This is a genomic window from Achromobacter sp., assembly GCF_032102605.1.
Taxonomy (GTDB): Bacteria; Pseudomonadota; Gammaproteobacteria; order Burkholderiales; family Burkholderiaceae_B; genus Achromobacter.
In genome coordinates this window covers 1-50722 of sequence record NZ_DAMDGT010000002.1, presented here as the reverse complement: position 1 = coordinate 50722, position 50722 = coordinate 1, and the positions used below count along the sequence as shown (strand labels likewise).

52 protein-coding genes and 5 pseudogenes are annotated in these 50722 nt (G+C 59.8%); 39 read left to right on the top strand and 18 right to left on the bottom strand.

What is annotated here, in order from left to right; genetic code table 11:
- The first annotated feature begins 168 nt into the window (after positions 1 to 168).
- The 9 genes from RT614_RS04905 (at position 169) to RT614_RS04865 (ending at position 8968) form a co-directional block, all read left to right on the top strand.
- Positions 169 to 990: a copper resistance protein B gene (locus tag RT614_RS04905; protein ID WP_312437048.1), complete on the top strand. Its 822-nt coding sequence runs from the start codon at positions 169 to 171 to the stop codon at positions 988 to 990.
- Positions 991 to 1235: 245 nt separating this feature from the next.
- Entirely contained in the window at positions 1236 to 1622 is a 387-nt protein-coding gene (gene copC / locus RT614_RS04900; protein WP_076515683.1) for a copper homeostasis periplasmic binding protein CopC, read from the top strand.
- Positions 1623 to 1629: 7 nt separating this feature from the next.
- Positions 1630 to 2550: a copper homeostasis membrane protein CopD gene (gene copD / locus RT614_RS04895; protein WP_313620734.1), complete on the top strand. Its 921-nt coding sequence runs from the start codon at positions 1630 to 1632 to the stop codon at positions 2548 to 2550.
- Positions 2551 to 2601: 51 nt separating this feature from the next.
- Positions 2602 to 3075 (top strand): DUF411 domain-containing protein, encoded by a 474-nt coding sequence (locus RT614_RS04890; protein ID WP_076515680.1) that lies wholly within the window; start codon positions 2602 to 2604, stop codon positions 3073 to 3075.
- Between the two features lie 196 nt (positions 3076 to 3271).
- On the top strand, positions 3272 to 5548 hold the full coding sequence (locus RT614_RS04885) for a copper-transporting P-type ATPase (RefSeq protein WP_369825608.1): 2277 nt from the start codon (positions 3272 to 3274) through the stop codon (positions 5546 to 5548).
- Between the two features lie 282 nt (positions 5549 to 5830).
- Positions 5831 to 6157: a four-helix bundle copper-binding protein gene (locus tag RT614_RS04880; RefSeq protein WP_313620732.1), complete on the top strand. Its 327-nt coding sequence runs from the start codon at positions 5831 to 5833 to the stop codon at positions 6155 to 6157.
- 249 nt (positions 6158 to 6406) lie between these two features.
- The gene (locus tag RT614_RS04875) at positions 6407 to 6679 is read left to right on the top strand and encodes a metal/formaldehyde-sensitive transcriptional repressor (RefSeq protein ID WP_076515675.1); all 273 of its coding nucleotides are present in this window, start codon (positions 6407 to 6409) and stop codon (positions 6677 to 6679) included.
- Positions 6680 to 6705: 26 nt separating this feature from the next.
- Positions 6706 to 7638: a CDF family Co(II)/Ni(II) efflux transporter DmeF gene (dmeF, locus tag RT614_RS04870; protein WP_076515674.1), complete on the top strand. Its 933-nt coding sequence runs from the start codon at positions 6706 to 6708 to the stop codon at positions 7636 to 7638.
- An 832-nt stretch (positions 7639 to 8470) separates the two neighbouring features.
- Positions 8471 to 8968, top strand: coding sequence for a JAB domain-containing protein (locus RT614_RS04865; RefSeq protein WP_313620730.1), 498 nt, complete (start codon positions 8471 to 8473; stop codon positions 8966 to 8968).
- Positions 8969 to 9020: 52 nt separating this feature from the next.
- Here RT614_RS04865 and RT614_RS04860 read toward each other — a convergent pair whose 3' ends face one another.
- The 5 genes from RT614_RS04860 to RT614_RS04840 all read right to left on the bottom strand — a co-directional run bounded on the left by RT614_RS04860 (position 9021) and on the right by RT614_RS04840 (position 14156).
- Positions 9021 to 10511 (bottom strand): tyrosine-type recombinase/integrase, encoded by a 1491-nt coding sequence (locus RT614_RS04860; RefSeq protein WP_125284654.1) that lies wholly within the window; start codon positions 10509 to 10511, stop codon positions 9021 to 9023.
- Positions 10512 to 10862: 351 nt separating this feature from the next.
- Positions 10863 to 11081, bottom strand: a complete 219-nt coding sequence (locus RT614_RS04855) for a helix-turn-helix transcriptional regulator (protein ID WP_313620728.1) — start codon at positions 11079 to 11081, stop codon at positions 10863 to 10865.
- A gap of 110 nt (positions 11082 to 11191) precedes the next feature.
- Positions 11192 to 12484, bottom strand: coding sequence for a DUF1173 family protein (locus RT614_RS04850; protein WP_313620726.1), 1293 nt, complete (start codon positions 12482 to 12484; stop codon positions 11192 to 11194).
- Positions 12484 to 12981, bottom strand: coding sequence for a hypothetical protein (locus tag RT614_RS04845; protein WP_313620725.1), 498 nt, complete (start codon positions 12979 to 12981; stop codon positions 12484 to 12486). Before RT614_RS04845 ends, RT614_RS04850 begins: the two co-directional genes overlap by 1 nt.
- 791 nt (positions 12982 to 13772) lie before the next feature.
- Entirely contained in the window at positions 13773 to 14156 is a 384-nt protein-coding gene (locus tag RT614_RS04840) for a hypothetical protein (RefSeq protein ID WP_313620723.1), read from the bottom strand.
- Positions 14157 to 14568: 412 nt separating this feature from the next.
- On the opposite strand from RT614_RS04840, the gene RT614_RS04835 reads away from it, so the two are divergent.
- The 5 genes from RT614_RS04835 to RT614_RS04815 all read left to right on the top strand — a co-directional run bounded on the left by RT614_RS04835 (position 14569) and on the right by RT614_RS04815 (position 18179).
- Positions 14569 to 15324: a ParA family protein gene (locus RT614_RS04835; protein ID WP_313620722.1), complete on the top strand. Its 756-nt coding sequence runs from the start codon at positions 14569 to 14571 to the stop codon at positions 15322 to 15324.
- Complete coding sequence (locus RT614_RS04830) at positions 15321 to 16556, top strand: ParB/RepB/Spo0J family partition protein (protein ID WP_313620721.1); 1236 nt, start codon at positions 15321 to 15323, stop codon at positions 16554 to 16556. Before RT614_RS04835 ends, RT614_RS04830 begins: the two co-directional genes overlap by 4 nt.
- Positions 16557 to 16596: 40 nt before the next feature.
- Positions 16597 to 16938, top strand: a complete 342-nt coding sequence (locus RT614_RS04825) for an H-NS histone family protein (protein WP_313620719.1) — start codon at positions 16597 to 16599, stop codon at positions 16936 to 16938.
- Between the two features lie 78 nt (positions 16939 to 17016).
- The gene (locus RT614_RS04820; protein ID WP_313620718.1) at positions 17017 to 17220 is read left to right on the top strand and encodes an antitoxin VbhA family protein; all 204 of its coding nucleotides are present in this window, start codon (positions 17017 to 17019) and stop codon (positions 17218 to 17220) included.
- Positions 17221 to 17264: 44 nt separating this feature from the next.
- Complete coding sequence (locus RT614_RS04815) at positions 17265 to 18179, top strand: Fic family protein (protein ID WP_313620717.1); 915 nt, start codon at positions 17265 to 17267, stop codon at positions 18177 to 18179.
- A gap of 343 nt (positions 18180 to 18522) precedes the next feature.
- Here RT614_RS04815 and RT614_RS04810 read toward each other — a convergent pair whose 3' ends face one another.
- Entirely contained in the window at positions 18523 to 19692 is a 1170-nt protein-coding gene (locus tag RT614_RS04810) for a zinc-dependent alcohol dehydrogenase (RefSeq protein WP_313620716.1), read from the bottom strand.
- Positions 19693 to 19819: 127 nt separating this feature from the next.
- Between RT614_RS04810 and RT614_RS04805 the strand changes: the two genes are divergently transcribed.
- Both RT614_RS04805 and RT614_RS04800 read left to right on the top strand, forming a co-directional pair.
- The gene (locus RT614_RS04805; RefSeq protein WP_409558425.1) at positions 19820 to 20407 is read left to right on the top strand and encodes a low affinity iron permease family protein; all 588 of its coding nucleotides are present in this window, start codon (positions 19820 to 19822) and stop codon (positions 20405 to 20407) included.
- A gap of 82 nt (positions 20408 to 20489) precedes the next feature.
- Entirely contained in the window at positions 20490 to 20831 is a 342-nt protein-coding gene (locus RT614_RS04800) for a hypothetical protein (protein ID WP_313621573.1), read from the top strand.
- On the opposite strand, the gene RT614_RS04795 is transcribed toward RT614_RS04800, so the two are convergent.
- Both RT614_RS04795 and RT614_RS04790 read right to left on the bottom strand, forming a co-directional pair.
- On the bottom strand, positions 20787 to 21008 hold the full coding sequence (locus RT614_RS04795; RefSeq protein WP_313620714.1) for a CrpP-related protein: 222 nt from the start codon (positions 21006 to 21008) through the stop codon (positions 20787 to 20789). The two genes, RT614_RS04800 and RT614_RS04795, sit on opposite strands and share 45 nt — an antisense overlap.
- 235 nt (positions 21009 to 21243) lie before the next feature.
- Complete coding sequence (locus RT614_RS04790) at positions 21244 to 21609, bottom strand: response regulator (RefSeq protein WP_313620713.1); 366 nt, start codon at positions 21607 to 21609, stop codon at positions 21244 to 21246.
- A gap of 166 nt (positions 21610 to 21775) precedes the next feature.
- On the opposite strand from RT614_RS04790, the gene RT614_RS04785 reads away from it, so the two are divergent.
- The 3 genes from RT614_RS04785 to RT614_RS04775 all read left to right on the top strand — a co-directional run bounded on the left by RT614_RS04785 (position 21776) and on the right by RT614_RS04775 (position 23354).
- Positions 21776 to 22387 carry a hypothetical protein gene (locus RT614_RS04785; RefSeq protein WP_313620711.1) on the top strand — a complete coding sequence of 204 codons (612 nt, stop codon included), beginning with the start codon at positions 21776 to 21778 and terminating at the stop codon, positions 22385 to 22387.
- A gap of 233 nt (positions 22388 to 22620) precedes the next feature.
- Entirely contained in the window at positions 22621 to 22851 is a 231-nt protein-coding gene (locus tag RT614_RS04780) for a hypothetical protein (protein WP_313620710.1), read from the top strand.
- Entirely contained in the window at positions 22848 to 23354 is a 507-nt protein-coding gene (locus tag RT614_RS04775) for a helix-turn-helix transcriptional regulator (protein ID WP_313620708.1), read from the top strand. Before RT614_RS04780 ends, RT614_RS04775 begins: the two co-directional genes overlap by 4 nt.
- Positions 23355 to 23894: 540 nt before the next feature.
- Here the strand turns inward: RT614_RS04775 and RT614_RS04770 are convergent.
- Both RT614_RS04770 and RT614_RS04765 read right to left on the bottom strand, forming a co-directional pair.
- Positions 23895 to 28676 (bottom strand): autotransporter domain-containing protein, encoded by a 4782-nt coding sequence (locus RT614_RS04770; protein WP_313620706.1) that lies wholly within the window; start codon positions 28674 to 28676, stop codon positions 23895 to 23897.
- Positions 28677 to 29442: 766 nt separating this feature from the next.
- Positions 29443 to 29676, bottom strand: a pseudogene (locus tag RT614_RS04765) (EAL domain-containing protein); the annotation flags it as partial.
- 293 nt (positions 29677 to 29969) lie between these two features.
- On the opposite strand from RT614_RS04765, the pseudogene RT614_RS29050 reads away from it, so the two are divergent.
- The 4 genes and pseudogenes from RT614_RS29050 to RT614_RS04750 all read left to right on the top strand — a co-directional run.
- A pseudogene (locus tag RT614_RS29050) lies at positions 29970 to 30053 on the top strand (SEC-C metal-binding domain-containing protein); the annotation flags it as partial.
- Positions 30054 to 30356: 303 nt separating this feature from the next.
- Complete coding sequence (locus RT614_RS04760) at positions 30357 to 31076, top strand: hypothetical protein (protein ID WP_313620704.1); 720 nt, start codon at positions 30357 to 30359, stop codon at positions 31074 to 31076.
- A gap of 393 nt (positions 31077 to 31469) precedes the next feature.
- The gene (locus tag RT614_RS04755) at positions 31470 to 31913 is read left to right on the top strand and encodes an Hsp20/alpha crystallin family protein (RefSeq protein ID WP_313620702.1); all 444 of its coding nucleotides are present in this window, start codon (positions 31470 to 31472) and stop codon (positions 31911 to 31913) included.
- 32 nt (positions 31914 to 31945) lie between these two features.
- Positions 31946 to 32332 (top strand): Hsp20/alpha crystallin family protein, encoded by a 387-nt coding sequence (locus tag RT614_RS04750; protein WP_313620700.1) that lies wholly within the window; start codon positions 31946 to 31948, stop codon positions 32330 to 32332.
- An 801-nt stretch (positions 32333 to 33133) separates the two neighbouring features.
- Here the strand turns inward: RT614_RS04750 and RT614_RS29045 are convergent.
- The 6 genes and pseudogenes from RT614_RS29045 to RT614_RS04720 form a co-directional block, all read right to left on the bottom strand.
- Positions 33134 to 33915, bottom strand: a pseudogene (locus tag RT614_RS29045) (DNA primase small subunit domain-containing protein).
- 2 nt (positions 33916 to 33917) lie between these two features.
- Positions 33918 to 34870, bottom strand: a pseudogene (gene ligD, locus RT614_RS04740) (non-homologous end-joining DNA ligase).
- A 3-nt stretch (positions 34871 to 34873) separates the two neighbouring features.
- Positions 34874 to 35293 carry a DNA polymerase ligase N-terminal domain-containing protein gene (locus RT614_RS04735; protein WP_313620697.1) on the bottom strand — a complete coding sequence of 140 codons (420 nt, stop codon included), beginning with the start codon at positions 35291 to 35293 and terminating at the stop codon, positions 34874 to 34876.
- 22 nt (positions 35294 to 35315) lie between these two features.
- A complete protein-coding gene (locus tag RT614_RS04730) occupies positions 35316 to 35513 on the bottom strand; it encodes a DUF3606 domain-containing protein (protein ID WP_313620695.1) in 198 nt (65 codons plus the stop codon).
- Positions 35514 to 35717: 204 nt separating this feature from the next.
- A complete protein-coding gene (locus RT614_RS04725; protein ID WP_313620693.1) occupies positions 35718 to 35972 on the bottom strand; it encodes a CrpP-related protein in 255 nt (84 codons plus the stop codon).
- A gap of 89 nt (positions 35973 to 36061) precedes the next feature.
- On the bottom strand, positions 36062 to 36694 hold the full coding sequence (locus tag RT614_RS04720; protein ID WP_313620692.1) for an SOS response-associated peptidase family protein: 633 nt from the start codon (positions 36692 to 36694) through the stop codon (positions 36062 to 36064).
- A gap of 288 nt (positions 36695 to 36982) precedes the next feature.
- Here RT614_RS04720 and RT614_RS04715 point away from each other — a divergent pair, with 288 nt between their 5' ends.
- The 6 genes from RT614_RS04715 to RT614_RS04690 all read left to right on the top strand — a co-directional run bounded on the left by RT614_RS04715 (position 36983) and on the right by RT614_RS04690 (position 40730).
- The gene (locus RT614_RS04715) at positions 36983 to 37510 is read left to right on the top strand and encodes a JAB domain-containing protein (RefSeq protein ID WP_313620690.1); all 528 of its coding nucleotides are present in this window, start codon (positions 36983 to 36985) and stop codon (positions 37508 to 37510) included.
- Positions 37511 to 37715: 205 nt separating this feature from the next.
- Positions 37716 to 38126, top strand: a complete 411-nt coding sequence (locus tag RT614_RS04710) for an antirestriction protein (RefSeq protein ID WP_063960693.1) — start codon at positions 37716 to 37718, stop codon at positions 38124 to 38126.
- Between the two features lie 309 nt (positions 38127 to 38435).
- Positions 38436 to 39335: an N-6 DNA methylase gene (locus RT614_RS04705; RefSeq protein ID WP_313620688.1), complete on the top strand. Its 900-nt coding sequence runs from the start codon at positions 38436 to 38438 to the stop codon at positions 39333 to 39335.
- 300 nt (positions 39336 to 39635) lie between these two features.
- Positions 39636 to 40283: a DNA methyltransferase gene (locus tag RT614_RS04700; protein WP_313620687.1), complete on the top strand. Its 648-nt coding sequence runs from the start codon at positions 39636 to 39638 to the stop codon at positions 40281 to 40283.
- Positions 40280 to 40531, top strand: coding sequence for a hypothetical protein (locus RT614_RS04695; RefSeq protein ID WP_313620686.1), 252 nt, complete (start codon positions 40280 to 40282; stop codon positions 40529 to 40531). The genes RT614_RS04700 and RT614_RS04695 overlap by 4 nt, the downstream gene beginning before the upstream one ends.
- 4 nt (positions 40532 to 40535) lie before the next feature.
- Entirely contained in the window at positions 40536 to 40730 is a 195-nt protein-coding gene (locus RT614_RS04690) for a DUF6900 domain-containing protein (RefSeq protein ID WP_313620684.1), read from the top strand.
- Between the two features lie 36 nt (positions 40731 to 40766).
- On the opposite strand, the gene RT614_RS04685 is transcribed toward RT614_RS04690, so the two are convergent.
- Complete coding sequence (locus tag RT614_RS04685; RefSeq protein ID WP_175157254.1) at positions 40767 to 40985, bottom strand: hypothetical protein; 219 nt, start codon at positions 40983 to 40985, stop codon at positions 40767 to 40769.
- A 149-nt stretch (positions 40986 to 41134) separates the two neighbouring features.
- On the opposite strand from RT614_RS04685, the gene RT614_RS04680 reads away from it, so the two are divergent.
- From RT614_RS04680 to RT614_RS04635, 10 genes are all read left to right on the top strand, one after another.
- Complete coding sequence (locus tag RT614_RS04680) at positions 41135 to 41452, top strand: ClpX C4-type zinc finger protein (protein WP_313620682.1); 318 nt, start codon at positions 41135 to 41137, stop codon at positions 41450 to 41452.
- Positions 41453 to 41980: 528 nt separating this feature from the next.
- Positions 41981 to 42406 carry a hypothetical protein gene (locus tag RT614_RS04675; protein WP_313620680.1) on the top strand — a complete coding sequence of 142 codons (426 nt, stop codon included), beginning with the start codon at positions 41981 to 41983 and terminating at the stop codon, positions 42404 to 42406.
- A gap of 41 nt (positions 42407 to 42447) precedes the next feature.
- Positions 42448 to 42897: a hypothetical protein gene (locus RT614_RS04670; protein ID WP_313620678.1), complete on the top strand. Its 450-nt coding sequence runs from the start codon at positions 42448 to 42450 to the stop codon at positions 42895 to 42897.
- 68 nt (positions 42898 to 42965) lie between these two features.
- Positions 42966 to 43115, top strand: coding sequence for a hypothetical protein (locus RT614_RS04665; RefSeq protein WP_313620676.1), 150 nt, complete (start codon positions 42966 to 42968; stop codon positions 43113 to 43115).
- Between the two features lie 26 nt (positions 43116 to 43141).
- Positions 43142 to 45127, top strand: coding sequence for a ParB N-terminal domain-containing protein (locus RT614_RS04660; protein WP_313620675.1), 1986 nt, complete (start codon positions 43142 to 43144; stop codon positions 45125 to 45127).
- A gap of 162 nt (positions 45128 to 45289) precedes the next feature.
- A complete protein-coding gene (locus RT614_RS04655; protein ID WP_313620673.1) occupies positions 45290 to 45655 on the top strand; it encodes a type II toxin-antitoxin system RelE/ParE family toxin in 366 nt (121 codons plus the stop codon).
- Positions 45648 to 45998, top strand: a complete 351-nt coding sequence (locus RT614_RS04650; RefSeq protein WP_313620672.1) for an XRE family transcriptional regulator — start codon at positions 45648 to 45650, stop codon at positions 45996 to 45998. Before RT614_RS04655 ends, RT614_RS04650 begins: the two co-directional genes overlap by 8 nt.
- Positions 45999 to 46000: 2 nt before the next feature.
- Positions 46001 to 46291: a HigA family addiction module antitoxin gene (locus RT614_RS04645; protein WP_313620671.1), complete on the top strand. Its 291-nt coding sequence runs from the start codon at positions 46001 to 46003 to the stop codon at positions 46289 to 46291.
- A 632-nt stretch (positions 46292 to 46923) separates the two neighbouring features.
- On the top strand, positions 46924 to 47679 hold the full coding sequence (locus RT614_RS04640) for a hypothetical protein (protein ID WP_313620669.1): 756 nt from the start codon (positions 46924 to 46926) through the stop codon (positions 47677 to 47679).
- A gap of 325 nt (positions 47680 to 48004) precedes the next feature.
- On the top strand, positions 48005 to 49564 hold the full coding sequence (locus RT614_RS04635) for a hypothetical protein (protein WP_313620667.1): 1560 nt from the start codon (positions 48005 to 48007) through the stop codon (positions 49562 to 49564).
- A 48-nt stretch (positions 49565 to 49612) separates the two neighbouring features.
- Here the strand turns inward: RT614_RS04635 and RT614_RS04630 are convergent.
- Positions 49613 to 50659 (bottom strand): annotated as a pseudogene (locus RT614_RS04630) (TrwC protein); the annotation flags it as partial.
- Positions 50660 to 50722: the final 63 nt, after the last annotated feature.

Here is a 50722-nt window from a genome sequence, read left to right as displayed (position 1 = left end):
ATGAAAGGCATGGATCATGGCTCGATGAAGGGCATGAGCCAGGATTCGATGAAGGACATGAGCCAGGATTCGATGAAAGGCATGGATCATGGCTCGATGAAGGGCATGAACCAGGATTCGATGAAAGGCATGGATCATGGCTCGATGAAGGGCATGAACCAGGATTCGATGAAAGGCATGGATCATGGCTCGATGAAGGGCATGAGCCAGGATTCGATGAATGGCATGGACCGCGGCTCGATACAGAACATGTCGGGGGGAGCGAATTCAGGCGCAGTGCCGGTTGGAACCTTACCCACAAGCGACGGCACAACGGAACAACGATATTCCGCTTACGACATCCATCCACACATGATGGACAACATGATCACGAGCCATCTGCTTTTTGACAAACTAGGGATGGCATATGACAGAGATGGCAACACGGGTCTTCAATGGGACGGCCAGTTCTGGGTTGGGCGTGATCTGAATAAGCTCTGGATAAAGAGTGAAGGCGATCGGGTCAATGGCAACACTGACGGAAAGATCGAGGCGTTCTGGAGTCACACCGTTTCGCCATTCTGGGATCTACAGTTGGGCGCGCGGCGCGATTTCGGCACTGGTCCTAAGCGCAACTGGGCCGCGATCGGAGTTCAGGGCGTGGCTCCCTATAACATCGAGACGGAAATAACGGGTTATGTGGGAGGTTCTGGACGAACCGCGCTCGCGCTGAAGGCTGAATACGATCTGCTGCTTACACAACGCCTAATCCTGACTCCAGAGATCGAAGCCAGTGTGTACGGAAAGGACGACAAGGCGCGAGGTATCGGTGCGGGCTTGTCGGATGCCTCGTTCTCTTTGCGCTTGCGCTATGAGGTGACCCGCGAAGTTGCACCGTACATCGGTGTTTCGTTCGGACGAAAGTTCGGAAAGACGGCGAGCTATGCGAGCGAAGAGGGAGAAAGCCGGTCTGAGCGCGCGATCTTGGCTGGGGTTCGCATCTGGTTTTAGCGTCTAGCGCCGCCCAACGCATCTTGTCGGTACCCATGTCGAGCTAGCTCTCTTAGCAACGACACGCCGGCCTTGGGAATGAGTCTAATCAACTCGTGGTGCGAGTTGGATGGGATCCGAGCCGAGCAACCGACGACAGTTTGACACTTCCTACATCCCCCATGGCCAGGGCGGAACGCCGCTCCAACCTATCGGGTGGTGTTCGTGCCGTGATATTAATCCGCAGTGCATTTTAGGACCTCACAATGCCAACCTTTTTCGCAACAATTCGCGCCACAGTGGCTATGGCCGCCATGCTCGCCAGCGCCGCGGCCATCGCTCATCCGAAGTTGCTTTCTTCCTCGCCCAGCGACAAGGCCGAGGTGACGGCACCGCCGAAGATCGAGCTGAAATTCTCGGAAAATCTGACAACGCAATTCTCCGGAGCGACGCTAGTCATGACCGGTATGCCCGGTATGGCGAACCACGGGCCGATGAAGGTGAACGCCAAAATCTCAGGTAGCGATGACCCGAAGGCTATGATCATCACGCCGGTGCAAGCGCTTGCGCCTGGCAACTACCGAGTGGATTGGCGTGCGGTGTCCTCCGATACGCATCCCGTCACCGGCAGTATCGCGTTTACCGTCAAGTGATTCCTGAATGGACTGGCCGACTGTCCTCGTGCGTTTCGCACTCTATCTTGACCTTGCCATGTTGTTTGGGCTGCCGCTGTTCAGTATGTACGCGCTACGCCAAGGAGAAATCGCCTCGTCAACGGGTGCGCGCTTCTTAGCGGTTAGCACGGCGCTCGCTGCTCTGGGCATCATCCTGTCGCTGGCCAATATTGCCATAATGGCCAAAAGCATGACCGGCGCCACATCCTATGCAGAGCTTCAAAGCCACGTCTTCGAAATGATCGTGACAGGCACTGACTTTGGCGCGGCATGGGTGGCTCGATTGGGTGCGTTGATGCTTTGCGTGCTAGTGGGAGTACTTGCTCGCACGCAACAAAGGGTCCGACTGGGCGTTTTCTCGATAGCCGGTGGCATCGCGCTGTCCACACTCGCTTGGGGCGGGCATGGTGCCATGGACGAAGGCTTTAGGCGCTACGTTCACCTCACATCGGACATCGTGCATTTGATCGCTGCCGGCGCTTGGGCGGGCGCGCTTCTCGCGTTCCTCCTGTTATCTCAGCCGACAGCCACGTCCGGCAACGTTGCCTTATTGAACCGCACTTCAAACGGCTTTGCCCAAGTGGGCACAGCCATCGTGCTGACGCTTGCCATTACGGGCGGGGTCAACTATTTGTTGATCGTCGGTGCTTCGCTACCCGATATGTCGTTGACATCCTACGGTGGTCTGCTTGTTGCAAAGCTTGGCTTATTTGGCACGATGCTTGCACTGGCTGCCGCTAATCGCTTCTATCTAAGTCCGCGTCTGGAGCACGCCGTCCGAACGGGCGATCATGCGATAGCAGTTCTTACGCTACGTCGTAGCCTCATGTTCGAGAGTAGTGCTGCCACTCTCATCCTGCTTCTTGTTGCAGCATTGGGGATCCTGTCACCATCGTCCATGTCGTGATGACTTCTTGGACTCTAGTGCATTTTCTATACCGCCAACCCGAAAAATTTGATGCGAACAGAAAGCCACACCGCCAATCTTCTGCGTAGAGCCCTATTGGTGACGATCGTCTTGTCTCCCATCCCCTTGATGGCCCAACCGAAGACGCTCATCGAAGTCTGGAAGACGCCCACTTGCGGCTGCTGCAAAGACTGGGTGAGCCATCTCGAAGCCAATGGCTTTGAAGTGACCACTCATGACGTTAGCGATACCTCGTCTGTACGGCAACGTAACCGCATTCCGGACGCGTTCGGCTCCTGCCATTCCGCAGTCGTTGGAGAATATGCTCTGGAGGGGCACGTCCCGGCCAGGGAGATCGCTCGACTACTGAAGGAGAAGTCAAGCGCAGTCGGACTGGCGGTTCCGGGCATGCCTCTGGGCTCGCCAGGAATGGATGGCCCGGACTACGGAGGAAGGCGCATGGCCTATGACGTGCTTCTCGTCCTGCCCTCAGGGAAGGCAGAAGTCTATCAGTCCTACACGTAGCGCAAGGCTGCCGGCATCTCAAGACTGAACCGATTGCTCAGATCGTGGCCTTTCGAAGCAACCCCCTAAATAAGGGATTGACCTTCCGGCAATGGGAAGGCCTATGCTGTAAATCTACGCCATCCTAGCGAGGACTGTCATGGCAAAGCCTACCAAGCCGCCAGGTGGTGTTGGTGATCATTCCGGGCATTCGTCCATGGGCGAGCCTAGCCGCCACGCATGTCACCGAGACCGCGCCGACCAGCCTATTGATGGGGCAAGTCGAGGGGATCATGCAACGGGAGGGCGACATGTGCCCCATGCCCAGCCCACAGAGCATGACGCGACGCATGGTGCCCCGCCGGCACCTGGGAAAATTGCCGCGGAGTACACATGCCCCATGCATCCACAAATCCGACGAGCCGGCCCGGGCAGCTGCCCCATCTGCGGCATGGCACTCGAACCCGTAACGGTCTCTTTGGATGATGAGCAGGACGGCCATGAGCTGTGTGACTTCAATCGTCGGTTTTGGATAGGCCTTCTGCTCACCTTGCCGGTATTTGTTCTGGAAATGGGTGGACACCTCTTCAACCTGCACCGATTCATCGGCCCGCAAACGTCCAACTGGATACAACTTATCTTCGCGACCCCCGTCGTGTTGTGGGCAGGCTGGCCATTCTTTTCGAAGGCATGGCAATCGATCACGAATCGCAGTCTGAACATGTTCACACTGATCGCACTGGGAACAGGCGTAGCTTGGGTGTACAGCATCGTTGCCACTTTCATACCGCAACGGTTCCCGGAGGCCTTCCGTCCACAAGGTGCGGTGGCCGTCTACTTTGAGGCCGCGGCGGTGATTACGGTTTTGGTTTTGCTCGGCCAAGTCCTCGAGCTTCGTGCTCGCGAAAGAACTTCTGGTGCGATTAAGGCGTTGCTGAGTCTTGCGCCGAAAACGGCAGTAAGAGTCAGTCCGAATGGTCAAGATGAGACTGTAGATCTCCAATCCGTGCAGGTGGGGGATAACCTGCGCGTACGCCCGGGAGAGAAGGTGCCTGTGGATGGCGAGGTCGTCGAAGGGCGATGCACGGTTGACGAGTCGATGGTGACAGGTGAGCCTATTCCGGTGGCGAAAACACCGGGCTCCCGTGTGACAGGGGGGACAATGAATCAGACCGGCAGTTTTGTCATGCGTGCCGACCGTGTGGGTGCGGACACTTTGCTAGCTCGGATTGTTCAAATGGTAGGCGCGGCGCAGCGAAGTCGCGCTCCGGTCCAGCGATTGGTCGATCAAGTGGCCGGCTGGTTTGTGCCTGCCGTCATCCTCGCGGCTGTACTTGCATTCGGAGCATGGATGCTGTGGGGGCCGACGCCCGCCTTCACCTATGCGCTGATAGCAATGGTCTCCGTTCTGATCATCGCGTGTCCGTGCGCGCTCGGGTTGGCAACTCCTATGTCCATCATGGTCGGTGTCGGCCGCGCCGCCCAAAGCGGGGTACTCATCAGGGACGCGGAGGTACTGGAGCATATGCAGAAAGTGGACCTCGTTATCGTCGACAAGACAGGTACTCTAACGGAAGGCAAGCCATCAGTTACAGAGGTAGTGCCGGTCGAGGCGATAGACCGGGCCGACCTACTTCAGGCACTCGCCAGTGTGGAGCGCGCAAGCGAGCACCCCCTTGCTGCAGCCATCGTCGGCGCTGCGGAGAACGAGGGAATCCAGCTGTTGCCGGTGACCGATTTCGACTCCCCTGTGGGGAAAGGAGTGATTGGGCTGGTGGCTGGGCGCCGAGTAGTGTGCGGTAGTGCCCGCTTCTTAGAGGAGCAAGGGGTGGACGTGCCCGCCGAGCGCCACGGAGAGGCTATTCGAGAAAAAGGAGCCACCGTTATCTACGTAGGCTTGGATGGCCAATACGCAGGATTAGTCGGCATCGCAGACCCCATCAAGTCGACCACGCCGCAGGCAATCAAGGCCCTTCATCAGGCAGGAATCAAGGTGGTAATGCTGACGGGAGACAACAAGACGACGGCCCAAGCCGTTGCGAGGCATTTGGGAATTGACGAAGCAGTCGGGGAGGTGCTGCCAGAGGACAAAGGGGCGGCTGTGCGGCGGTATCAGGAAAAAGGCCACACCGTCGCGATGGCAGGTGACGGCGTGAATGATGCGCCTGCACTTGCCGCGGCGAACGTCGGCATTGCCATGGGAACCGGCACGGATGTCGCCATGGAAAGTTCCGGCGTCACGCTACTTCACGGCGATCTCATGGGCATCGTCCGAGCACGCCATGCTTCCAAAGCGACGATGCGGAATATCAAACAAAACCTCTTTTTCGCATTCGTCTATAACGCTGCAGGAATTCCCGTTGCAGCTGGCGTTCTTTATCCGGTCTTCGGAATATTGCTCTCGCCCATTATTGCTGCAGCGGCCATGGCCTTGTCTTCGGTGAGTGTAATTGGAAACTCGCTGCGACTAAGGTCTGTAGACCTGGATGCATAGCAGTCCCGGGCTCAAGGTCTAGCCAGGTGCGGAATCGCTTGCGGGCGGTGACCGCGAGGCGCGTGCGGTAACTGGTCCTCAGTGAGCCTAGGAAGCTAGCCTCGCTGCGCGGGGCGACATTACGCAAATGTAATGAAACAGAATACAGCGTTGGGCTCTGCGGGCTGGGTTGAGTTCGCCCGTTCCGTCCTCTGCGCTTAAGCAGCGACGTTACGGGGGATGCGGCATGAAACGTGCTGCCCGGTATGTGGGCGCTAACGCCCCATTCCATAGGAGATCTCCATGAACTCGACTCAATATGAAACCTGTATCCGCGAATGCTATAGCTGCGCCCAGGCGTGCGACCAATGCTTCGCCGCTTGCCTAACAGAAGAAGACGCAACGAAGATGGCAAGATGCGTAAAGCTTGACGCTGATTGCTCGGAAGTATGCAGGCTAGCTGCGGCATATATGGCCCGAAGTAGCGAATTCGCTCGCCCACTATGTGACCTTTGCGCGAAAGTATGTGAGGAGTGTGGCCAGGAATGCGCAAAATTCCAGAGTAGCCACTGTCAACATTGCGCGAGCATATGCAAAGATTGTGCCCAGGCCTGCCGTGCCATGGCGTAGTCGGCGTGCTGCAATCCGCTGAGGCGAGGGCGAGGGCCAGCCCCAGGCCCTCGCTCGATCTGTGTAAAACCGCGAAAAATGCAGGCATCTCGCCGTTCCACCGATCCAATAGACACCGGGCATCTGTGCCCTAAGCCCACCACTCGATGGCGCTGCCTGGAGGGCTGCGTAATCCCCTCGGTCGGCATCCGACAAGGAGTGTGGCTTTTTAGGGTAATATAGCCACCTATACTATGTGAATTGAGCGACATGGCACATACCGTCCGACAGAAAAAGAGGCTTATTGCGCGGGTTCGCCGCATCCGTGGGCAAATGGAAGGCTTGGAGCGTGCTCTGGAGGCGGACGCTGCTTGCGCTGAAGTTCTACGCCAACTCGCCTCAGCGCGCGGAGCGTTGAACGGGTTGACGGCAGAGGTGATGGAGGGGCATCTTGAGGAGCATGTGGTGCATGCCGCCTCTGAGGCGGATCGCAGCCAAGGCGCCCAGGAAATGATGGAAGTCATTCGCGCCTATATGAAGTAGTCGGCCGCCACATCCACGGGTTACAGATGAACAACTCAAGCCTTGCCCACGACCACATTTTTCTGGGTCAAAATCACGAACGCAATGAACGCCGGGTTTGGCTTGTCATTGCGATAACCGCGAGCATGATGCTCATTGAGATCGTCGCAGGGAATTTGTATGGCTCGATGGCACTTGTCGCCGACGGTTGGCACATGTCGACACACGCTGGCGCCATGCTTATCACCGTGTTGGCATATGGCTACGCGCGACGCCACGCAACAGACCGCCGGTTCACCTTCGGCACCGGCAAGCTAGGTGACCTGGCCGGCTTTGCCAGCGCCGTAGCGCTTGCGCTGATCGCCGTGCTCATTGGCTGGGAAGGCGTTGTGCGTCTAGCCAATCCCGTTCCCATTAGCTTCAACCAGGCCCTCGCGGTGGCTATCGTGGGTTTGGTGGTGAATCTAGTGTCGGCATGGCTCCTCAACGACGCCCCTTCCCATCATCATGACCACGGTCACCACCATGATCACCATTCCGATCACAGCTCAAGTGCCAAGGACAACAATCTTCGCGCTGCCTATTTTCATGTCCTGGCGGACGCTCTGACTTCGGTACTTGCCATTGTTGCGTTGGCCCTAGGCCGCAGCTACGGATGGCTGTGGGCTGATCCAGTCATGGGTGTAATCGGTGCGTTGGTTATCTTGCGCTGGTCGTGGCGACTAATCCGTGAGTCCGGCAACGTGCTTCTGGATGCCACTACCGAGGGGGCCAAGGTGCACGAGGAGATCGGCGAGGCGCTAGCAGGGAGCGAAGATACGATTGCGGATCTGCATGTTTGGCAGATTGGTCCTGGTCACTTTTCCGCTATCGTCTCGCTTGCGACTCAGAGTCCCAAGGACAGTTCGTTCTATAAGGCCAAACTGTCGCACATTCACGAACTTTCACATCTGACTGTCGAAACACAAGCTATCAAGTAGCTAAGGGCAGAGAGGCGGCGCGACCCGTGCACTCCGTCTAGCCCCTTGGGCGACGCGCAACGAGTCTCTATCGTACGACGACGGGTCCAATCTTTAGTTTGTGTGTTGGTCAGTGCTCCGAAATGGATTACGAGACCAGGGCGAGGAGTCTGGTCGCCGGCGCGCTGGCATCCCCCGATTACTTGCTTGGCCTCGAGATCGCTCTTCAATCGCCGCCTTGGAGCGCGGTTCGCTTCCCCGGCCAAAAAAACATTCCCGCCGCCGCAATTCTGATGACGAAAGTGCCTACAGGCATCCACGGCCGCGGAGCATGCCCGAGCGGACCTACGCATCCGCGGCGAGCTGTCCGCATGAGTGCAGCTTTGTTGCTGCAAATGATTGCTTCTTGCCGAAGTTCGCCATTTTCAGCTGTCCGCTTCTGGCCGCGAGCAGCCGTTGATGACCGGCCTTTTCCGTCCGGCGCGGGCACGGGCACGCTCGCGGCGCAAAAGTGGGGCAACTGTCGGCACTTTTGCGCGGGCTCGCAGTCGGGCCGAAGGAAGGTGAGAAGGTCGAGATGCAGCCGACATTTCCGGGCTAGCGAGAAGTGGGCGGGGGGGCTCACCCCAAAGCAGTGGGATGCGTTTGCGCCAGGTCAGCCCAGCATGGGCACTGGCTCCTTGTGGTGATCTCCAGATAATGACCATTGGCCAGAGCCAACAGCGCATGGTGACGCTAGTTTCGACACCTCCCTTTGTTGACGACCGATCGCCAATGGGTTGGTAGGCGACCCTCGCTTTTGGAGAGAGCAATGCAACTAAGTTTTAGTAGTGCGTGGGCAGGAGACAGGCAGTTGGCGGAGGATACCCAGGGCGCGCCGGTTGTACGCGAGGCGGGCGGCCTCTATCGAGCCGCAACCCCGCAAGAGCTGCTACGTGCGGCTGCCCAGCAATTGGAGGAGGCGCTGGGTAGTCGCTTGCAAGTGGCCAAGCCATCCGCCGCCATCGACTATATCGTGACGCGGCTGGCGCTGTCGGACGTCGAGGTGTTCGGCGTAATGTTCCTTGATGCGCAATTGAGAATGATCGCCTTCGAGGAAATGTTCAGAGGCACGCTGTCGGAGACCAGCGTGTATCCACGTGAGGTCGTCAAGGCGGCAATTCGGCACAACGCGCACTCCATCTTGATTGCCCACAACCATCCCTCGGGCTCGTCGCAACCAAGCAAGGCGGACGTTGAGGTTACGCGGCGCTTGAAGGAAGCCGTTGCTCTGGTGAATGTCTCATTGGTCGACCATGTGATCGTGGCGGCAGGTAGCGGCCATTCTATGGCCAAGATGGGCTGGATCTAGACTTGCCCGCCTGCGTCCAACAGCCGGAGACCGAACGGTCTTCGGCTTTTTTTTACGCGGCGAGTAGCTGTTTGGCGGTTAGCCGCTTTTGAAGCTCGGCCGGCGCCACTGTTCCCGAAAGCAGTCTTTCCAAATATTCGCCGAGCTTCGCCCAGGCTGCTTGCTTCTCGTCGGCGTAGTCATAGAGCTGGTAGTGCCGCCTGACACGGTTTTTGCCCGTGTGAATGACGTGATTTTGGCAGCGGTCGATGATGTTTGGATCGATTCCGAGTGACTCCATGACAGTCGACCCCGTTCGCCGTAAATCATGAGGCGTCCAATTGCCGTTTTGGCCTTTGCCGAGCACCAGGGAGTTGTCCGAAGCGCGACGTGCTTTGGGCTTTCCGTTGAACATGGCTTGCCGATCTTTGATTTGCTTTGTAAAGGCCTGCTTGTACATCGGTTGGTCTACCTCCGCGTCATCGTTGACGCGCGAAGGTAGGAGCCAGCGGGAAGATCCTGCCAGGCTGACAAGGGTCTCGAAATGCTTGACTGCGAAGGGTGAAAGAAAAACCAGGTGGTCGCGCTTCTGTGATTTTCTCCCCTTGACGTTCGCCTTGGGAATGAACCACGTGCCTTCTCGGAGATCGAGATGCGCTATTTCAGTTAAGTGCAATTCCCCTATCCGGCATAACGTGCTCAAACAGATCCAGGAAACTGCCTGCAAAGCCTTGGATGGAGGCTTCCTCTTTCGCTTGTCATCCGAAGCGAGATATTGCTCCTCCAACTCGCGGTATCGAGTCTGGAGCTCGACAATCTCAATGGGAGGGAGAACGCGTTCGCGCGCGTTATCCGGGTCGTAATCGTCCGCCAGGAGCACCCCGAGTTCAACCAGCTCAACCGGATTTCCTTCCGAAAGCAGCTTTCGCCATGGTTGGCGCTTCTCTGCCCAATGGAACATCTGGCCCAGGATTTGGTAGGTCACCTCGGCAAGCCGATTGCAACCCCGGCCGACAATTGAGCGGATCACTCGCTCAACATCCTTCTCGCGAATTGATCGCACGGGAGTATCACCGATCAAGGGAAGCACGTCTTTTTCAACGATGCGCTTCACTTCGGTGTTGCCATCTGCTCGCTTCACTCCCGATTCCAGCCAGCTTTTATACATCTCTTGGAACGAAAGGGCGTCAGTCGTGGCCTCTTCTTCAGCGGCGGTCACAGCGGCAGATTCAGCTGCCATAGCTTCCCGCACCTGGGCTTTTTCCAGTTCGCGGACGGCTGACGGATTGCGGCCCGCCTTAATGTCCGCCCGCGCTTTGTTCCTGGTAGTGCGGATCTCGTCGAGTGTGCGCTCCGGCCATGAGCCGCAGTAGAATCTCTTGACCTTGTCGCCCATGCGATAGGCGTATCGCCACACCACGGCCATCGTGCCGCGCTGGATGCGGATCTCCCCAGTCAGGCCGTCTCCATCGGCCAGGTGATCACCGGCCCATTCCGCCGGCACCGCTTCCAGTTCCTTGACGGTCCACCGCGCACCTTTTCCGCGTTTTGGGTATCTCGTCATATTGCCTCGAATCTCTCCGTTCTTCTGCCTCAAGCGCCATATGGGACAACATATGGGACAACATTTTTGCGGCTGTCAGCGTACATTAGCGAACGTCGGCGAACAAGAAAATTCTGATAATTCCTTATAAATCAGTCGATTAGTCGTTCGCTGACGTTCGCTGACGTTCGAGCGTTTCTAATTTGGGAGCAGAGGGTCGTGAGTTCGAATCCCACCGCCCCGACCAATAAAATCAAGGGCTTACGCTTTCGTGGTGTAAGCCCTTGTTCAATTTTTATCGGCCATGGGTACACTCATAGGTACCCTGGCTGATTCTCCGAATCGTTGTGTGGGGCCACTCACCGATCGAGACTAGCGCTCCGAGACCCACTGATCGATTTCAGAAGCGACCCAACGCGACGCGCCGTCAATCTTTCTCTGGCGTGGGAACTGTTGAAGCTTGATGAGCGCGTAGATTTTGCTCTTCTTCAGCGACACGACTCTCTCGACATCCGTCAGCCGATAGAGCCTGTCACTGGCCGGAGACGCTGGTGCGTTAGGGGCGGGGATGTTGTTCTGTAGGCTATTCATCCGGAATCCTCGATTGCCTCGTGGCGGTTGAAGCGTTCAACGCTTCTCCCTGCAGGGTTCGAAATTGTTGAATGCGATATTCATGGTGGGCCAGAAAAACAATTGTTGGTTCATTGCTGTTCCGGGTGCTCTTTGATCAGTGTGGGAAATTCCGGAACCGGATCCCCGACGGAAGCGTTCCAAGACCACCAGCCGTCTTGGCCGTATGTCTCGTCGTAATGGGCGCCTTTTTCAGTCTTGCGCGCCATGTACTCAGGCGAGTTCAAACCCCATACCTCGAGCGGCGTTGGCATGTGCCGGTCGCGCAACCAAAAGTCGGGGAAGACCGCGTCCTCGCCAGCATCGAAGCGAAGCGGCTTTTCGAACCGGCGCTTTTCAGCGACAAGCTTGTCAGCGACCAGAGCCTCGTAACCCGAATCGACCGGGATCCAGTCCCGCGTGGTTTGCATGAGAGCGATATCGAAAATCTGCGCGCGTGTGCTGCCACCAGAGGACTTGGGTGGATCAGTTTGTACGACAGCGATGACGGTATTCCCTGCCCGCCACGAGTCGATTTCTCGGGCAAAGCGGCGCTCCAGAGGTTCCCAGACGTTCTCATCGAGATTCAGATACGGGATTCCGTGAAACCCCGCGATAGGCAGCGTGGCGCTGCCGTCCATTCCCTTTTGGTGCTGTGCGAGGGGGGCAATTACAACCAGGCGCCGTCGTTGAGTGACCGCTTCCAACGCCTTGGCCTTGTTGTGTCCTGCTTGCTGCCCGGTCGGTGTCGGCGTGGCGATCACGAGGTTTTGGGACAGTCGGACACGTCCGGCGTAGGTGGTCATTGCGGAGCGCATCAAGTGGTGATGCACCACACCTAAATTGCGCTTTCCTTCCATGCCTGGCGACCATGCGTTCAGCCCAGCCTGCGTCCACAGAAAGTGCAGGAGACCGAGCAGTGTCATGCTGGCTTGGCCGGTTCGCGGGCGCGTCGCGGGCATCGCCGGCGCGGCGGGGGACGAAGCGTCCGCTTCTTCTGGGGCAGCTGTCGCACGCTGTTGAAGCCCGACCTTCAGCTTAATCTTGACGGCGCCGTCGTCGAGTTCCTGGACCACTCCGCGTCGGTATGAACCAAGACCGGACATGCTCGGATCTACACCGTAATAAACGCAGTCTTCGCTGTGCTCCGATCCTGTCTCGGGAAAGCGGGCAAGGTGGAACCGATCAGAGTTGGAACGGCTGTGGATCGACAAGCGCCGTTCGCCCGATCCAGAGCAAGTACACCTCACGTCTGCCTTGCCATGGGCCATCAACAGCACGCGCTTCCAACCCTCCTTGAATTGATCAGCTGATTGAAACTCGGGCGAGTACGGTCGCGTCACTCCGCCCAGCGTGACCTCTACGACATATAGCTTTCGATCCATCAGTCATCTCCGTCAACGATCGAGACCAGAATGCAGAAGACCAAAGCCACAGTGAAGAAGAGGGATCCGTGCATAGCGACCACTGCGATCCGTTGATAGATGTTCAGTTGGCTGAACGAGTCGTAGGAACCGGACAGGGCGATGTTCGCGACGATGAAAATCGCCGTGCCCGCAATCTGCGTGGCGATAAGCCAGCGCAGGAGCACCGTTTTACGCTCCGAGGCACCTGACGCTGTAGGGCCCTCCCTTTGTGTCATGGCAAAGGTAATCAACCAGGCCCATGCGGTGAATGCGAGGCCGATTAGGCCCACGGAGACAGCTCCCCAGAACCGCCCGCCCAGGGACACCAGCCACAGCACAGTTCCCCATTCTTGAACTAGCTTTCCAACCGTGGCCAGCACCACGACGATCAAGGCCAGTCCTATTGCGACCTTTATTGCGGACGAGGCCATTAGCGAGCTGTTTGGATTTCCATGAGTGGGCTGTTTCTTGTGCAAGATGTACTCCATTTTTCATGCGGCCAAGCGTTCCCGGTGGGGAGACGGAACATGCGAGAGCAACGCTCATTCGAATCGGAGCGCTCATCCGGGAGGCGTTTAGCTGCTAAACGCTGCCGGTTGCTGAACGCCGATTCGGATGCCGCCAGCGAGATACCACGACGCTGGCGGTTACCTGCCGACTTGCACGGCGCAGGCCAGTTGTTCTCCCGGCCTGATTTTCGCCCCGCCGTTACTCGCCACGGGGGGCATAGACATACTGCTTAGGCGCTCGTACCCTTCACGCGAAGGGCTGGCGGCAAGGCGGGATCGTCGATCTCTCCCTGCTTCATCTCGAGATCTAGGTGGTCTTCCAAGCTCTGCGCCTGGACAGATTTTTTCAGCCAAATGCGTTCTGCACCTGGCCGGACTTCACGGGCCTCTACGCGACCCCCTAGACTTTTGCCGCTTGTTTTCGTCCCCGGGGCCTTCAAATGATCGCGGCCGGCTCCCCTTCGTGCGCCGACTTTGAAGGAAGGCGCGGGACAGTACTTCTGTTGCGTATTGTTAAAGAGCGTGTGGATTTCACTGTACTCTTAGTACATATCCAGTCAATACCTTTTAGTACATATTTCGCTTTGTGTCGAAACCGCGACATAACGCAATACAAGATACAATGAGTCACAAAGAGCTAGGCTTTGGGCGAGGTTCTCTCATCGCCGTCCTTTACGGACCAGACCAGTCGTAAAAAAGTGCGGGTGGCGGCCCCACTCGTCCGTGTGCGATGGCACGGATCGACTCGGCGTTGCGATTTAGGCAGTTCTTTTTTTCTGAATCGCGCCCGCAATGAACTCGGATACGCGGATATCCAGTTCAGCTCGCTTCTCGGGGCTGAGGTGCAGGTAGTCGTCGTAAGACGAGTGGCGAAAAGGCCACTGAGACGCTTGCTTCGTGGCAGTAGCGGCCGGTTCGGCCCCTACCTGAACATTCTCTAGATATCGCAGCGGCATACCTGCTTGAGCTTCTAGGTTCCTCGCTCTACGGGAACCGAAACTCTTCGTGCGCAGGAGCTGGGAGATCTCACTCTCGTTGAGACCGTGCGCCAGACAAAACGCGCGCGTGTTCGGATAGTGCGCGGAAATCCACGCACGTAAGCGGTCTCTGCGGACCTGCATTTCCTGCGCAGCGGCGTCCATGGCGGGGATTCTGCATTAGCTCGCCCTGCTTTACCAAAAAGTACAACACAACTGTACTGTTTAAATGTACTATTTAGTACATATGAGCGCCTCCAAACATTACCCCCGTATAGAGCCCCTGATTGAGTGGCTGAGACAAACTCCGCTGGACGAAGCCAGGGCGATGTGTGCAGCCCAGCGCACTAGCTGGGAATACCTTCGACAAATTGCCTACGGGTACAAGCTTGTGGGCCCTCGAAAGGGGGTGGCGATCGAGCGGATAACGGGAGTCTCCCGACAGCTGCTCCGTCCACACGATTATTGGCTGGCATGGCCAGACCTGCCCGAGCCGGCACAGCCTCAATTCAAAGTTCACAGTGATTCATAGCGCTTAGCCGCTGAACATCAGCTGTATCTCTCTAAGGGAACATTCATGGGTATGAAAACCGCCGTGGTCGCTCAAAACAAAGGTGGGGTCGGCAAAACTGCTGACACCGCCCACATTGCATTTCACGCCGCCGAAGAGGGACTCAAAACGCTCGTGGTGGATCTGGATACCGGAAACCTGTCCAAGACTATGCGTCGGCACCGCTTGGAGGTGCCGGCGAGCGCGCTGTTTCTGGACGAGGTGCCGGTCATCCCCGAAGCCACTGGCCCCATCTCCTTGCTGCATGCTGACCGCTTGCTCGCCAACGTGATCTACATGCCAGCCGAACGGGCGCTTCGAAATTTCCCGGTAAATCTGCGCGAGTTTGAAAAGCGGGGCTTCGACCTCTGCGTGATCGACACTCCCGCCAGCATCGGGATCGCCACCATTACTGCTCTGCGCACCGCAGATGCGGTGATCAGCCCGGTCGAGATGGAGGATTACAGCATCGAGGGCATAAAGGACATGATGCGCGTGATCGTCGGTGCTAAGCAGCACAACCCAAAGCTGCATTTTCTGGGCATCGTGCCGAACCGGGTTGACCGCCGCAATCCGCGCCAGGTCAAACATCTCGCCGAGGTACAAGCGGCGCACGGCAAGCTTCTGGCCCCCGTCGTGGTAGGCCTTCGCACTAGCGTCGCAGAGGCACTGGCGGAGGGTGAACCCGTCTGGAAGAGCAAAAAGACGACCGCACGGGCCGCAGGGGCGGAGATGCGCGCCCTCGGCGATCACGTCCTTCAAGCGATGGGAGTGGCGAAATGAGTTTAGCCGCTAAACACGGTGATGCCGGCGGCCTGGACCTGGCCGGCCTGGGCGATCTGGCCGCGATGCTGGACGGAGCACAGCCCCAGGCGAGAGAGCCCGGGATGTACGACATCAGTCGCATTCATGAGGATAAGCGGAACTCGCGTGGCGAAGACAATCCGGGGTACAGCGAGGAGAGCATCCGCGAACTTGCGGAATCGTTCAAACGTCGCGAGCGCCAGGGCAAGCGCGGCATCAAGTCTCCTTTGTCGCTGCGCCCGCACCCGACCATTCCAGGAGATTTCATCATCAATCACGGTCATCGCCGCTTTCGCGCCGCGAAGGTCGCCAATTTTACGTCTGTGCCGGGGTTTGAGGATCCTGATTTTGATGACGTGGACCAAGTCGTCGAGAACGTGCAGCGCGAGAATCTGACATTCCGTGAAATTGCCGACTTCATTGGCGGGAAGCTGTCGGCCGGCTGGACCCAGGCCGGCCTGGCGCGTGAACTCGGGAAATCCAAGGCCTGGGTAAGCCATCATGCTGGCTTACTCACGCTTCCCGAACCCGTCGCCGAAGCGGTTGCGGCGGGGAAGGTGACTGATGTGACGCTCGCCAATGAACTGGCCGTCGCGCACCGTGAGCACCCGGAGGCCGTGGCAGATCTATTGACCGCGACCGAGGCCAAGCCTACGCGGTCGGCGGTGAAGGCGATTCGGAAAGCCCGAGGTGCGAACCGAACGTCGCCGGACGCACTGCCGGATGAGACGCTACAGTCATCGCGTGATGAGACGACAGCCCGCGCCGTAGTGGCGCAGTGTTCGACCCATGTATTCCTTGCAAAAGAGCCACGCACCCCACCCGTAAATGGCGAACTACCGCCTACGGTATGCCCGGAAGTTCAACGAAGCATGGATCGTCTCGAGCAGCATGGACGGGATAGCGCAAACCCGGCGCTCCGAAAGAAGGGGACTGATGCCCTGGCTCGCCTCATCAACATCGCACAGCGCGATACTGGTCAAAGCAAACGCGTGGCGGACTTTCTGCTCTCGTGGTGGAACGCGACCAGCTGCGGTGGTTTCGACCTGACCGATTTCTGGAACGTCGACGCTGAGGTAGCCGATGACATGCTCGTTGTGATTGGTCTGATCCGCCAAACACGCGCATATCCCGATACCCTGGGGACCGAGATTCATGGACAGTTCAAGGCACTAGTCTCGCTTTGGCGTCCGGCACTGTGCGACGCCTGACAGATTGTTTAGCGGCTAAACACCGAAAGAGGAACCGCCCATGGAAAAGTCTCTGGCCAAAATCAATGCTCAGATTGAGACCTTGCAGCGCCGGGCTGACACGCTTCGCATAAATCACAGGGCGTCGGCGCTACAGAAAATCCTGCGCCAAATGCACGAGTTCCAAATCTCGCCGGAAGAGATCCAAACCGCCTATGCAAAAAATAGGCCCGCGCGCGCCAAGCGCCGCGACGTCCAGCGTCGGTCCGACTCTCGAAGCGTCGTGGCGCCGAAGTACCGCAATCCCGAATCGGGTGAAACCTGGAGCGGCCGCGGCCGTGCCCCACGATGGCTCACGTCGGCCGAGAAGGCAGGCCGCAACCGGGATGACTTTCGGGTTTGAGTCTCAAAGACGAGGCTGAACAAGCGGTCCCTCTTGGAAATTGCCCTGCGGTAAAATGAAACGCTTGGAGATACGCCAATGTCGACTGCCTTTGATCTCAACGAACGTCGCCGCGTCGTCCTGAACGCGGTCGCGAGTCAGCGTCTGGAAGGCCTTGAGCCCGACCCGAAGACAATCGCGGAGCTGGAACGCGTCGCTGAGGGCACCTTGACCATTTCGGACGTGATCAAAACACTGCGCTCCCGCATCGCTGCGGGCGATTTTCGCACCCCTAGCGAGTGACCAATAGCGATGGCCGCCTTCTAGGTGGCCATTTTTCTTCGCCCATGGCCAAATATCCCAGCGATGCCAAAGACCCATATGTCGATCCTACTACCGGTGTCCTTCGCAACCGGCTCGGGATCAGCGACCGGGCGGAACTCGATAGGGTGGAGGCGACATTTGCGGCCGTGCGCTCTTATGAACTCGCGATCAACCCGGTCCCTGGCGATTATGATCTGGCGCACCTTCAACAGATCCTCAGGCGGCTCTTCGGAGACGTGTATGACTGGGCGGGCCAACTGAGGACTGTTGATATTTCGAAGGGCACCACATGCTTTGCGAGCCACCAGCAGATCGCAAGCTATGCCCCTCAGATCACACGCCCGCTCGCGCGTGACCAGCGCCTGCAGGGACTTTCTCCCGAGCGATTCAGCAGCAGGGCCGGCCATTATCTCGGCGAGTTGAACGTGCTGCATCCGTTCAGAGAAGGGAATGGAAGGAGCATTCGTGAGTTCATCGGTCAGCTGGCACGCGACGCTGGATATGGCATCGACTGGCAAGAGATCGACCGGGCGGCGATGACCCGCGCCTCAATAGAAGCATACGAGGGTGATTCGAGTCGCATGGCGTCTCTAATCCTTTCGGGCCTGCGTGATCTTGACCGCGAGTTTGCGTTGGAGCTAGCCAGAGCTGTGCTCGGAGACGACGCCCAGCCCATCCTTGCGGTTCAGGGCCAGACATACGATGGCATGGTCGTGGGATCCACTGAGCGGTACATCCTCCAAGAACTGACGGATCGTGGCGGAGAAATGGTCCTTCACAGCCGAGCTGCTCTCGTAAACGTGCAGCTGGCGGTACCCGGCCAGGCGGTGGAAATCCGATATCCCCACGGAAGAGTGGGCCTAGTTGAGAAGGCAGTCGAGGGACCAAAGCCCGAGCTTGCCCGGCAGCGCGAGAACTCTCGCGAAATCGACCGCTGAGGTATGACCGGCCGATTTACGACCCGAAGGCTACGGTGGCGATCGCTCTCCTATGTGGTGTTTGGCACGCAATCCAGCGTTCCTGCAGCTAGAGCTTGAGTTGTGAGCGCTCCAATCGGAGCGCTGTCCCCGACCGTCAGAATCTTCTTCAGTCTGCCGCTTGTCCGACAGGCGCAGCAGATGAAATGGACATCGCCGCGTGGTCTGGCCAAGCAGAGATCTTTGGTGGGAACAAGATTCCAGTTTGGCAACCACGCGTCGTTCCTAGAAATGACCCTGTAGTTGTTGTACCGTCCGTAACTGATTCGGAATTAAAGGTCAGTTGGCAGGTAGGGGCGAGGCGTCACGGCTTCAAAACCACCTTGATGCAAGCGTCGGCTTTGTCCCGAAACGTTTTGTACAGCTCGGGGCCGGCCTGAAGCTGTGCTCGGTGCGTAATTACGAACGACGGATCAATCTTTCCCTCTAGGATCAAGTCAAGGAGTTCGTCTGTCCAGCGGCGCACATGCGTTTGGCCCATCCGCCAGGTCAAACCCTTGTTCATCGAGGCCCCGAAGGGGATTTTGTCGATCATCCCGCCATAAACGCCCGGTATGGAAAGGACCCCGGCCGGCCGGCACACGAAGATCATCTCGCGCAGCACATGCGGGCGGTCCGTTTCCGCCCCGACCGCTTGTTTGACGCGGTCGTACGCCGATTCCATCGTGCTGCTTGAGTGCGACTCCATCCCGACAGCGTCAATGCACTTTTCGGGTCCTTTTCCCTGCGTGAGGTCGTTCAAGCGATCAACGACGCTCTCCATTTCAAAGTTGATGGCAATTGCGCCACCGTCTACCGCCATCTTGAGCCGTTCGGGCACGCTGTCGATGCAGATCACCTGCTTGGCGCCGAGCAAGATGGCACTCCTAATCGTCATCTGTCCCACCGGGCCAGCACCCCAGATGGCAACCGTGTCGGTGGGTTCGATATCGCACTGCAGGGCAGCTTGCCAGCCGGTGGGAAAAATGTCCCCAAGGAACAGCACCTGGTCGTCCGACAACTCTGGTGGCACCAACACATGCGTCGAATCTGCAAAGGGCACACGGACATACTCTGCCTGGCCTCCCGCGTAGCCGCCGGTGAGATGGCTGTATCCGAAAAGCCCTGCGGTCGTATGTCCAAACATCTTCGCGGCTTTGTCCGCGTTCCTGTTCGTACGTTCGCAAGCAGAGAAGTTTTTCTTGACGCATTGTTCGCACTGCCCGCAGATGATGGTAAAGGGGACAACGATGCGATCGCCCACCTTTAGGTTGTGGGCCTCCGGGCCGACTTCGACCACTTCGCCCATGAACTCGTGGCCTAGGACATCACCGGACTTCATTTCAGGCATGAAGCCATCGAACAGGTGAAGGTCAGAACCGCAAATCGCGCAGGAGCTTACCTTGATGATGGCGTCGCGGGGGTGCTCCAAAATTGGATCCGGAACCGTGTCATAACGCACGTCATGTTTACCGTGCCAGCAGAGTGCTTTCATGAAAATCCCCTGAGAATCGCGACCGCGGCAGTGCGATCAGTGCTCAGGCAGCAATTTGCGTTCCGGGAGGTCCGCCGCGTACTGCGCCAGTGGCTGTGGCAGGTCGTCGGCATGAAAGTTGCTCATCATGCCAGTGACTGCACAGGGGATGTTGATGGCGCGGAATCAAAGTAGAAAGGAAAGTCAGTCCGGGAGGAAGTCCGGACCTTCAGAAAAATCGGGTTCGCGAATTGCTCGTCTTTTTGACCATCTGGCGGCACACGCCACGAAGTCAGCGGGTTCGTCTACCGCCTTCTGCCTCGCCATTTTCGTAGTGCTGATGTGGGCCATATCTGGACCCGCGTTCGGATACTCCGAGACCTGGCAGCTTGTGATCAATACCGGCACGACGATCATCACCTTCCTCATGGTGTTTTTGATTCAGCAGAGTCAAAACAAGGATAGCGAGGCTCTACATTTGAAGCTCGATGAGTTGTTGATCGCGATCGAAGGCGCGGACGAGGGGTTGGTCGACGCCGAACGCCTTGATGAGGATCAGCTCCTCGCCCTGGCAAAGGCGTGCACGGCCCGAGCTCGACGCCAGGGAAAAGGCGGGAAGGACCGCGCCAACGAACCCCACGAGTCGCGACGAAATAAAAGGCATGCTGGGCTAACTCGGGCACGCCATTTTTCAAGTAGGCGCTTTGCCACCGCGGCACGAACTGCGAGGCAATAGAAGTCTCATCTAAGGCCATGTGCTGTGGAATAGAAGTTCCCAGGATGCGTTAGCGCTACGGCAATCACAGTGGCCGTGGGACGTGGAAATTTACCGTCGCCGCGATCCGCGCATTAAAGCCATCGGCCAACTTTGCTGGCCGGGCTGGACTCCAGGACGTTTGGGCCCTTCCATGCGCTATTTCTTCCAGTCGGTGTGCAAACGCGGATTGCTGTGCTCGGCCCTGGTAGTGGGAGCGGAAGTTTTTGGCGTGTCGGCGGGCAGCCGTGGAGCGGCGCGCCGCTGTGCTTCGGTTTGGAATGCGCTCACCGGCGGGTACCTGCTACTAGAGGCAGTTTTCATCGGCGCCACCTTTGTGGCTTTCTCAACTGAGCATCGTTTAATCAGAATGCAGCAGATTCCGACGGCGTTCAAGTTCGGCTAGGCGCGCTTCACTCTCTTCCCTCCATCCCGCCTCCCATGAGGCGAGTCGGGCGCGCCATAGCCGAATCGGTTCGCCCGTGTGAGCCGGCATGTTTCCCGCGATCATCAGCGGGCATGCGGATAACGGGACGCCGTGCCTTGCTGCCTGCCGGCCTGCTTGCCGAATTTGATCGTACATTTTTCGGCTCCCACCCATCCTTCGTCATAACCCGACGATGTACTTATGCAATCGACGTGTCCAGTCTCGTTACTGAACGAAATAGGGGGCTGGATCGCAGTCCTGGGAGAGCGGGCCGCGCGCCCGGCGGCGCTGGCCATTAAGCCTGCATTCGCGGCGAAATGTCGATCCGGCATGCGATCTGTTCCAGATAGCGAAGAAGGTGGCGGCCTGACCAAACCGACGGGGCGGCCGTTTATTCGGACTCGTTCTTGCGGGAGACCAGCGCCAGAAGCGTGTTAATGGGTACAGGCTTTTCAAACCATGAATTGACGCCGTCGGGATATTCAGTCACGTCATCTTTGCGAGCGGTTCCGCTCAGGATGACGATTCGCATGTCAGGAGCGCGACTCTCATTCTTCAACTGTGGCGCCAGAGTCAGGCCAGACCCGTCACGGAGGTGTACATCCAGGAAAATGATCTCCGGCGCAAATTCTCTTGCGAGTCGGAGAGCGGTTGCACTGTCCCTTGCAATTTTGACAGAAACAAAGTCGTCCAACATCAAACATTCAGCGGTCATCTGCGCCGACAAATCATCGTCGTCAACGATAAGGACACGCATGGCTTCGGCCCTCGAACTTGTACTTTGCAGGTTAGCGCTACCGGGGACAGGTAGCAGCTAGATGGGTCAGGATCTCGAAGTTTAGCAAACAGGCTCTTTGGGAACGCAACTTGCCATGCCGTCGCAACGTGCGCGATGCACGTCATTTTCATCACGGGAGAACGAGATGGCTACCAGCAAGAAGGGCGATAAAGCGAAAATCCACGACCTGCTGTTTCAGGCGCTGGAGACAGAAATGGGGGGCATCGAGGTGTACACCGCGGCGCTGAGCTGTGCAACAAACGAAGATCTGGCCAAGGAGTGGCAGGGTTACCTGGACGAGACAACAACCCACAAGCAGGTGCTGCTGACGGTATTTGAAGAATTGGGCTTAGATCCGAATGAGGAGGTTCCCAGTCGTGAAGTCGTGCGGCACCATGGTAAGTCGCTCGTGGCGGCTATTGAGCTCGCCAAAACGGGCGGCGACCCTGCGGCGGCGCAGATTGTGGCTGCGGAGTGTGTCGTGCTCGCCGAGACGAAGGATCATCAAAATTGGGAGTTGATTGGCCTGGTGGCAGACAAGCTTTCGGGCGCGGAAGCAAAGGTGCTGAAAAAGGCTTACGACGCGGTGGAAAAAGATGAAGACCATCATCTTTATCACACGATGGGCTGGAGCCGTGAGCTCTGGATTGAGGCGCTTGGGTTCCCCGCAGTCCTGCCTCCGCCAGAAGAAGTCAAGAAAGTCGAAAGCGCCATTGGTGCGTCGAGGGCAGAGCAGAATCGCGAAAAAATGCTCTAGCTCAGGCCATTCGACTTGTCGGCTGATCGCTCTGTCAGGCCCCTTTTTTCCAGGGGCTCTTTCTTTTGCTTTGATGCGTTTCGCCGGGATGGGATGGAGATGACGCGACGGGCGGGGAGGGTTGACCCGCCGCCCCGCCGCGTCGTAAAACGACCAAAAAGGCGGGGCGTTATCTCTTTGCGGGCATTGATAAATGGTCGGCCCGGAGTGCCGCAGGGGAAAGGTATTGTCTGATGAAGATTGATTGGACTGCAGACGCAGCGAAAGCGATTCTGCGGCTGGCGAGTGCAGATCAGCGGCGCGTCATCGATGCCGTTGAAGATTTCAGCCGATGCTTCAAACATGAGGCGGCAATTTTGTCATCCGAAGGCCTGCGCCGCGTGGGAGGGTACCAGATATCGTTTGGCGTGGTCGACGATGGAATAGAGGTGCGGGCCATCAAATTGAGCGGAGACAGGGGATGAAGGAGATCGGCCCCAACGTCTTACATGTCGACGGTGTTCCCGTATTTGTGGTGCTACGTTATGACGAGTACCAGCGGTTGCTCAAGCTTGCCTCCGCTTCGCAGGCTAGACCTCCCAGCATTGCCGAATCGCCCCATGCGTCCCAGGCTTCGGTGGCAGAGGACAGCCTGACGACGCCTTCCACCGACCCGACAGAGCTGCCCTTCGTCGAGGAAACTGGGCGCCCGCGTATTCCTATCGGCGGCCTAATTCCACATGAGGTGATCGTTGCCGCAGTACACAATCATTGGTCGCTGGCGCGCGCTTGGCGTGAGTACCTCGGACTGAATCAACTCGCCTTGGCACAGCGACTTGACGTAAGTGTGTCGTCATATCTGACGATGGAGGCCGAGTTTTCGCGTTTGCCCCCCACTAGTCGGGAACGTCTCGCGGATGGGTTAGGCATTGGGGTGGAGCAGCTTAATTCACGACCGCGTCGGTTACGCCGGACAGAGTATAAGTGAACGGCGGATCCGCCATAGAGATCAATCCACTCAATGTCCAGACGCCGGATCCCGCGTGCCTAGGGGCTCGTCTGCTACCGCAATTCCAACCCTACCGTCGGGCAGACGATACCTCTTGCCCGATAGCCAAGTTACGAACTCGCCAGTCGGCAGCGTGCATATGAATTGAGTGTGGAGCGCACCACGGCGACTTGGTGCCAGGACTACCCGGCGTTCCACTCGGCACGTCGAATGATCGGGCAATTCGAGGACCACATCGGACAGTCGAGAATCGGCGGGCATGCTGAGCCGTCCTTTCGTTCCCTGCGTGGGTGGAGGGGGAAAGCCCCTTGCGTCGAATTGTCGGACTGGTTGGCTCGGTGCGCTATCGGTTGTCTGGTGGATAGTCACGTCAGCGTCCGCCGGAACAAGGGGCGAAAAAGTAGCGCGCGCCGGCTCCGGGGGCTTCGTGTGGGAACAAAGAAAGACCATCCTCCACATCACGGAAGGATGGAGCAAGCTAAGAGGCTGGCGCGCTTGTTGGCCTCTTAGCTACGCGAGTCAAAATCGCCAGCGAATATCCAATGAGCCGGTGTTCTGCCGATTGCCGCCTCCGAATTCGCCGCCGTAGGCGAGCCCGGCCGTGATGCCGCGCACAACGACAAGGTCCGCGCCCAGCTCGACGCGTGCCGCGTCGCGCGCAATAGGTGCGCCGGCGACGGAAAACGGCACACCCTGATCAAAGGCCAGCGTCTGTGTGGCCTGCGAGCTGCCGTAGGCGTGACGCCAGCCAAGCATGCCGCGCAATTGGATGTCGGTCTGCGATGGCGCCCACTGAGCGCGTACGCCCGCCAGCGTGCTGGTGTTGTCCTGTCGCTGGGCGCTGCCGGAGAGTGCCGCGGTGCCACCGGATTCGGAAAATCCACGCACGCGCAAATCGTTCCACGACAGGCCGACGAAGGGCTCGAGCGTCACCGTGGGCGCCACTGGCATCGAATAACCTGCTTCGGCAAACAACTGCGTCGTGTTGCCGGTGTAGTCGGCCTTCAGCGTCTGATCCATGCTGCCGTAGCGCACTTGGCGGTGGGTATCGATGTCATGCCAGCTATAGGCCGCGCCGGCCAGTAAGTTGAACGCGCCGGCTCCCGTCGCGAAGGACCTGCCGACATACAGCGCTGTTGTATAGCTCTGCGTTTTCGCGCTTGCCGTTCGCTGGTCGGGGCGCAGGCGCGCGTCGGTATATCCCAGGGCACCTCCAACTCGCCAGCCATGGCCCACACTCGCATCACCTCCGAGGAAGACGCCGGTACTGCTCTGGTCGGCGCCGGGCGCGTTGCCGTCGCCGGCCTGGCGCTGCCAGTCTCCGGTCATCCGTGCCCACAACGGCGACGCGCCCGAGCGGGGCAGGACCGCAGGGGAGGCCGGCGCGTCGCTCATGCCGGCTTGGGCGCTGGGAGCGCCCGCGACCATCCGCGCAGCCAGGTTGTGGCGCAACTGGGCCAGACCGAACTGCGTCGTGAACGGTGTCGCATTCATGAGGCCGGAGATCACGCTGGCGTGCGTGTCGCCCGACAGCTGTTCCAAGGCTTGGCGCAGCGCACTCTCGTCGTTGCTGAGCATGGCCGAACGCCACACCTCGTGGCGTTCCGGCAGGGAGTCGATGGCGCTTGCCACAGCGCGCTGGTTCGGTGTCCGCGCGACGCTCGCCACGCTGCGGTCATTGCGATCGAGTGTCAACGTCACGTCGTTGCCATCGCCGCCCGTCATGTTGACTGAGGCGTCCAGAAACAGCAGCGGATTGCTGACCGTTGCAAACTTGCCGACGACTGCACCGTCACTCTGCTTCGAGATGAGCGTGTACGGACCCGTACTCGCGCTCCACACCGAGGCATCCGCGGGCGACAGGCGAAGATCCAACATCGCACCCGTGATGTCTACGCCGCCCGCCACTACAACGCTGTCATGCGTCCTGGGCGTGGCGTCAATGCGCAGGGTGCCGTAGTTGACGTAGTCGCCAGAAACGGACTGCACGCCGATCGAGTCACCGCCCGGTGCGTGCACCGCTCCGGCGGCAATGGTAGCCGTGCCCAGCGTGCCTTGGCCCGCCAATGTGGCCCCCGGGGCTACCTTCACGCTGCCGCCCAGGCGCGCGCCGTCGGCAAGCGTCAAGCCGCCTGCAGAAACTGTGGCCGTGCCGGCGTAGGCGCTGCTGTCGGAAGCCAGCGTCAGGACGCCCGCTCCGGTCTTGTTCAGCGCTCCACTCCCCGACACCACGCCTCGCAGAACAAAATCCGCCGGAAGATCCAAGGCGCCTCCCGCCGAGCCCAGTTTCAGACTGCGAGCGGAGCCGCGATAGGCCGCGCTGGCGATCCGCAGGGTGCCGCCGTTCAGCGACAGGCCGGCATCCGGCGCGCCAAGATTGGCGTCGGAGGACACCGTGAGGACGCCCGCCGAAACCGTGGAGCCACCGGCATAGGTGTTTGCACCATTGAGCACAAGCGTGCCGCCCTGCGTCTTGTCGATGCCGCCGGCGCCGGAAATCACGGTGTCGATCGTCGCGACTGCCCCGCCAAGCACGCGCAGTTCGCTGCCGCCCGCGCGCGTTTCCAGGGTACCCGCGCCGTTCAGCCGAAATCCGTCGGCCACGAACTGCAGGCCTTGAAAAGATTGCGTACCCGCGACGTCAACGGTGCCTCCGCCTGGCGTCAGGAAGACGGCTTGGTTACCCGCCCAGACTTCCGGCAGCGTGCCTCCGTCGTTGAACCAGTTGGCTGCCCCGGACCCCCACGTTCCGTCGCCACCCCGCCAGGTCTGCAATAGATCGCTGCCCGGGGCGCCGACACGCAGGTCAAGGTGGCCCGCAACCTCTGTCACCACTTGTGCTTTGCCGGATGCGAGCGAGGCGGGAACAGCGCCAAGTTGAAGACCGCTCCCGTAAAGCCCACCGCCATAGCTGATCAGCCGGTAGTAGCCCAATCCGGCCGTGCCGGCCGGATCATTCAATCTCAGGATGCCGTCCAGCGTGACGTTGCCGTCGACCTGCAATTGGTCGCTAGCGCCGGGAGCGGTTGCGCCCGAACCTGGGGCGCCCAACTCATAGTCCAGCATCCCGCCCGCGGCCAGATTGAAGTCGCCGGCAACCCGGAGGCTCCCCAGCGAATTGCCCGGCGACAGCGTCCCGCCGGAGGCGACGGTCGTGGCGCCCACGGTGCCACTCCCGGCCAAAATGGCACCGCTGCCAACCGTAATCGCCGAGTTTGCGATGGAACCGTTGACCGTCAGGGAACCTGCATTGATCTGCGTGGCGCCCGTGTACGTGCTATTGCCCGACAGGACGAGGGTACCGGTGCCTTGCTTGCGCAGCCCACCCGTGCCATTGATGGCGCCGGAGAAGGTCGAGTTCTGGTTTCCTGCGCCCACAGCCAAAGTGGCGCCGCCCAATCGCACATCGCCAGCCCCGGACAGACCCGCGACCGACTGCCCGTAGCCGTTGAGTTCCAGTACCGCGCCGCTGCCGACATTGAGCGCGCCCGTGCCCAAGACCTGTGGCGCACCCGCGGCCAGCATGCCCCCCAGCAGCTCTGTGCCGCCTGTATATGTGTTGGCGCCGGACAAGGTCAGCTTGCCGAGCCCCGATTTGGTCAGGAGCCCGACACCGTCGAGCACCGTTGATATGCCCACGTCCCGCCCGGCTGAATCCAGCTCCAGCCCGCCGGCTCCCAAGGTCACATCGCCCGCGCTGAATCCCTGGAAAAGATCGGCTTCGGATGTCGCGGCCCGCAGTACGCCGCCGTCGAAATCGACGGTTCCTATGGGCGCGTCGGTATGTTTGATAATCGGTCCAGTCTGAAGAACTCCGCGCCCCGTGGCGGCCGAGCCGGCGACACGCATCGTGCCTCCACCAGATCCGATTTCCATGCGCGAGGCGTCCACGGTGCCGCCATTTTCGACGGTGAGCGTGCCCCTCGCTGCGGCTAAGTTGCCCAGGAGGACGCCGGTGGTGCTAGTCAGCAGAGAATCCGCTCCAGAAACCAGCGCAGAGCCGCTGGAATAGACGCCAACAAACATGCGCGTCGCTGTCATACTGCCCCCGCCGACAACGCGCAGTTCGCCTGTTGACCCGGTTCCCAGATCCGCTCCTATGTTCACATAGTTGGCGGTCCATCTGGTATCTGTGCCGGTGACCTCGGCCGTGCCCCTGCTGCCGATACCTACGTTGTCGGACGTGAGCTGCGCGCCGTTGCTGACAGACAGTGTTGCATCGGCCATCGAAGCGATGACGGTCTCCGACGTCGCGCTACCCTGCCGAGCGCCAGACCCCGTTAGCTCCATGGTGCCCGAGGACGCGTATATCCCACCGGTCCCCGTGCTGGAACCCGTCAAGCGCAGCGTCCCGGTGCCGATCTGGCTGATGTTGCCAGTACCGCTCATGACGCCTGCATAGTTCAGGATGCCCGCTCGGTTGAACACCACGGACGCGTTGTTGATGATGCTTCCGCCGATCGATCCGTTGTTCCCGCCGTCGCCGACCTGGAGAGTTCCAGCCGAGACTGTTGTGCCACCCGTGTAGTTGTTGTTGCCGAGGAGCACCGTGGTCCCGGCGCCGTTGACAGTCACGGAACCTGAACCGACGATCGCCGTGGTCATCTGGTAATTGCCAGCCCCGCTTTGGTTGAAGTTGATTCTTCCGTTGTTCGTCAGAACGGGCAACAGAACGATAGTGCCCCCGGCCGCAGCGCCAGGGGTAGCGTCGCCGATGTTGAGCGTGCCTGCCGCGTTGATTGTGAACGCCGGCGAACTGCCACTGAAGCTCAGGGAGCCGGTACCCAGGTTAAGGACTCCCGCGCCGCCGTCTGTTCCGCCGCCGCCCACCACGAGCTGGTTCAGTGTGGCCTGGGATCCCCCATTGACCGTTAGCGTGCCGGCGCCGCCCTGTCCACCGAGCTGCGTGCCGCCTACCGCCGCTCCGCCTGCCAAGCCTCCGACCTGCAGTGTCTCGCCGACCGAAAGGGCGGAGCCTGTCAGCGTTAGTGCACCGTCCCCGCCGCGACCGCCGCTGGCGCCCAGGCTGCTGCCCCCACCGCCGCCGCCAATCAGCATCGAGCGGTGCACTGACAGGTCCGCGTTGTTGACAAGGAGGCTGCCGTCCGAACCGGCCCCGCCCGCCTCGATTTTGCCCGCACCGCCGCCGCCGCCACCGATGCCCACATAGTCGTAAGAACTCGGCGCAGATATTGCGCCGGACGAAATCGCTTGTGCCCCCTGGCTTGCTGTGCCAGCGAATGTCGCGCCGTCCACGCCGGTGATGGAACCGCCGTCGCCACCGGCCCCGCCATTGCCCACTCCGCCGCCCGCGCCGAGCCCACCACCCCCACTGCCGCCGCCGCCCGTTGCACCGGTGGGACCACCGGCTCCGCCGCCGCCGCCCAAGCCGCTCTGCCCTCCTAAAGTGCCGGATCCTCCGCCCAGACCGCCGTCTGCACCGCTCGCGTTCCCGCCGCGCGATCCCGACCCGCTGGAGCCGTCGCCGCCCTGTACCAAGCCGCCGCCCGCGCTACCGCTGATTCCAGAGCCGCCACCCCCACCGCCGCCACCGATCCCGCCGCCTCCGCCACTGCCGACCGTGAATTGGCCCAAATTTGATATGCCGCCGTTACCGCCGCTCCCGACAAGCAGGTTCTGTGCTGATGCGGGGCCGGCGGCCACGGGCACGGACATGGCTGTGAGAAGAGCCAGATACCCGGGAGTCAATCGGAGCTTGTGTTGCAGAGGGCGGTTACACATGAGAGTCGGCGTCAATGGAAAGCCGCTTTAGTAACACATTCCGCTAAAAAATTACAGATTGAGACGTGTCAGGGTGGTCGATAGCCTTCCCCGGAGCGCTGTTACGTTCGCCAGCAACGAATTTCGGCGTATCGAAGGCGGGGGCCGCGTTCATCATTCAACCGAAGTTCAGCTCACACCGGGTGGCGGATGAAATCGCGCAGCTGACTCGGCTTGACCTGGGTGCAACGGAGGGATGTTGACTGACTGCGGAAGGGGCAGGGCGTATCCATTGGCGGTCTTGATTGCCTGTCTTCCACCAAAGCTTCATCAACGTTCTTCGGTGTCACGGACGCTGCATAAACTCCACAAAGGCCGCGGGGCATAGCGGGCGACTGACGAGATAGCCCTGGATGGAATCGCAGCCGGCGTCCTTCAACTCATTGGCCTGATGTTGGTGTTCGACCCCTTCAGCGATAGTTTTCATGCCGAGCGAACGAGCGAGACTGACGACGCCGCGAATCACGGCCGAGGCCTTGTCTGATGCCGCCAGTCCACGAACAAAGGACTTGTCGATCTTGAGCGTATCACAGGCCTGCCCTCAAAGGCGCTAGCGAAACTTCCGAAGACTCAGCAGGCACAGATGCGGAATCTCTACGTGGCGATGTCACGTCCAACGACCCTGCTATGCCTTGCCGCAAATGAGAGTCGTGTCCCTCAGAAGGTACGTGAGGCCCTCGCTAGTAAGGGCTGGCACATCGAGACCGTGACTTAAAGTCACTCTTCGGACGAGCGCATCTCCAGTAACCGAAGCCGTTTTCCAAGTATTCAGTGGTCCGAAGAAATCCGGCAGGTCAGACGGTCTCCAAAATCATGATTCCAAACAGAACACAAAAGATCGGTCGCAATGAGCTTTGTCCATGCGGTTCTATGAAGAAGTACAAGCGATGTCATGGCGGCATCAACGAAGTTCGGTCCCCCACTCCGGGCCAGATCGATGCTCAGTTAAAAAAGCTATCGCCTAAGGCCGCGTGCTTGGCCCCCCCTGCATTGCATTGCGACTGTCAGGGGAAAGTAATCGATTCGCACACAGTTTCTCGGTCTGGGAGCTTAGGAGCGATCATCAGGGATGGTCACGTCTATTCGTACGCGTTCACCCTTCAGCATATTGATAGGATGGGCGGAAAGCTTATCCCTAAGCTTACGGGATGGAAGGACGCATCGACGTTCCCTGGGTTCTGCGCGCATCATGACAAGCAGATGTTTGCTCCGCTGGAAGATGTCCCATTCACAGGAAGTGAGCAACAGTGTTTCCTACTGGGCTACAGATCTATCGCCTGGGAGGTCTATGCCAAACGGCGAGCCGTGACCAACGGCGACTATCGGTCTGTTCTAAGTGGAGCAAAGGGTGCTATGGCGAAGGCCGCTATGGACGCGTTCAACCACATGACCCAACTCGGGCTTCGGGACGCGGAAGCCCACAAGGCGAAATATGATGCCGTGCTGGAAGCTGAGCGGTGGACCGACTGCCATGGCCTTTTGATTGAGTTCACCAAAACTTTCCCGATACAGTGCGCAGCGGCATGGTCTCCAACCAACGACATCAATGGAGACGAACTGCAAGACCTCGGAACTACGCCGCGAACGCCGGCCACGGCAACGATAGGGTCATTTGCTGCTAACGGGAAGAGCTACTTCCTGTTGTCATGGCTCAAGGACAGCTCGGTCGTCGCGTCGAAAATTGCGGACTCCATCGTCGCACTCCCGTGTAACAAAGTCGCTGGAGTCATCGCCGCTCTACTGGTGCAGACGTCTGAGAACTGTCACTTCGCGCCAGGTTGGTACGAGTCTCTGTCGGACGCCGGAAAGCGATGGCTTGAAGCCCAAGGAAATCCGTTTATTCCCACACCACCGCCCAGCAAAATGGCGATTTCGGCATACTTCCCAGATATAGGGGTGGCCCGTACGCACAGGTTCTAGGTCGCGGGGCCCAGACTCTCTTTCACCGGTCGAGAGGCGACCCTCAAGCGACTAATTTAGCTCGCTTCCGCGGGTGTCGGTCGACCTTGTCCCCGTCTGCCTTGATTCCGGCCGTTGCAGCGGCTTTTCCCAGATGTCCGCTCCTGGCCGAAAGCTGCCAAGCGGAAGGCCTTTGCCGCCCCATTTCGCGGCTCGAGGGAGGCAACCCGCTTATGATCCCGGGGCTACGAAAAAGCTATAGAAGGGTCCTCGCTCATTATTAAATTCAAAATAATAGGGCCTTGAATCAGCGTTGCGGGATCCTATATCGGCATTGAAGCGATCGAGTGCGGGTCGCCCTGACGGTGACGTTGCGCGGTCTCGATCCTTCCGGAAAATGCTCTGGAGGTAATTATGGCTAACTACCCTTTCACCGACAGCAGTGTCGAGTCCTTGTTTGACGTGGTTCAGGAGCAGATGGACCGGATATTTCGTAGCGCGGGCGGACCGGCTACCTTGCGAACAGTGCCACGCGGACGTTTTCCACCGGTCAACATCGGAGTTTCCGACGACGCCACGGTGGTCGTCAGCTTTGTGCCCGGTATTGAACCCGAGGCCTTGAAAGTGTCCCTGGAAAAGCGACTGCTGACCATCAGCGGTACTCGAAAAGCACTGACCCTTCCCGAAAATGGCCGCTACTACGCCCGAGAGCGTGCCGAGGGGGATTTCACGCGCGTTATCGAGCTGCCCGCTGATGTCGACTCTGACAACGTCGAGGCGCGGTACGTCGACGGTTGCCTGCTGATATCGATCAAGAAGAAGGAATCGTCAAAACCGCGTCTGATCGCAATTCAGTGACGGGCCTCGTGCTCTACCTAGGAGAATTGATCATGAATGAGCGTAATGATCTCGCTGTCGAGCAGGTAGGCCGCTCGAAACAGCAACGTCCAGCTAATCTTCCCGCGGTGGACATCTTCGAGGACGCCACCGGGGTCACCGTCCTCGCCGACCTGCCCGGCGTCACGAAGGACAGGCTGAACATCAAAGTAGAGTCGGAAATGTTGGTCATCGAAGGCGAGGCCTCGGTGCCGGTTCCCGACGATGTTCGGCTCATCCATGGCGAGCTGCGCGAGCCTTTGTTTCGCCGCTCGTTCAGGCTGGGGCCGGAGTTTGACAAGGACGCCATCAGCGCAAGCTTGAAGCACGGAGTGCTTACCCTGCAAGTTCCTCGCATCCGCGAGGCGCTCCCGCGACAGATCCCGGTAACCACGGCGTGATCCATAGCGCATGCCGCGGTGGCGTTTCGCCGCCGCGGCATATGAGGACCAAACTATGAACGACCTCGTCCTAACCGACCACAAGGGATTCCACCTGGGGGTCCGCGCTGTGCCATTGCGCTGCCTTGAACAGTTCGGAACGCTGCCCGAAGGCTTTCTCCCGTTGGTCCAGGTCACGTACTCGACCTTGGTGCTGGTCGATTGGTGCATACCCAGCCCGCTTAGACCTTGCGACACGCCGGCACGTGCCATTCGGGAGGGCACCGCATATTTAAAGCTCTTGATTGACTCGGGCAAGGTCAGTCAATACCTCCCGCGACCCGAAATGCGGTGAGTTGTGAAGCTTGCTGGGCACGAGGTCATCTTCCTGATTCCGTCGGGCCTATTGTGCCGCATCCGCTAGGGGCGGCGGGTGTCGTGTGTCATATCTCAATTGCTCCGGCGGCGAGATTACAGCACGCGTTGCCGTTGATAATCGTGGAGAGCGACTGCAATTGGCCGGAGGCTGGCTCCAATAGCGCCCTTGAACAGCTAGGACGGCTGAACAGACGTTTATCCGAACCCGTGGATATGTGGATGATCGCTTCGCGACCACTCGGCTCGCTTCGCCCGGCCCGTGGACAACCGCTGATTGGACAAACGGTGGACAGGCTCCGCCTGACCACGCGCTTGACCACAGGGTGTGCCCACCGGCTCCCCGAGTTTCACCCACATAACCACCGGCCCCCATTTGCCAATCATTAGATACAGAACCTCAAAACAGCAGTGCTAATGCTGCAGCATGGGCGTTCTGAAGGCGGGCTAACTCTTTGTCCGCTCCGGGCTGTATCCGATCGCGCTCATGGCCTCGCTGAGCTTCTGCGGCGCGTAGTCGTCCCACGGTGAGTTGGCCACGTCAAGCTGACCCTGGATGTTCGAAATCGTCCATTGCGCGCCGCAAGTGACGTCGCCCAGCTCATCCCAAGACAATGGAACTGATACGCCCGACCCGGGTCTAGCCCGTGCTGACCAGGCGGCGGCGGTGGTGGCGCCGAAACCGTTGCGAAGATAGTCCACGAAGACTTGCCCACGCGATCACTTGAGCCGCTCTTGGCGACGAAAAGCTGTGGAAGCGTACTGGCCGGGTGGCGTACCATGGCCGCCGAAAAGCCTTTTACAACGTTCCAGTCGTATTGCCTTCGCAACGGCACCACCACGTGAAGACCCTTTCCACCGCTGGTCTTCAGCCACCCCTCCAGGCCGAGTCCGTGCAGGAGGACGCGCACCAGCTGCGCAGCCTGCTGAACTGCTGGCCAGGACACACCTTCACCGGGATCCAGGTCCAGGTTCAGCCCGTCCGGCTTCTCGATAGCGTTCTTCACAGCGTTCCACGTGTGAAATTCGATCACGTGCATCTGCGCGGCCGACATGACTGCGGCTGGCGTAGGCACTTCGAGCAGGGCGGGGGGGCCAGGATGAAGCCCCTCTGGCAAGGCGGTAACGCTCGGGATCGGGGCGTCACGGTGCTTTTGAGAGAATAACTGCCCCTGAATGCCGCCCGGCGCACGCACGAAGGAGACAGGCCTGGCTTTCAAGTGCGTCACGACTAGGGACGCCACCAGCCCGTAGTAGCGTGCGAGGTCCAGCTTCGTCGGGCCGGTCGACGGGTCGATGACGCGGTCCGGATTGGATAGCTTGCCCGACTTTGTTCGCGTGGATGGTGGCCGCTCCGCCGGCGTTGACGGTGCCGGCGGCTTGGTCTTCGGTTCGATCGAGCTGGCCGGCAATGCCCGTTCCCTGGTAATCGCAGGTGCTGGCTTGTCCGTTCGAAGGCCGCGGGAGGTCGCATGCCGGACATGCCCCCCTCGGTCCATTCTGCGAACGACACCTCGCACACAAGGACTGGCGCGATCCACTGCACGTCCCGCAACGATTTGGGGTTTCCAGCGCTGCAGGCGTTGCCTTCTGCTTCAGCGCGGTGAGCTGTTTGTGAAGATCCAAAAGACCACGGTCGTCAAAGCCCGTGCCCACGCTGCCGGCATACCGCAGACCTCCCGCCGCCTCGTAGACGCCGAGCAGAAGGGCGCCGAACCCGACGCGGCCGCCTTTTGGCACCGTGTATCCCACGATGACGAACTCTTGCCGCTGGCCGCATTTGATCTTGACCCAATCGTCCGTGCGACTCGAGACATATCCGGCCGATTGGCGCTTGGCCATGATTCCCTCGAGTCCCATGCGGCATGCGGATGCGACCAGATCCGCAGGAGAAGCGCTGAATGCCTCGCTAAAACGAATGTGATCGTCATGGCCCGCCGCGACCAGTTGGGCGAGCAGCTCACGACGTAGGCGCAGTGGCTCGCCGCGAATATCCCGTCCGGCAATGAAAGGAAGGTCGAAGGCGTAGTAGATGATGTTCGACGTGCGTTTTCCATCAAAGGCGTTCTGCAGCGCCTGGAAACTTGGCACACCGTTATCAGCCAGTACGACGATTTCGCCATCGATCCACGCGGGAGGAACGCGCGTCGCACGAGCCTTCCCATTTCGAAGTCGGGCAGACATGGTTCAGTTCCGCTGCCTGTCACGAACCGAGGTGAAGATGAGCAGCCAAGGACGCCGTTCCACGGCACCGCTGCCAGACATCCGCACGAGGGCCCAGCGGCCCTGCAGGAGCGCGCCCTGTAGACGGAATCTCAGATGGCCGGCCTCGTATCCGCCTTCATCGCCCGCCAAGTACCACTCTCCGGCGTCCCACACGGATACCGGTTCCCCGGTGAGCGGTGATAGTGCACTACGACGTCTACGCTCCCGTCCGGCCGAAGGAACTGCCGGATGCTCCACCGCGAGGCGTCTCGCCTTCGGGTCGAACGGGATTCCGTTGATTACCGTCCAGCGCCGCTTGTCCTCACCCATCTCCAGCTGGAGCTCGAACCGTTCGTGATGAGTCAAGGACCGATAAACGATAAATTTTTGGACGCTGCCCACGGCCTTGCCCCCGCCACGATAGTCAAGAGCGCTTGGAGCCGGCCTGTTTCTTCAGATGTTCTCGCACCTCCGTTGCTGAGACGCCGACGGCCAGCACGGCCTTGCGCAACTGTTCGTCACTTACACCCAACTCGTTGGTCCAGTAACGCAGCTCGTGGGCCTCGTTCACATTGATGCGGGACCGGTCCTGCGCACCCCGATTCTTCAGATCGTCCGACATGAAAATCTCCTCTCGTGTTGGACCCCAACTCGCAGCAACTGGCGTGCCTACGGCGTTTAGCAGCTAAACACAAAGGACGCTTCCTGGCCTGGTCGATGTGGGGAGGATCTGTGCGACCGCGTGGCTGGTGTTTAGCCGCCAAACGCGCTGCGAACGTCTCCCAAACGAAAGCGCCCCGTTCGGGGCGCTTGTTCTGTCGGCCGGTTAATTGGCTGGAAGGCAACTGTCCGGTCGTCTCTTGGCGACCGAGACTGCAAAGAGACTGGCGGATCGTTTGGCCCCGCGCTGCACCGATTCTCTCTTCCAGCCTTCTTCCCAGGCATTCACTCGCTTGAGCCACTCGCCGGGAGATTCCCCGGTGTGGCCTGGCATAGCTTCCGCCTTGAGATACGGGCAATTCAAGAGGCTCAGACCCTTGCGGGCCGCCTCCGCGCCTTCCTTCTGGATCTCGATGAGCATGGCCTCGCTCTCCAAAAGTGGTAGGGAGTCCAGTATGCCAATCAAACGACGTTCGAATCAATGGTGCGCCTGTACTGGGCGGAGTAGTCTTATCGCGGCCCCATAGTTTGTCCGGCGCGTCCAGCAGTTCTCGTACCGACTTCCTGCCGCACGGAATGCCAGGTGAAGGCGTCCTCCGGTACACCTTCGTGTAGCAGATCGCGGGCATCGGCGGCCGAGATTGCTGGATCGGCCAAGCGCTGCGCGATCTCCGGCGGCAGCTCCACCGGACGCCTCGCGTGGATGTCCACCATCCCACCCTTCGTATCGTTTGTCACTATCGCAAGCCCATGAGCGGCAGCAAGCGGCGCGCCAGGTGACCAGGCCGTCAACGCGGCGAAGTAGAGCGGGCCATCACCGTGGATATAGTGGGGCTGCTTCGTGCCGTCCGCCAGCTCCGGCCGCTCGTACCAGCCGTCTGCCGGCCCCAGAATGCGGCCGGTTCCGATGAGAAAGCGCCAGGGCCATCCGTTCTTCAGAATGGTCTCCAGCTTTGCGTTGCTCATGAAGTGTTTGGAGTCTGGACGCTTGTAATCCCACGGCAGCCGGGCCATCCCCTCGGTGCCTTCAGCCAGGCCATGCAAAGCGAGCGGGCGCGTGCCCGGGGGTATGTTGAATCGCGGCCCCGTCGCGTCCGCGAAGATCTGGCTCTGGTTGGTGAAGATCCGCTCAACGTAGTCCATCGGGCCCGATTTCTAAATGATTCGACCGCACATCGATCACCTCTGTGAATGCAGATGTCCGGCCAGTGTAGGCCCGTGGGTGCCGTACTGGAGGTGGCCAACACCCCGGGAGAGGGGGCAGTCTTGCGTCTTTGGCGATCATGACACGCTGTTCTCGCCGTCAAGTGCTGCGCAACGCCGGCGGCGCCGGCGCTGCTTGCGGCCAGGGGCCGGCAGGCCACTTGACCGCTCCGCTGCAGCGTATCCCAGGATCGCCGGGCAATCCCGCCCGGCACTGGAGATCCAACCATGCAGTATTCCATCGCGTTCAACACCATCGATCACGCCGCTGGCGCGCTCTTCGTGCAGGATTCCGCTGGCGCGGTGCGCCTTGCGGCGCCAAAGGAGATCCTCGCCGCGGCACGCGAGGTCGTCCTGCAGGAGATCCAGCGCGGCCAGCTCATGGATTCGCCCAAGCTCGTGCGCGAGTTCCTGCAGCTGCGGCTGAACCTCAGTTTGGAGCACGAAGTGTTCGGCATCATGTACCTGAACCCGCGCGCAGAATTGATCGCATACGAAGAACCGTTCCGCGGCTCATTGAGCACTACGCCTGTGTATCCGCGCGAAATCGTCAAAGCAGCGCTGGCGCACAACGCGGCGAGCGTGATCCTGGCGCACAACCATCCGAGCGGGCATGCCGAGCCCAGTTCGGCCGACATCCATATGACGCGTCAGCTCAAAGATGCACTCGCGCTGGTCGGCACCACCGTAATCGATCACCTGGTCGTGGCCGGCAGCAGGATCGTCTCGTTCGCAGAGAAGGGCATCATGCCCTGACCCGCAGCGCCGGGCCTGGCGCTGGTGTCAGGCCTTGGGCGCATCTTTGCCCTGCGCGCACCAGGCGCAAGGGGCTTTCGCGGCATATAGCCGCTCGCTGCGCTCGCTTTATATTCCACGTCCCCTTGCCCCCGGCGCTTGTTCCGCAGGGCGCCAGTGCTCCCGTCCCGCCACCCGGCCGGGCCCTACTTCTGAGGAGCACGACATGACCCAAGCCACTCTTTCCGTCGCACGCCTGGTTCCCGATGGCGAACGCATGAACTTTCTCCCCAAGGCGTTCGGAAGTCGCCTGATGCTGCGCGGAGAAATCAGTGTCTACAACTGGCTGGATCGCCTGTCGCAGGAATACAGCGGCGGCTTCTGGCACTACTACGAGATCCCGAACGGCTTCTACATGGCGCCGGCCGACTACGACAAGCTTCGCATCGTGTGGCCGATGAATTACTTCGAACGGGACATGTCGGCTGACGCCGCCGGCATCGTGGCCACGCTGTACGCCCTCTGCGAACTGTGCAACCAATACCGTAGCGACGACCTGGCCGAGAAGTACCACGCTCTGCGCGACTTTGCCGGCGAACACGCCGAGGCAAACGCCATCTTCGCGGCGATCGATTGACGCCATCCTGGCCCGCTTCGGCGGGCCTTTTTTTCTTCTGCGCGCCATCAGACCATCGCCGCGTAACCCCTGCTAAGTGGCGCTGCAGGGGAACGGCTGCGCTTCGAAGTTGGACCGTTGCGAGCCATACGGGGTGGCGGGTCTGCTTTCCCGGTCAGTGTGCCACGTCGTTCTCGCGTTCAAGTGCGGCGCGGCCCGGGCTACGCCCGAACCGCTGGCGGCCGCTGGCCGTCTTCGACACTTGAGCGCTGCGCTGCGCCGTGCCTCTCAAGTTCCGGGCATTCCCGCCCTGGCAACCGGAGAGACCACATGGCCAAAACCTCAAATGCACAACAACGCCGTTTCCTGAACAACGCGGACTCCCACCAGAAGGAAATCGTCAGCCTCATTCGGCAGGTCGCGCACACGCGTGGGATCGACCGCGTGTGGAGCGACTGGGTGGAGATCTGCGCGATCGCATTGGCCCGTGCCGATCTCGCGCAGCGCGAGGCGCGCGAGCAGCGCTACCTGCAGGTAATCGCTCAGTACGAGCGGGCCGAGCTGGACTTGCTGGTGCAAGCGTTCTCGCACCTGGTCATGGCCTACGAGGTCCGGGTTCAAGCAGCAGACTTTGGCGACGTGCTGGGCAGCACGTTCATGATGCTGGACATGGGCAACGCCGGCGCCGGCCAGTTCTTCACGCCGTACGAGGTGTCGCGCCTGATGGGCAACATGATGATGGGCAACGGCCAGGATCTCATCGACAAGACGGGGGCACAGGGGTTCGTGCGCGTACTGGAACCAGCCTGCGGCGCTGGCGGCATGTTGATCGCGGCTGCGCACGCAATGCATGATGCGCAGCTGAACTATCAGCAGTGCATGCACGCCACTGCAATCGACATCGATCAGCGCTGCGTGCATATGACGTTCATCCAGCTGGCGCTCTTGCACGTGCCGGCCGTGGTGATTCATGGCAACGGCCTCACGGGTGAGTGCCGAGAGCAATGGTTTACGCCCGCACACATCCTGGGCGGCTGGGGCGCGCGGCTTCGCCGTCGCGAAGCGGAGGAGGGCGCTCGAGCGCTCCTGCAGGCGCCGGCGGCCGTGCCAGATCACCATGTCGACCAGGTTGCGGCCGACAGTTCATCGGCCGAGATCGGTGCGCCGCTGCAGGCCATTCCGAAGGCCATCCGGCAAGCGGCTGCCGCTGGCCAGATGTCGCTCTTCTAGCGAGGTTGCAATGGCCCCACTCGGGGCCTGGCGCGCCGGCGACGCGCCATCTTCGGCATATGGAGAACCGCAAGCACTGCACGGAGCATACAGTCGCATCCCACTCACGCACGGACGCTAGGGCCGCTGCGCGCGGCTTTGTAGCCGCGGCCCCATCTTCAAGGGCTTTCGCGGCATAAACCGCTCACTGCGTTCGCTATTTATTCCACGTCCCTTGACCGCGCTTTCGTGGGCTGCGCCCGCCTGCCCCGTGCAGTGCAATGCAGATCGGCTGACATTGCTGCACGCAAGGAGCCAACCATGAGTCGTGTTGTCCTGGGCGATTGCCTGTCCGTTCTTCCCACCTTGCCCGATCGCTGCGTCGATCTGGTCCTGACCGATCCGCCATACCTCGTCAACTACGTGGACCGCTCCGGCCGGAGCATCGCCAACGATCGTACCGACGAATGGCTGGCGCCGGCGTTCGCACAGATGTTCCGCGTCCTTCGCGATGACGCCTTCTGCATTTCGTTCTACGGCTGGAACCGCGTGGACCGATTCTTTGCCGCCTGGCGCGCCGCCGGCTTTCGCGTCGTCGGCCACCTGGTCTTTGCGAAGCAATATCAATCCAAAGCGCGATTTCTCGCGTATCAGCACGAGTCGGCCTACTTGCTGGCCAAGGGGCAGCCGGCGCTGCCGGCCGAGCCCTTGCCAGACGTCATGCCTTGGAAGTACAGCGGCAACCGCCACCATCCGACGCAAAAGCCCGTCGAATGCCTGGCGCCGCTGATCGAATCTTTCAGCCGCCCGCGGGACATTGTGCTGGATCCGTTCGCCGGCTCGGGTTCGACGTGCGTGGCCGCCCGCCAGGCCGGCCGGCGCTTCTACGGCATCGAAATGGATCCGAAGTACCACGCAGCCGCAACGCAGCGCTTGCAGCTCGCCCGCCAAGAGAGGATCGCAGCATGAGCCGGGACGACGCAATTACGGGTGGCCTGGTCGCGTTCTTGCAGGGCTACGGAAAACACGACTTGGACGGCCTGGCGGCGATCGCCAGATACAGCGCCTGGCCGGCGCTGGCCGCCCGCGAGAACGAGCGGCGCATGGCGCGAATTATCGAATTACTGCCGCTCGATGAAGTGCAAGCGATTGCCCGGTCGGAAATCGACCTCAATGAATTGGCCCGCCGAGTGCTGGCCGAGCTGGACCCGGAGTGAGCCCATGGCCATGGTAGAACTTTCCATGGCGGCTCGCGCCGCCATTGCGGACATCGCGCGCCGCGTTTTGAACCTGGAGACGCTGGATTGCCGAGGACGCGCCCAGCTCGTCTATCACGAACTGTTCGTAGGCCAGTTGCGCGAGGCGCTGGAGGCCGCGTACCTGGCAGGCATGGTGGACCGCTATCGCCGGAAATGAGAAAAGCGGCGCCGGCCTGCCGGCCGGCGCTGCACTTCACATTAGTCCGAGCACGCGCGTCATATTGGCGGCAATCTGGCTGCGAATGGCAGCGCGCGCTTCGGCGGCGGTGGCGAAAAAAGTGCCGGGCGGGCCTACACCTTCCCACGGCCCCCGCTGCCCGTATCGGATGCTGGCCACAATCCCGGCGCCGTCGTCGGTCGGCGTCATCGAGTACGCAGCCCTGACCCCATTTACCACCATGGTGCCCTCCATTGTTCCTCCTGTCGTCAGCCTATTCGCGGTTTTTTTCACGAGTTAAGAATGCCACTGCGCTAGTGTTGCGCTACTAGGAAAAACACGCATCCGCCGTGTCACAGCTCGTGCTAGATTGCGGGCCTTCATGACCCACGCACCGTTCCGACATGGATGAGCCAAAAAAGAGACGCCGTACCAAAAGGCAGGCGCCAGAGTTGCATTGCTCGTTCTGCGATAAGTCCCAATATGAGGTGCGAAAGCTCGTTGCCCGAGGTGACAACGATCAGGTCACGATCTGCGACGAGTGCATTGAAATGTGCATTGGGATCATCAACGATCAGTCGTTGGTAGAGCTCAAAGATCGTCCGAAAGCGCTGTTCGACTACATCGTTCGACAGCATGAAGTCATCGGCCAGGCGACGGACCGGGCAAATAAGGCCATGGATCTGCTGAACATCTCGCCTTCGACAGATTCGCAGCACTGAATCGCACAAGGCCAGACCGGTCAGGACGTCGGCGCGGGCCGTCTTCGGACGGAGTGTTCACCCCTGGGCGTGCCCCTACGCCTTCGGCTGCGGGTCGGGCTCTCGCGCTTCGCGTTGAGCCTGGCCAACCCCGCCAGTCTCACCCCCGGTGGGGCTTCCAGCCGTCCCTCCCTGCGGTCGGCTCACGCCTTCGCGCCTGCCGGCGCTGCGCGCTGTCGCTTGCGGGCCGCCTTGCGGCCAGCTTGACCCGCGCTGCGCGCGGGTAGGGGCGCTCGGCGCGCGCCTGGCTTTGGTGTCGCCGCCCTGTCTCTCGCAATGCATCCATTCCCGCGAGCCCCGTCCTAAAACGCCGACCGTACCACTGCGCTCCTCCCTCCAAGGGTCCGGTGCTCACCCGTTCGGTGCTCGCCTTTGGCTGCGCTCCGCGTGCGGCCTCTGCTCCGGCCCTTTCCAGTCGTCGCTACGTGGCCACGGACGGCACGGACAGGCCTCACAGGAACGGATGCGAATAACGCGGAGGGAAAGACCATGAACAACCAAATCCAACAAACCTACGCTCGGACGACTTCTTCAGGATCGGGTGTCGCACGACCTCTCTTTTCGGAACAAACGAACATGAATGACCACGCGACGCTGAATGCCAACATCCTGGCCGCAGCCAAAGCCGCATTGCGCGGTGCGCAGGGGCGTCAAGATCGGCGCGGCGTGGATGTGCTCGATAAGTGGATTCTGTCGCAAGAGCATCAAGGGCCCGAGACTTGCAAGGTTCTGTGGTCGCGGGCAATGGACATGGCCTTCAACCTGGGTGAAGACGAGTGCGAGGCAGGCCACGAACAGGCCGATGTGCCCGCGCTGTTGAAGGATGTGCCCGTCTTGAGTGGGGTTTGGAAAGGCGGCTGGAACTTCGCCAAGAAGTTGAACGGTGGGCGCGTCCTGGCCTCCACTGCGCAGTAACCACCTCGACAACCCAATCGTTCACGGCAAGGAGACATTTCATGGACGCATCCAAAGAACAGGACACGACCGATATGGCTATCGTCCTTTACACCGTCCTGGGTGGCGCTGAATGCGCCTTGACTAAAGCCGCCCTGGCACAGCGCGACCTTCAATACGCCGAGCGTAGCGCGATGGATTACGCGCCCGCGCTGGCTCGTAAAGGCTATGACTTCGCACCCGTCGTCACCGTCGCCGTTGAAAACGAGTTGGTCGCCTGGACCGGCCATCGCCCCGACCTCATCGAACTGTTTGCCGACCTGATGGATACCGGCGTGGTCGACGCGGACGGTTTGCGTGACAGGGATACGGCCGAGGAAGCCGTGTTGACCCGGTTTCAGGTGGTGCTGGAACTGCGCGACCACCAAGCAAACGCCCAAGAATTTTTTGCCGAACATGGCGACCAGCCGCTGTATCGCGGGCGCGACCTGCTGAACTGGCTTGGCTACTAAGTAAAAGGCCCCTGTCGGCTGCAACCGACAAGGGCCATCACCCGCAACCTCGGACTAGGAGATTCGTGATGAACCACGACTTTATCAGATTGGCGAACGACATGCGCCGCGCCCACTTGCTGGGCCTGGGCTTTCGCATTCCCGCGATGACCATGCGCCAGCTTACCGCCCTCATCGCCGCGCTCGACGCGCCGGAAATCCCCACGCAACTGCACTGATCTCGATATCGACCCGGAGCATTCTGATGAAACTCGATTCCAACGAACTCGCCGCCGTCCACGCCGCAGCAACCCGGATGGACATTCCCCATTCGCAACTGCGCCTCAGTGAGGCGTATCAGGCCCGCGGCCTGGAAGACCGCAAGCAGGACGCCGAGATTCTGGAACTGAAAGCCACCATCCAGGCGATGGGCGGATTGCTGCAAAACCTCGTGGTGGTCGCAGCGCCGGACGGTTCCTATGAGGTGTGCGCGGGCGGACGGCGCTGGACGGCCCTGGGCCTGCTGATCGCGGACGGTGTTTTCCCCGCCGATTATCTGGTGCCTTGCCTTGTGATTCCGGCCGCTCACGCGCACCACGCCAGCCTGATCGAGAACATCGGGCGCAAGGCGATGCACCCGGCAGACGTGTATGCGGGATATGCGCGCCTGCGTGCCGAAAACTGGACGGTTGCGGCCATCGCCGCCGCGCATGGCGCGTCCGAATCGGCCGTCAAGAAGCTGCTGGCGCTGGGCAGCGTGTCGCCCGCCCTCATGCAGTTGTTCCGCGAAGGCAAAGTCAAGATGGACGAAATGCAGGCGCTCGCGTCGGTTTCGGACCACGCCCGCCAGGAGGCGGCATGGAAGACTTCGGCGAGCCAACCCTGGAATCGGGACTACTACATCCGCCAGTTGCTCGCGGAAACCGAAATGCGCGGCGATACGCCCGTGGCGCGGTACGTGACCGTCGCCGCATACGAGAAGGCGGGCGGCGAGGTTCGCCGCGACCTCTTTGAGAACGACGCTTATCTGGCCGACCCGGAGAAGGTGCGCGGCATGGCTAACGCCAAGATGCAACGGTCCAAGCTTTTCAAGGCGGTCCAGGCAGAAGGCTGGTTGTGGGTGGAATGCCGCGTGTCGTTCGAGTACGCCGACAAAAAGTCCTTCGGCGAGATTCAACGCGTCCAACAGGAGCCGAGCAAGGCCCAAGCCAAGCAGATTGACGGACTGCAAAAGAAGATCGAAACGGCGCGGACAAAGCTGGCTGAATTGCAAGAGGCCGAAGGCCAGGACGCGGCCGACCTGGACAAGGTTCGCGGCCTGATTCGCGGCTATGAAGGGCAGCTTCGTGAAATCCGGGCCGAGCTTTACGACTACCCGGCCGACCTGAAAGCCCTGTGCGGAGCGATTGTGCACCTGGACTACCATGGCGACTTGACCGTCACTCGCGGCTTGATCCGCCAGGACGAGCGCGACGCCGTAGCGCAAGCCACGCGCAGCAACGACGCAGATGGCCAGACGGTGACGGGCGTGGACTTGCCCCCGGTAAAGACGCGCCCGGTGCATTCCGAATCCCTGACAAATCGCCTGCAAGCCCAAAGAGTGATTGCCTTGCAATACGAAGTCATGATGCGCCCGCAATTGGCTCTGTGCCTGCTGGTGGAGCAGATGCTGGGCGATATGGACTGGAACCGGCGCAGCGCCAGCGGCGATACGTTCGATTTCTCGGCACGGTCGGCCCAACATGAATTGGCGAACACGGACCCCGATATCAAGGACTGCGCGGCCTGGACCGCCGTGCAGGAAATGATTGGGTCGGTCACGAAGGACGTGCCGGAAGATGAAAGCGCCGTCCTGCCCTGGCTCCTGAACCAGTCCCAAGCCGATGTTCTCGACATGCTGGCCGTGCTGACGAGTCTGACGATCTACCGCCGCCGCAGCAATGCGCACGGCGCGGAAACCAAGCACCTCGACCGTTTGTCGGGACTCGTTAATCTCGACATGAGCAAGTGGTGGAAGCCCACCCCGCAGTCTTACCTTGCCCACGTGTCCAATGACCGCATCGCGGCAGTGGTCACGGAGGCGGTCGATGCCGAGCAGGCAAAGCCGCTGCTGGCAATGAAGAAGGTCCAGGCCGCCGCCGCAGCCGAGCAATTGCTCGAAGGGAAGCGCTGGGTGCCTGAACTGATGCGCGCTCAGCCCATTCCGGCCGCAATGGCCGTGGAACACCCCATGGGAGAAATGGAGGACTAAGGAGCATGTGCGCCGGGGTCGCTGGGCGGTCCCTGGCTGAGGAGACGAGCCGACGGACATTGCGATCCCTCGGTCGCCTGCACCGGGAAACCTGCGAAATATTCCCTTGATGGAATATTCCGTCCAGGCTATAATCTTTAAAACAGCTTAGGCGGGGAATCGATGGCTTGGGAAGTTGAGTTCACGGATGAGTTCGAAGACTGGTGGAACAGCCTGTCCGTCAGCGAACAGGAATCGGTGGCCGCCACGGTCGGCCTGCTGGAGGAACGGGGCACGTCGTTGGGCTTTCCACATTCGAGTGGAATTAATGGCTCCAAGCACGAACACATGCGCGAGCTTAGAACTCAGGCGGGCGGGCATCCCTTGCGTACCCTGTACGCCTTTGACCCCAGGAGGACCGCCATCTTGCTGATCGGCGGCGACAAAACGGGGAATGACCGCTGGTATGAAGAGTTCGTGCCGCGAGCGGACAAGCTTTACGACGATCATTTGGAACAATTGCGAAAGGAAGGGCAGATCAATGGCTAAGAAATTTGCAGCGCTCCGGGAGGCCATGTCGCCGGAATCTCAGCTTCGCGCCAAGGCCGCTACGGAAGAGATGCTTCAGGACATGCCGCTACAGGAATTGCGTCAGGCCCGTGGTCTGTCGCAAAAAGTCCTGGCCGAGATCTTGCACGTCCAACAGCCGTCCATCGCCAAGATGGAAAAGCGGACGGACATGTACATTTCGACGCTGCGCAGCCACATCGAGGCCATGGGTGGCCAACTGGATGTGGTTGCCCGGTTCCCAGACGGTTCAGTGCGGATCAGCAACTTTTCCGACCTGTCGGGCAAGGTGGCGGGAGCAGACCTAGGGGAAGCCAGGTCGTGACAATGCACTGCCCGCCGCATCCCGGCGAGATTCTCCGGGAGGATGTCATTGCCCCCCTGGGGCTGTCCGTCACCGAAGCGGCTGACCGGCTGGCCGTGTCCAGGGTCGCGCTGTCTCGGGTGCTCAACTGCAAGGCTGGGATCAGTCCCGACCTCGCGGTCCGGCTGGAACAGGCCGGGGCAAGCACTGCCCAGGCGTGGATTGCGATGCAGGCCAACTATGACCTTTGGCAAGCACTTCAGCATGAGCAGCCGCCTGTCCGGCCTTTGGCCTCCGTGGCTGACGTTCACTAACCACCGCAACACCCGCCAAAGCAAAGGGCCGCCCTAGGGGCGGCCCTTTGCTTTGCATGAACGGCGTCTTGGATCGGAGCGTCCAGTCCCACCGGCTGCGCCGGCGGGGCCCTCCTACGGACTTCGTGAGCATCCCCCGGACGCTCACAGGTGCCCTTAAGGCCCCCGCCGCCAGGGCGGCGGCGGGTCCCTTAAAGCCACCACACAGGACGCACCCTTCGGGTGCGGTCATCCCTTTGATTTCTTTGTGTTTTTCCTCTGTAGCGTTGTTTTCTTTTGTCTGACAACGAACTGCGCACAAAGGCCACTGGCCGCGCGGAGCATGGCTCTGCTGATGAACGCTGCTGTATACATCTGGGCGACTTGCGGTATTTCCTTGGTCGGATCGGGCGCGGTAAGACCCATATGAGACACATTTGAGACGCCTCTGAGACCCCGATGAGACCCCGATGAGACACTTTGCGACGTGTATGAGACTTAAACGAGACAGATATGAGACCGTATTCCTAAAACACCCTAAATATTTGCCACCACCTGGCCGTTGTCTTATAGGGGCTGCATCACCGGAGGCGCCGAACCTCGGCGCTGAAAGTTGCAGTCCTGTTCCCTTCATTGAATTAAGGAGTAGCAGATTGAGCACCGTGCTTTCGTTTGACGATACCCTGGGCGAGTCTGCGTCCCTTGTCGTTAGGACATACCTTTCGACGGCCTACCTGACCAGTGCAGCATTTCTGGCTCAGCATGCCTATGCGATAGAAGTTGGCGAGGCGGTTCAGGCGGGCAGAGTCGGCCTCGTTGAACGCGATGCTCATCACGCCTACGCAAGTGGGGCAATCATCATGAGCGCTTTAGGCGTCGAAGCATTCGTGAATGAATTGTTTGCAGATTGTGCCATCAAAGGAAAAGATAACCATTTTGGTTTGAACTCCTCTAGTGCCGAGAAATTACGGCGTGTGTGGGCTGAAAAGGACTTCCAAAAAGGGCCGTCTTTGCTCAAGTACGTGCGTGCCTTGGACGCGCTAGAACTGCCCAGGCTCAACTACAAAGCGAAGCCGGTCAAGGCAATGAAGACGCTTGTCGAACTGCGCAATGCGCTCGCGCACTACAAGATGGCCATCCACGCGGTGGAGAGCAATAGCGGAAAAAGAGCGCCCACCCGGCTCGAAAAAGAGTTGCAGCGCTATTTTCCCCATCACGACCGGATGGAGCACAACCCAATGACCGGCCTGAACAACGCATACATCCCTGACCGGGCCATCGGACATGCCGTGGCTGAATGGAGCGCTCAAACCGCAGTTGGATTTCTTGAGCATTTTCGCGAGTTGTTGTCGGTAACTTGGCTTCCCCATCTCCGATGGCCAAATGCGCTCATGCTGAAGACGCGCTAGACCTTATATCGAGTCATTCGGGCAGCGAGTGAGCGACAGAGTTCAGAGACGATTTCGAATGTGGGGCTGTTTGCACCGCCCCTCGCTGTTGGCAAAAGGCCACTAAGGATCTTGATCGTGCCGTCGGAAGTGCTGCCGTACCCATGAATACTACATAATCCTACGTTTGCAGCCACGGCGAATCACCACCAGTGAGCGCGCTCGCGTTGGTCTGAGCGGCTAAGTAATAGTCGCTGAAATGACTGGCCCCCGGCGTTTGGGGTCAGACGACTGGGATACGCTGATCGAATGTGTGTCGCACGGCCGTACGAGGAGAGGACGAAGTATGCGGGATTTGGGCCAAATGGGCGAAAATAGCCTACAGCTCTGGTGCAGCCAAGTAGGGCTAACAGCAAACGGGTCGCGGATTGACCGAACCGGTTGGGACTTCGTCGTCGAGTTCCCCTTTCATCACGTAAGCGGTCCGACTCGTGTGCACGAGGCCGCGATTGAATGCAAGGTTCAGGTGAAGGCGACGGACAACCGCGATAGAAAGTGGCAGATAAAGCTATCCAACCTGCGTCGCCTGATCACCGCCCCTATGCCCGCATTCATTCTAATTCTTGAATTCGATGGGAAGAAAGACGTGCAAAGGGCGTTCTTGGTCCACATAGACGAAGAGCTGATATCGCGCACCCTCGAGCGGATACATGAGTTGGAAACGGTGCAGAAGGTCTCCAATCATCATAAGCGTACCCTCACAATCCAATACGGAGATCAGCATGCAGTTCCAGCTCTGGACGGAGAGGGCCTGAAATCAAAAATAGAATCCCATGTGCCTGAAGGATTGAATTCCTATGTGGCATGGAAAAACAATCACTTGAAGACGACGGGTTTCGAGAATGGGTTCGCCCAGATCACCTTCCAAACAGACAGCAAAGAAGACTTGCTCGGTCTGATTGACGTGTCGCTTGGGCTAAAGCGCTCGGTTCGAGTAACGCAGTTTCGTGAGTCAAAACTGCGATTTGGAATTAAATCGGATCCGCAGTTGCTTAGCGAGTTCGGTGATATTGAGATGCCGAATCTAAAACCAACGGCAGTGGGATCGATAAATTTCAGAGAGAGCCCACTCTCAGCGGGACTTACCTTCAGGTGTAAGTTCTACTCCTCGCCGCTGAACAGGATGCTACCAAGGCATTTGGTAAAGCTTCGCATAGAGGCCGATTGCTTCGATATTAGTACGAATCCATATTCCGGGTCGGCCGAGTACCGATTCAATGCAGGCGCCGGCGTCCGATTGCCAATCAATCAGCTTCACGACGCGCTCTCCTTGATGCGCATGGTGACTTCCTCAGCAAGAAAGGTTGATGTCCGACTCGATTTAAGCGATGGGAAGGAGTTGGCATTCGCGCTCGACGCGAGCGACAAGCCGTTTGAGCACACCAAAATCCTTGAGACGCTTAGTGCGGCGGTCAACATATGTCATACGTTCCAGCTCAGCGAACGTCCCTTGGCGACACTCGAGGAAATCGGACGCGACAGCCGATCAATCCTTCAGTTTTGGACAATTGTCGGACCAAATCCGTCAAGATATGAATGCTCATTCACTGTGGCTGGAACCGGCTTTGTCGAGAACAAGGCTACCGCCGTAGTTGGTCTAACGACTACCCGAATTGGCAAACAACTGTTTGGCGCGATCTTCGTCTGCACGGGTATGGCCTCGCTGGGGCTAGACGGACGATACTCGCTATTGACGCCCAACTTGAAGGTTGAACGGATGCTCATCTCCTCACTTGATGAGATGATGCGAAAGGAAGACCTAGTCCAGGCGATTGAAGATGTAGAGGAGATTTATCGGAAGGATCATCAAGTGTTGTGTGACTTCGATAAGAGGGATGGGCAGTAACGTGCCGCACTTGCTACGAAGTTATCCGGCCCATCGACCCGAATCCTCTCAGCGTTCTAGCGTGTCAGTTCGCTTATGAAATTGCCGTGACCCGGACAGAGATTTTTCCCGACCGATATCCAACGCCGCACTCTTCTCTTCCAATCGATCAACGACCCCGGCTAACTCACTGACGTTGTTCGTATAGATCTCCGTCTCGTAGCGAGCGCGCGAAATCGCCACGTAGTAAACGTCTCGCTGCGTCGTGCGGCTGAAGCTCTCCGCGTTGATGAGAGCGCGATCGCACGTTAGCCCTTGGGCACTGTGGCTCGTGGTGGCATAGGCGCGATCCAGGTGCAATGGTTCAGTTGCAGCGTCCAGCGTGAGCAGGCGGCCACCGCCACCGACGGTGACTGTAGTGGGAGTTACCGCCAGCACCTCGAATCGGCCACCGTTGACCAGGTCAAGCTTGGCGTTGTTGCGGGTCACTCGCACCCAGTCGCCTGCAGACAGCTCCGCTTGGACTGGCTCGTATACGGAAAGCTTGGCGGCGCGGGCAGGATTGAACTGCGTGCGTTCCCTGGTGACGACGTGTTCCACGACCAGGTCATTCGGCTTATCGAGCGCCGTGCCGATGACGCGGTACATCTCGGTCTGGCGCAGGTTGCCCGTCTTGTAGTCTCGTTCCGGTTGAAGGATGTCGCCGGCGACGTAGTACTTGGCGACCCGGCGTTCCGCCTGTGTTGTGTCGCGACGCGTGAGCAGATTGAAGTCAAATCCGCGGCCGGACAAGCCCAGCGCCTGGTGCGTGGCCTCGTTTAGCGCATTGCGAGAATCGTTGGTGCCTGTAACGATGAGCGTTTCACGCCTCTCATCAGCGTCGAGGCCGGCGTACTTGGAGGAGATGGCGTTATAGCGGGCGCCGTTGTCGTCGATGGAATGGACAGCTTTGAGCTTTCCATCCAACACGGCGAGAGATCCAGACGCATTTCCCGCAGCCGCGAGTTCCACCGCCGCCTTCAGCTCAGGCGATTTCTGGCGGATGATGTCCCCCATGAGCGAGGTATCCATGCCGGCGGCCTGCAGCTGGTGAAACGGTCGCCCCGCTTCAATCGCCTTGGTCTGGTAATCCCCCCATTTTTAGCGATTGCCAGAAGTAGGAACGCTACGCGGCCATGG

What these genes read in the sequence shown, in the direction of transcription:
- RT614_RS04775 (WP_313620708.1), top strand. Translation starts at nt 22,848, where the DNA reads ATGAAGGAGATCGGCCCCAACGTCTTACATGTCGACGGTGTTCCCGTA.
- RT614_RS04720 (WP_313620692.1), bottom strand. Translation starts at nt 36,694, where the DNA reads ATGGACTACGTTGAGCGGATCTTCACCAACCAGAGCCAGATCTTCGCG.
- RT614_RS04850 (WP_313620726.1), bottom strand. Translation starts at nt 12,484, where the DNA reads ATGGATCGAAAGCTATATGTCGTAGAGGTCACGCTGGGCGGAGTGACG.
- copD (WP_313620734.1), top strand. Translation starts at nt 1,630, where the DNA reads ATGGACTGGCCGACTGTCCTCGTGCGTTTCGCACTCTATCTTGACCTT.
- RT614_RS04780 (WP_313620710.1), top strand. Translation starts at nt 22,621, where the DNA reads ATGAAGATTGATTGGACTGCAGACGCAGCGAAAGCGATTCTGCGGCTG.
- RT614_RS04815 (WP_313620717.1), top strand. Translation starts at nt 17,265, where the DNA reads ATGGCCAAATATCCCAGCGATGCCAAAGACCCATATGTCGATCCTACT.
- RT614_RS04665 (WP_313620676.1), top strand. Translation starts at nt 42,966, where the DNA reads ATGAACCACGACTTTATCAGATTGGCGAACGACATGCGCCGCGCCCAC.
- RT614_RS04685 (WP_175157254.1), bottom strand. Translation starts at nt 40,985, where the DNA reads ATGGAGGGCACCATGGTGGTAAATGGGGTCAGGGCTGCGTACTCGATG.
- RT614_RS04835 (WP_313620722.1), top strand. Translation starts at nt 14,569, where the DNA reads ATGGGTATGAAAACCGCCGTGGTCGCTCAAAACAAAGGTGGGGTCGGC.
- RT614_RS04810 (WP_313620716.1), bottom strand. Translation starts at nt 19,692, where the DNA reads ATGAAAGCACTCTGCTGGCACGGTAAACATGACGTGCGTTATGACACG.
- RT614_RS04750 (WP_313620700.1), top strand. Translation starts at nt 31,946, where the DNA reads ATGAATGAGCGTAATGATCTCGCTGTCGAGCAGGTAGGCCGCTCGAAA.
- RT614_RS04785 (WP_313620711.1), top strand. Translation starts at nt 21,776, where the DNA reads ATGGCTACCAGCAAGAAGGGCGATAAAGCGAAAATCCACGACCTGCTG.
- RT614_RS04755 (WP_313620702.1), top strand. Translation starts at nt 31,470, where the DNA reads ATGGCTAACTACCCTTTCACCGACAGCAGTGTCGAGTCCTTGTTTGAC.
- RT614_RS04680 (WP_313620682.1), top strand. Translation starts at nt 41,135, where the DNA reads ATGGATGAGCCAAAAAAGAGACGCCGTACCAAAAGGCAGGCGCCAGAG.
- RT614_RS04820 (WP_313620718.1), top strand. Translation starts at nt 17,017, where the DNA reads ATGTCGACTGCCTTTGATCTCAACGAACGTCGCCGCGTCGTCCTGAAC.
- RT614_RS04645 (WP_313620671.1), top strand. Translation starts at nt 46,001, where the DNA reads ATGCACTGCCCGCCGCATCCCGGCGAGATTCTCCGGGAGGATGTCATT.
- RT614_RS04885 (WP_369825608.1), top strand. Translation starts at nt 3,272, where the DNA reads ATGGGCGAGCCTAGCCGCCACGCATGTCACCGAGACCGCGCCGACCAG.
- RT614_RS04690 (WP_313620684.1), top strand. Translation starts at nt 40,536, where the DNA reads ATGGCCATGGTAGAACTTTCCATGGCGGCTCGCGCCGCCATTGCGGAC.
- RT614_RS04905 (WP_312437048.1), top strand. Translation starts at nt 169, where the DNA reads ATGAAAGGCATGGATCATGGCTCGATGAAGGGCATGAGCCAGGATTCG.
- RT614_RS04715 (WP_313620690.1), top strand. Translation starts at nt 36,983, where the DNA reads ATGCAGTATTCCATCGCGTTCAACACCATCGATCACGCCGCTGGCGCG.
- RT614_RS04860 (WP_125284654.1), bottom strand. Translation starts at nt 10,511, where the DNA reads ATGACGAGATACCCAAAACGCGGAAAAGGTGCGCGGTGGACCGTCAAG.
- RT614_RS04700 (WP_313620687.1), top strand. Translation starts at nt 39,636, where the DNA reads ATGAGTCGTGTTGTCCTGGGCGATTGCCTGTCCGTTCTTCCCACCTTG.
- RT614_RS04840 (WP_313620723.1), bottom strand. Translation starts at nt 14,156, where the DNA reads ATGGACGCCGCTGCGCAGGAAATGCAGGTCCGCAGAGACCGCTTACGT.
- RT614_RS04825 (WP_313620719.1), top strand. Translation starts at nt 16,597, where the DNA reads ATGGAAAAGTCTCTGGCCAAAATCAATGCTCAGATTGAGACCTTGCAG.
- RT614_RS04725 (WP_313620693.1), bottom strand. Translation starts at nt 35,972, where the DNA reads ATGCTCATCGAGATCCAGAAGGAAGGCGCGGAGGCGGCCCGCAAGGGT.
- RT614_RS04760 (WP_313620704.1), top strand. Translation starts at nt 30,357, where the DNA reads ATGTTTGCTCCGCTGGAAGATGTCCCATTCACAGGAAGTGAGCAACAG.
- copC (WP_076515683.1), top strand. Translation starts at nt 1,236, where the DNA reads ATGCCAACCTTTTTCGCAACAATTCGCGCCACAGTGGCTATGGCCGCC.
- RT614_RS04705 (WP_313620688.1), top strand. Translation starts at nt 38,436, where the DNA reads ATGGCCAAAACCTCAAATGCACAACAACGCCGTTTCCTGAACAACGCG.
- RT614_RS04880 (WP_313620732.1), top strand. Translation starts at nt 5,831, where the DNA reads ATGAACTCGACTCAATATGAAACCTGTATCCGCGAATGCTATAGCTGC.
- RT614_RS04875 (WP_076515675.1), top strand. Translation starts at nt 6,407, where the DNA reads ATGGCACATACCGTCCGACAGAAAAAGAGGCTTATTGCGCGGGTTCGC.
- RT614_RS04805 (WP_409558425.1), top strand. Translation starts at nt 19,820, where the DNA reads ATGCCAGTGACTGCACAGGGGATGTTGATGGCGCGGAATCAAAGTAGA.
- RT614_RS04660 (WP_313620675.1), top strand. Translation starts at nt 43,142, where the DNA reads ATGAAACTCGATTCCAACGAACTCGCCGCCGTCCACGCCGCAGCAACC.
- RT614_RS04655 (WP_313620673.1), top strand. Translation starts at nt 45,290, where the DNA reads ATGGCTTGGGAAGTTGAGTTCACGGATGAGTTCGAAGACTGGTGGAAC.
- RT614_RS04710 (WP_063960693.1), top strand. Translation starts at nt 37,716, where the DNA reads ATGACCCAAGCCACTCTTTCCGTCGCACGCCTGGTTCCCGATGGCGAA.
- RT614_RS04695 (WP_313620686.1), top strand. Translation starts at nt 40,280, where the DNA reads ATGAGCCGGGACGACGCAATTACGGGTGGCCTGGTCGCGTTCTTGCAG.
- RT614_RS04650 (WP_313620672.1), top strand. Translation starts at nt 45,648, where the DNA reads ATGGCTAAGAAATTTGCAGCGCTCCGGGAGGCCATGTCGCCGGAATCT.
- dmeF (WP_076515674.1), top strand. Translation starts at nt 6,706, where the DNA reads ATGAACAACTCAAGCCTTGCCCACGACCACATTTTTCTGGGTCAAAAT.
- RT614_RS04890 (WP_076515680.1), top strand. Translation starts at nt 2,602, where the DNA reads ATGCGAACAGAAAGCCACACCGCCAATCTTCTGCGTAGAGCCCTATTG.
- RT614_RS04795 (WP_313620714.1), bottom strand. Translation starts at nt 21,008, where the DNA reads ATGTACGATCAAATTCGGCAAGCAGGCCGGCAGGCAGCAAGGCACGGC.
- RT614_RS04670 (WP_313620678.1), top strand. Translation starts at nt 42,448, where the DNA reads ATGGACGCATCCAAAGAACAGGACACGACCGATATGGCTATCGTCCTT.
- RT614_RS04790 (WP_313620713.1), bottom strand. Translation starts at nt 21,609, where the DNA reads ATGCGTGTCCTTATCGTTGACGACGATGATTTGTCGGCGCAGATGACC.
- RT614_RS04855 (WP_313620728.1), bottom strand. Translation starts at nt 11,081, where the DNA reads ATGAATAGCCTACAGAACAACATCCCCGCCCCTAACGCACCAGCGTCT.
- RT614_RS04635 (WP_313620667.1), top strand. Translation starts at nt 48,005, where the DNA reads ATGCGGGATTTGGGCCAAATGGGCGAAAATAGCCTACAGCTCTGGTGC.
- RT614_RS04675 (WP_313620680.1), top strand. Translation starts at nt 41,981, where the DNA reads ATGAACAACCAAATCCAACAAACCTACGCTCGGACGACTTCTTCAGGA.
- RT614_RS04830 (WP_313620721.1), top strand. Translation starts at nt 15,321, where the DNA reads ATGAGTTTAGCCGCTAAACACGGTGATGCCGGCGGCCTGGACCTGGCC.
- RT614_RS04730 (WP_313620695.1), bottom strand. Translation starts at nt 35,513, where the DNA reads ATGTCGGACGATCTGAAGAATCGGGGTGCGCAGGACCGGTCCCGCATC.